General features: G+C 67.9%; 53 protein-coding genes (2 of these 53 running past the window's edge). 27 read left to right on the top strand and 26 right to left on the bottom strand.

Annotated elements, in window-relative coordinates; all coding sequences use genetic code 11:
• Positions 1 to 221, bottom strand: the 5' end (the start) of a protein-coding gene (locus tag G579_RS0113995) for a DsbC family protein (RefSeq protein WP_028990665.1). Its footprint begins 523 nt before the window's first position; the window shows 221 of its 744 coding nt (coding positions 1-221); it begins with the start codon at positions 219 to 221; the stop codon falls past the left edge of the window.
• 26 nt (positions 222 to 247) lie between these two features.
• Positions 248 to 907, bottom strand: a complete 660-nt coding sequence (locus G579_RS0113990) for an energy-coupling factor ABC transporter permease (protein ID WP_028990664.1) — start codon at positions 905 to 907, stop codon at positions 248 to 250.
• A 418-nt stretch (positions 908 to 1,325) separates the two neighbouring features.
• On the opposite strand from G579_RS0113990, the gene G579_RS17795 reads away from it, so the two are divergent.
• From G579_RS17795 to G579_RS0113940, 10 genes are all read left to right on the top strand, one after another.
• Positions 1,326 to 2,951: a methyl-accepting chemotaxis protein gene (locus tag G579_RS17795; RefSeq protein WP_051181715.1), complete on the top strand. Its 1,626-nt coding sequence runs from the start codon at positions 1,326 to 1,328 to the stop codon at positions 2,949 to 2,951.
• A gap of 93 nt (positions 2,952 to 3,044) precedes the next feature.
• Positions 3,045 to 4,415 carry a methyl-accepting chemotaxis protein gene (locus tag G579_RS18420; RefSeq protein ID WP_081662819.1) on the top strand — a complete coding sequence of 457 codons (1,371 nt, stop codon included), beginning with the start codon at positions 3,045 to 3,047 and terminating at the stop codon, positions 4,413 to 4,415.
• 90 nt (positions 4,416 to 4,505) lie between these two features.
• Entirely contained in the window at positions 4,506 to 5,456 is a 951-nt protein-coding gene (locus G579_RS0113975; protein WP_211218756.1) for a chemotaxis protein, read from the top strand.
• Positions 5,457 to 5,544: 88 nt separating this feature from the next.
• Positions 5,545 to 7,176: a methyl-accepting chemotaxis protein gene (locus tag G579_RS18415; protein WP_051181709.1), complete on the top strand. Its 1,632-nt coding sequence runs from the start codon at positions 5,545 to 5,547 to the stop codon at positions 7,174 to 7,176.
• Between the two features lie 180 nt (positions 7,177 to 7,356).
• The gene (locus G579_RS0113965) at positions 7,357 to 7,785 is read left to right on the top strand and encodes a hypothetical protein (protein WP_028990662.1); all 429 of its coding nucleotides are present in this window, start codon (positions 7,357 to 7,359) and stop codon (positions 7,783 to 7,785) included.
• Positions 7,786 to 7,865: 80 nt separating this feature from the next.
• Positions 7,866 to 8,987, top strand: a complete 1,122-nt coding sequence (locus G579_RS0113960; RefSeq protein ID WP_081662817.1) for an efflux RND transporter periplasmic adaptor subunit — start codon at positions 7,866 to 7,868, stop codon at positions 8,985 to 8,987.
• Position 8,988: 1 nt separating this feature from the next.
• The gene (locus tag G579_RS0113955) at positions 8,989 to 12,069 is read left to right on the top strand and encodes an efflux RND transporter permease subunit (protein ID WP_028990660.1); all 3,081 of its coding nucleotides are present in this window, start codon (positions 8,989 to 8,991) and stop codon (positions 12,067 to 12,069) included.
• Positions 12,062 to 12,370 (top strand): DUF3240 family protein, encoded by a 309-nt coding sequence (locus tag G579_RS0113950; protein WP_028990659.1) that lies wholly within the window; start codon positions 12,062 to 12,064, stop codon positions 12,368 to 12,370. The genes G579_RS0113955 and G579_RS0113950 overlap by 8 nt, the downstream gene beginning before the upstream one ends.
• Complete coding sequence (locus G579_RS0113945; protein ID WP_028990658.1) at positions 12,367 to 13,623, top strand: TolC family protein; 1,257 nt, start codon at positions 12,367 to 12,369, stop codon at positions 13,621 to 13,623. The genes G579_RS0113950 and G579_RS0113945 overlap by 4 nt, the downstream gene beginning before the upstream one ends.
• A gap of 46 nt (positions 13,624 to 13,669) precedes the next feature.
• Positions 13,670 to 14,740 carry a DMT family transporter gene (locus G579_RS0113940; protein WP_028990657.1) on the top strand — a complete coding sequence of 357 codons (1,071 nt, stop codon included), beginning with the start codon at positions 13,670 to 13,672 and terminating at the stop codon, positions 14,738 to 14,740.
• Between the two features lie 462 nt (positions 14,741 to 15,202).
• Here the strand turns inward: G579_RS0113940 and G579_RS0113935 are convergent, their stop codons facing one another.
• The 14 genes from G579_RS0113935 to G579_RS0113870 all read right to left on the bottom strand — a co-directional run bounded on the left by G579_RS0113935 (position 15,203) and on the right by G579_RS0113870 (position 28,599).
• Positions 15,203 to 15,634 carry a hypothetical protein gene (locus G579_RS0113935; protein ID WP_028990656.1) on the bottom strand — a complete coding sequence of 144 codons (432 nt, stop codon included), beginning with the start codon at positions 15,632 to 15,634 and terminating at the stop codon, positions 15,203 to 15,205.
• Positions 15,635 to 15,637: 3 nt separating this feature from the next.
• Positions 15,638 to 16,378, bottom strand: coding sequence for a CDP-diacylglycerol--serine O-phosphatidyltransferase (gene pssA, locus G579_RS0113930; protein WP_028990655.1), 741 nt, complete (start codon positions 16,376 to 16,378; stop codon positions 15,638 to 15,640).
• A gap of 37 nt (positions 16,379 to 16,415) precedes the next feature.
• Positions 16,416 to 17,123: a phosphatidylserine decarboxylase gene (locus G579_RS17780; protein WP_081662816.1), complete on the bottom strand. Its 708-nt coding sequence runs from the start codon at positions 17,121 to 17,123 to the stop codon at positions 16,416 to 16,418.
• 150 nt (positions 17,124 to 17,273) lie between these two features.
• Entirely contained in the window at positions 17,274 to 18,290 is a 1,017-nt protein-coding gene (gene ilvC, locus G579_RS0113920) for a ketol-acid reductoisomerase (protein WP_028990654.1), read from the bottom strand.
• 106 nt (positions 18,291 to 18,396) lie between these two features.
• On the bottom strand, positions 18,397 to 18,882 hold the full coding sequence (gene ilvN, locus G579_RS0113915) for an acetolactate synthase small subunit (RefSeq protein ID WP_028990653.1): 486 nt from the start codon (positions 18,880 to 18,882) through the stop codon (positions 18,397 to 18,399).
• A gap of 1 nt (position 18,883) precedes the next feature.
• Positions 18,884 to 20,650: an acetolactate synthase 3 large subunit gene (locus tag G579_RS0113910; RefSeq protein WP_081662815.1), complete on the bottom strand. Its 1,767-nt coding sequence runs from the start codon at positions 20,648 to 20,650 to the stop codon at positions 18,884 to 18,886.
• A 124-nt stretch (positions 20,651 to 20,774) separates the two neighbouring features.
• Positions 20,775 to 22,346 carry an endonuclease MutS2 gene (locus G579_RS0113905; RefSeq protein ID WP_028990651.1) on the bottom strand — a complete coding sequence of 524 codons (1,572 nt, stop codon included), beginning with the start codon at positions 22,344 to 22,346 and terminating at the stop codon, positions 20,775 to 20,777.
• Positions 22,347 to 22,465: 119 nt separating this feature from the next.
• Positions 22,466 to 22,783 (bottom strand): DUF5789 family protein, encoded by a 318-nt coding sequence (locus G579_RS0113900; RefSeq protein WP_028990650.1) that lies wholly within the window; start codon positions 22,781 to 22,783, stop codon positions 22,466 to 22,468.
• Between the two features lie 137 nt (positions 22,784 to 22,920).
• Positions 22,921 to 23,070 carry a cbb3-type cytochrome oxidase subunit 3 gene (locus tag G579_RS18805; protein WP_081662814.1) on the bottom strand — a complete coding sequence of 50 codons (150 nt, stop codon included), beginning with the start codon at positions 23,068 to 23,070 and terminating at the stop codon, positions 22,921 to 22,923.
• Positions 23,071 to 23,269: 199 nt separating this feature from the next.
• The gene (locus tag G579_RS0113890; RefSeq protein ID WP_028990649.1) at positions 23,270 to 23,689 is read right to left on the bottom strand and encodes a CBS domain-containing protein; all 420 of its coding nucleotides are present in this window, start codon (positions 23,687 to 23,689) and stop codon (positions 23,270 to 23,272) included.
• Between the two features lie 89 nt (positions 23,690 to 23,778).
• On the bottom strand, positions 23,779 to 25,407 hold the full coding sequence (locus G579_RS0113885) for a peptide chain release factor 3 (RefSeq protein WP_269137071.1): 1,629 nt from the start codon (positions 25,405 to 25,407) through the stop codon (positions 23,779 to 23,781).
• A gap of 34 nt (positions 25,408 to 25,441) precedes the next feature.
• Positions 25,442 to 25,912, bottom strand: coding sequence for a ribosomal protein S18-alanine N-acetyltransferase (gene rimI / locus G579_RS0113880; RefSeq protein ID WP_028990647.1), 471 nt, complete (start codon positions 25,910 to 25,912; stop codon positions 25,442 to 25,444).
• The gene (tsaB, locus tag G579_RS0113875; protein ID WP_028990646.1) at positions 25,912 to 26,586 is read right to left on the bottom strand and encodes a tRNA (adenosine(37)-N6)-threonylcarbamoyltransferase complex dimerization subunit type 1 TsaB; all 675 of its coding nucleotides are present in this window, start codon (positions 26,584 to 26,586) and stop codon (positions 25,912 to 25,914) included. The genes rimI and tsaB overlap by 1 nt, the downstream gene beginning before the upstream one ends.
• An 18-nt stretch (positions 26,587 to 26,604) precedes the next feature.
• Positions 26,605 to 28,599, bottom strand: a complete 1,995-nt coding sequence (locus G579_RS0113870) for an ATP-dependent DNA helicase (protein WP_230973856.1) — start codon at positions 28,597 to 28,599, stop codon at positions 26,605 to 26,607.
• 27 nt (positions 28,600 to 28,626) lie between these two features.
• On the opposite strand from G579_RS0113870, the gene G579_RS17775 reads away from it, so the two are divergent.
• Positions 28,627 to 29,013: a hypothetical protein gene (locus G579_RS17775; RefSeq protein ID WP_051181705.1), complete on the top strand. Its 387-nt coding sequence runs from the start codon at positions 28,627 to 28,629 to the stop codon at positions 29,011 to 29,013.
• A 47-nt stretch (positions 29,014 to 29,060) separates the two neighbouring features.
• On the opposite strand, the gene G579_RS0113860 is transcribed toward G579_RS17775, so the two are convergent.
• Positions 29,061 to 29,264: a cold-shock protein gene (locus tag G579_RS0113860; protein WP_028990644.1), complete on the bottom strand. Its 204-nt coding sequence runs from the start codon at positions 29,262 to 29,264 to the stop codon at positions 29,061 to 29,063.
• A gap of 313 nt (positions 29,265 to 29,577) precedes the next feature.
• Between G579_RS0113860 and G579_RS17770 the strand changes: the two genes are divergently transcribed.
• Complete coding sequence (locus G579_RS17770) at positions 29,578 to 30,054, top strand: RDD family protein (RefSeq protein WP_051181704.1); 477 nt, start codon at positions 29,578 to 29,580, stop codon at positions 30,052 to 30,054.
• Here G579_RS17770 and lptG read toward each other — a convergent pair.
• Both lptG and lptF read right to left on the bottom strand, forming a co-directional pair.
• Positions 30,014 to 31,141 carry an LPS export ABC transporter permease LptG gene (gene lptG / locus G579_RS0113850; RefSeq protein WP_051181702.1) on the bottom strand — a complete coding sequence of 376 codons (1,128 nt, stop codon included), beginning with the start codon at positions 31,139 to 31,141 and terminating at the stop codon, positions 30,014 to 30,016. The genes G579_RS17770 and lptG overlap by 41 nt on opposite strands.
• Positions 31,138 to 32,265 carry an LPS export ABC transporter permease LptF gene (gene lptF, locus G579_RS0113845; RefSeq protein WP_028990642.1) on the bottom strand — a complete coding sequence of 376 codons (1,128 nt, stop codon included), beginning with the start codon at positions 32,263 to 32,265 and terminating at the stop codon, positions 31,138 to 31,140. Before lptF ends, lptG begins: the two co-directional genes overlap by 4 nt.
• Before the next feature lie 187 nt (positions 32,266 to 32,452).
• On the opposite strand from lptF, the gene G579_RS0113840 reads away from it, so the two are divergent.
• From G579_RS0113840 to G579_RS0113790, 11 genes are all read left to right on the top strand, one after another.
• Positions 32,453 to 33,958 (top strand): leucyl aminopeptidase, encoded by a 1,506-nt coding sequence (locus tag G579_RS0113840; RefSeq protein WP_028990641.1) that lies wholly within the window; start codon positions 32,453 to 32,455, stop codon positions 33,956 to 33,958.
• Between the two features lie 5 nt (positions 33,959 to 33,963).
• Positions 33,964 to 34,389, top strand: coding sequence for a DNA polymerase III subunit chi (locus tag G579_RS0113835; protein WP_028990640.1), 426 nt, complete (start codon positions 33,964 to 33,966; stop codon positions 34,387 to 34,389).
• A gap of 11 nt (positions 34,390 to 34,400) precedes the next feature.
• Positions 34,401 to 35,033 carry a hypothetical protein gene (locus tag G579_RS0113830; protein ID WP_155989896.1) on the top strand — a complete coding sequence of 211 codons (633 nt, stop codon included), beginning with the start codon at positions 34,401 to 34,403 and terminating at the stop codon, positions 35,031 to 35,033.
• Between the two features lie 42 nt (positions 35,034 to 35,075).
• On the top strand, positions 35,076 to 37,865 hold the full coding sequence (locus G579_RS0113825) for a valine--tRNA ligase (protein ID WP_028990638.1): 2,790 nt from the start codon (positions 35,076 to 35,078) through the stop codon (positions 37,863 to 37,865).
• Positions 37,866 to 37,882: 17 nt separating this feature from the next.
• Entirely contained in the window at positions 37,883 to 39,241 is a 1,359-nt protein-coding gene (nhaA, locus tag G579_RS0113820; RefSeq protein WP_028990637.1) for a Na+/H+ antiporter NhaA, read from the top strand.
• Positions 39,238 to 40,074, top strand: a complete 837-nt coding sequence (nadC, locus tag G579_RS0113815) for a carboxylating nicotinate-nucleotide diphosphorylase (RefSeq protein ID WP_028990636.1) — start codon at positions 39,238 to 39,240, stop codon at positions 40,072 to 40,074. Before nhaA ends, nadC begins: the two co-directional genes overlap by 4 nt.
• 129 nt (positions 40,075 to 40,203) lie before the next feature.
• On the top strand, positions 40,204 to 41,763 hold the full coding sequence (locus G579_RS0113810) for an FAD-dependent oxidoreductase (RefSeq protein ID WP_028990635.1): 1,560 nt from the start codon (positions 40,204 to 40,206) through the stop codon (positions 41,761 to 41,763).
• 211 nt (positions 41,764 to 41,974) lie between these two features.
• Positions 41,975 to 44,227, top strand: coding sequence for an amylo-alpha-1,6-glucosidase (locus G579_RS0113805; protein WP_051181699.1), 2,253 nt, complete (start codon positions 41,975 to 41,977; stop codon positions 44,225 to 44,227).
• Between the two features lie 106 nt (positions 44,228 to 44,333).
• On the top strand, positions 44,334 to 45,359 hold the full coding sequence (locus G579_RS0113800) for an SDR family oxidoreductase (RefSeq protein ID WP_028990633.1): 1,026 nt from the start codon (positions 44,334 to 44,336) through the stop codon (positions 45,357 to 45,359).
• Positions 45,360 to 45,416: 57 nt separating this feature from the next.
• The gene (locus tag G579_RS17765) at positions 45,417 to 46,826 is read left to right on the top strand and encodes a cytochrome ubiquinol oxidase subunit I (RefSeq protein ID WP_051181697.1); all 1,410 of its coding nucleotides are present in this window, start codon (positions 45,417 to 45,419) and stop codon (positions 46,824 to 46,826) included.
• Complete coding sequence (locus G579_RS0113790; protein ID WP_028990632.1) at positions 46,826 to 47,866, top strand: cytochrome d ubiquinol oxidase subunit II; 1,041 nt, start codon at positions 46,826 to 46,828, stop codon at positions 47,864 to 47,866. Before G579_RS17765 ends, G579_RS0113790 begins: the two co-directional genes overlap by 1 nt.
• 30 nt (positions 47,867 to 47,896) lie before the next feature.
• On the opposite strand, the gene def is transcribed toward G579_RS0113790, so the two are convergent.
• From def to G579_RS0113760, 6 genes are read right to left on the bottom strand one after another with little or no spacing between them, the layout of a single operon-like run.
• Positions 47,897 to 48,397: a peptide deformylase gene (gene def, locus G579_RS0113785; RefSeq protein WP_028990631.1), complete on the bottom strand. Its 501-nt coding sequence runs from the start codon at positions 48,395 to 48,397 to the stop codon at positions 47,897 to 47,899.
• A gap of 1 nt (position 48,398) precedes the next feature.
• Positions 48,399 to 48,926, bottom strand: a complete 528-nt coding sequence (locus G579_RS0113780) for a glycine cleavage system protein R (protein ID WP_028990630.1) — start codon at positions 48,924 to 48,926, stop codon at positions 48,399 to 48,401.
• Positions 48,923 to 49,549, bottom strand: a complete 627-nt coding sequence (gene mtnB / locus G579_RS0113775) for a methylthioribulose 1-phosphate dehydratase (RefSeq protein ID WP_028990629.1) — start codon at positions 49,547 to 49,549, stop codon at positions 48,923 to 48,925. Before mtnB ends, G579_RS0113780 begins: the two co-directional genes overlap by 4 nt.
• A complete protein-coding gene (locus G579_RS17760) occupies positions 49,542 to 50,222 on the bottom strand; it encodes an HAD-IB family phosphatase (RefSeq protein WP_038020128.1) in 681 nt (226 codons plus the stop codon). Before G579_RS17760 ends, mtnB begins: the two co-directional genes overlap by 8 nt.
• A gap of 3 nt (positions 50,223 to 50,225) precedes the next feature.
• Positions 50,226 to 51,401, bottom strand: a complete 1,176-nt coding sequence (locus tag G579_RS0113765) for a RuBisCO large subunit C-terminal-like domain-containing protein (protein ID WP_028990628.1) — start codon at positions 51,399 to 51,401, stop codon at positions 50,226 to 50,228.
• A 10-nt stretch (positions 51,402 to 51,411) separates the two neighbouring features.
• On the bottom strand, positions 51,412 to 51,948 hold the full coding sequence (locus G579_RS0113760) for a 1,2-dihydroxy-3-keto-5-methylthiopentene dioxygenase (RefSeq protein ID WP_028990627.1): 537 nt from the start codon (positions 51,946 to 51,948) through the stop codon (positions 51,412 to 51,414).
• Between the two features lie 203 nt (positions 51,949 to 52,151).
• Here G579_RS0113760 and G579_RS0113755 point away from each other — a divergent pair, with 203 nt between their 5' ends.
• The 4 genes from G579_RS0113755 to G579_RS17755 all read left to right on the top strand — a co-directional run bounded on the left by G579_RS0113755 (position 52,152) and on the right by G579_RS17755 (position 55,878).
• A complete protein-coding gene (locus tag G579_RS0113755; protein ID WP_038020251.1) occupies positions 52,152 to 52,667 on the top strand; it encodes a hypothetical protein in 516 nt (171 codons plus the stop codon).
• An 87-nt stretch (positions 52,668 to 52,754) separates the two neighbouring features.
• Positions 52,755 to 53,258 carry a hypothetical protein gene (locus tag G579_RS0113750; protein ID WP_211218755.1) on the top strand — a complete coding sequence of 168 codons (504 nt, stop codon included), beginning with the start codon at positions 52,755 to 52,757 and terminating at the stop codon, positions 53,256 to 53,258.
• A gap of 50 nt (positions 53,259 to 53,308) precedes the next feature.
• The gene (locus G579_RS0113745) at positions 53,309 to 53,758 is read left to right on the top strand and encodes a hypothetical protein (protein WP_028990624.1); all 450 of its coding nucleotides are present in this window, start codon (positions 53,309 to 53,311) and stop codon (positions 53,756 to 53,758) included.
• Positions 53,755 to 55,878: an amylo-alpha-1,6-glucosidase gene (locus G579_RS17755; RefSeq protein WP_051181693.1), complete on the top strand. Its 2,124-nt coding sequence runs from the start codon at positions 53,755 to 53,757 to the stop codon at positions 55,876 to 55,878. Before G579_RS0113745 ends, G579_RS17755 begins: the two co-directional genes overlap by 4 nt.
• A gap of 12 nt (positions 55,879 to 55,890) precedes the next feature.
• Here G579_RS17755 and G579_RS0113735 read toward each other — a convergent pair whose 3' ends face one another.
• On the bottom strand, positions 55,891 to 56,426 hold the 3' portion of the coding sequence (locus G579_RS0113735) for a hypothetical protein (RefSeq protein WP_028990623.1). Its footprint extends 187 nt past the window's final position; 536 of the gene's 723 nt are visible here — the last part of the coding sequence; its start codon lies beyond the right edge, outside the window — the gene reads right to left on this strand; it ends in the stop codon at positions 55,891 to 55,893.

Genomic DNA, 56,426 nt, shown 5'->3' with positions numbered 1-56,426 from the left:
TAGCGGCCATTGTGGCTGGCATAGAGCACTTGGCTGCCGACCGTCACTTCATAGTAACCCGGAATCGAGGAAGGATGCGGCATGTCGATCTGTGCGTCGGGGAAGCGGGCCTGCAGGGCGGAGCGCACCCGCTCGGCCCCCCGGTCCGCCCCCTGGGCGGTGGGCAGAGCGGTCAGGAACAGCAGGAAAATCAGAACTGCGGGAGATGGGGCAAGACGCATGCACAGCCTCGTGATTAAAAAAGCAACTACTTCCCTTTCAAATAACGATTGTCGTCGAAGGTGCTGACCAGGTAGGGACGGTACACCACCATCAGGGTGATCAGCATGCCGGTGGTGAGGGCCTCGCCCCAGGCATCCAGAATCATGGAAATCAGCCAGTTGTCGATCAGGAAATGCAAAGTGTAGGCATTCGAGATGAGCAGAAAGAAAGTAACGACGGCACTCAAGGCCGCGATGGTGAGGGCGCTGCCGATGAAGGCCACCACGAAAATATAAATGAAAAAATGGCTGGGCAGATGCTTTTCCACGACCCGCAGGATGCCGTAGGCCGCCAGCACCGGCACGACCGCCAGGGCCAGCAGGTTCACCCCGAGGCTCCACCACCCGCCGACGCCGAAGCCGGCCAGGAGCGCCACCAGGCCCGCGAGGACGAGCATGGCCGGCCATGGCCCGAACATCAGCGTCAGCAGCATGCCGCCAAGCAGATGCACGTTGAGGCCGGGGTAAATGCCCGCGCGCACCGACCATAGCGCCAACACGAAGAGCGCCGCCAGGCCGAATACGGTACCGCGCTCCCTGAGGAACTGCCAACGCACGTTTCGGGCGGCCAGCAGGAGCACCGGCAGTACCAGCACCCAGCCCAGGGCGAGCCAGAAGGGAGTCAGGAGACCATCTTCGATGTGCACAAGCAGTCCTTTTGAGATCAGGACCCTCTCCGGGCCAAATAGATAGAAGCAGACAAAAAGTCCAGCAAGCTACTCACCTTTGGACCAGCGAGGCCTGGAAAGGTTTTTGCAGGGGCTGCCGGCGCAGCGCTGTCGGCTGTTCGAAAGCATACCTGGAATGCACCGGCTACCCAAGTCTGGCACAGGCACCCGCGCCCCGCGCCATTTTCTTGACGATGCTGACCGGCGAAACCCCGGCGTCAAAAGCGCGATCGGCGGCTGCGGCCGGCCCGGCGGCGCGGCTAAAGTTTTGGGCACGTGTGCCGTTATCACTTTACACCCGGGCCGCCATTGGCGCAGCGAACAGTCACTTGGCACGTTTTGTGCTGATAGAGGAGCGGCCTTTCATCATCAATCGAACACAAGGACAGGAAAGCTCATGTTCAGCTTTAACCGCATGGCGTTCAAAACACGTTTGAGCATCGGCGTTCTGTTTGCCGCGTGCGCGATGACCGCGGGCGCGGCAATCGCCATCTTCACCTCGGCAAAGCTGCAAGAGAACATCGTCCAGGCTCAGGAGCGACAGCTCGCCACGATCCACTTGGCGGAGATCGAGCGCCGGGCCAACTCCACCCTTTCGGCACTGGAAGCCATGGTCTACAGCCGCGACCCGGTCGTTACCCAACGCATGGAAGCGCGCATCAACGGCAACCGGCCCAACTACGCCAAGGCGCTCAAGGAGCTGAAAGCCCTGGCCCACACGCCGGAGCAAACCGCCCAGTTCAAGGCTCTGATCCAGGCCCGCGACAACAGCCGTGCCGTCGTCGACCAGACCCGCGCCCTGGCCCGCGCCGGCCGCTTCGACGAGGCACGCACGCTCCTGGAAAGCCGTACCGTTCCCGCCTACAACCGGCACATCCAGGCAGCCGAAAACTTCCTGCGGCACGAGACGCAGCGCGCGTTGGAAGAATCCACCGCCGCCACCCGGATGGCCGAGCAGACCCGGCTCTTCCTCCTGGTCAGCGGCGGCATCTCCGTGGGCGTGGTCGTGCTCCTGGGCATGCTGCTCATCAAGGGTCTGATCCGCAATCTCAGCCGCGTCCGCGACGCCCTGCAGAAAGTGGCGCGCGGCGACCTGCGGGTGGAGGTGCCCGTGGAGACCGCCGGCGAACTGGGCGATATCGCCAAGGCCGCCAACCAGATGGCGGAACAGCTGCGTGTTCTCACCCGCGAGATGCAGAACAACGCGGACAGGCTGCTCACCGCTGCCCGGCAACAGAAAGGCGCAACGGAAACCCTGGCCCGCGACATGGAGGAGCAAAGCGGCCAGACCGTGCACGTCAGCACCGCCATGGAAGAAATGTCCGCCACGGCCATGGAGGTGGCCCGCCGCGCCGAGGAGATCGCCGAGGCCGCCCGCCGCACCAGCCAGGAGGCCCAGAGCGGCGCCCAGGTCATCCGCGGCACCCTCACCGGCATGGACCAGGTGGCCGCCGCCATGCACAACGCAGCCGGCACGGTGAGCAAGCTGGGCGAATCCTCCCAGCGCATCGGCAGCATCATCGCCACCATCAATGAGATCGCCGAGCAGACCAATCTGCTGGCGCTCAATGCCGCCATCGAGGCGGCGCGCGCCGGCGAGCAGGGCCGCGGCTTCGCCGTGGTCGCCGACGAGGTGCGCAAGCTGGCCGAGCGCACCGCCAACGCCACCGGCGAGATCGGCGGCATGATCCAGGCCATCCAGAACGAGACCCAGGCCGCCGTGCAGGCCATGGAGACCGGTCGTCAGCAGGTGGAGGAAGGCACGCGCTACGCCCGTGACGCCGGCCAGGCCCTGGATCGGATCAACAATGCCACCGCCCAGGTCACCGATCAGATCGCCGCGGTCGCCACGGCCGCCGAGGAGCAGAGCAGCGTGGCCTCGGAGATCTCCAACAGCATCGAGAAAATCGCCCAGGGCACGCAGAACATCAACAACGCGATTCAGGAAACGCGCAGCAAGACCGACGAGCTGCAGACCATGGCCAGCACCGTCAAGGACCTGGTGGCCAAATTCCGCAGCTAGCATCCAGGCGCCGATGCGCCGCAGCGGATGCATACCGGGTGACACCATTCACCGACAGCTCACAGCAGCACGCCAACGTTCGGGAGAGTGACCATGGCCAAGTTAAGCCCCTTGCAAAGGATGGCGGGCACGCAGCACCTGATCGGCCTGCTCAGCGCCTATCTGCAGGCCGACTTCGAGCAGATGCGGCAGTTGCAGAAGGCGCACCCGGAAGCCTGGTCGGCCGTGCGCCACCCGCTGGAGCAATTGGAAGGCTGGCATCAGCGCCTGGTCGGCGTGGCCGAGGAAGGCGTGCAGATCATCGCGGCCACCACCCAGGCAAGCCGCTCGGTGGCGGATTTTGCCGCCGGCTTTGCCGAGGACTTCAGCAAGATCTCGGGCGTGGCCACGGCGGTGGAGGAAATGTCCGCCACCGCCAACGAGATTGCCCGCAACGCCGCCCTGGCCGCCAGCGAGTCCGCCAACAGCCTGGAGCAGACGCGCCATGGCAACGAGGCCCTGTCCAAGCTGGTCGGGGAGATGGACCTGGTGGAATCGGCGGTGCGCGTGATGGCGCAGGCGGTCGGCGACTTCGTGCGTAGCACCCAGACCATCACCGAGCTGACCACCAAGATGAAGGACATTGCCGACCAGACCAATCTGCTGGCGCTCAATGCCGCCATCGAGGCGGCGCGCGCCGGCGAGCAGGGCCGCGGCTTCGCCGTGGTCGCCGACGAGGTGCGCAAGCTGGCGGAAAAATCGGCCCAGGCCGCCCAGGAAATCGACCTGGTCACGATGACCATCGGCCAGCAGTCCCGCACGGTGGAGAGCACCATTCACGAAGGCCTGGAGCATCTGGGCTCCAGCCAGGAATCCCTGGAAAACGTGGCCATCGTGCTGTCCGAGGCCAATCAGGCGGTCACCCACGTCAACGACCGGGTCCACCAGATCGCCACCGCCGCCGAGGAGCAGAGCAGCGTGGCCACGGACATGGCGCACAGCCTGGCCGAGCTGTCCCGCATCGTGCAGCAGCACGAGGAGTCGCTGCACGACCTGCAGGGCGTCATCGACAGCATCAGCAGCCTGGCCGCGCAGGAAATGGGGCATTTCGCCGAGTGGCCTTTCGATGACCTGTTCCTGCTGGTCACCCAGGCAGACCACCTGCTGTGGGTCAAGGAGGTGGTCGGCAGGGTCGCCGCCGGCCCCGCCGAGGAGATGCCGGCGCTCAAGGACCAGCACGGCTGCCGCCTGGGCAAGTGGTACTACGGACCGGGCAAGATCCGCTACGGGCAGCTCAAGGCCTTTGTGGATCTCGAGCCCCAGCACCGGAAAGTGCACGAATTGGGCAGCGAGATCCTGAAGCACGTGCAGAACGGACGCCTGGAGGAAGCCAAGCGCCGGCTCGATAGTCTGCTGGACCACTCCGCCCAGGTGCAAAAACTATTGGGCATGCTGCGCGGCAGCCTGCAACCGCGTGATCCGTGACATGGCGTCGGGCGGCGCAGCACGCATCACGTTTCACTCCTCACTTTTCACGCGCAACATCCAGTGGAGCCAGCAACCATGGCGAGTTTGATGCAGTCAGTCGATGAGCGTACCCGGCTGGCCGGTGCCAACCGGCTGGAAATCCTGCTCTTCAACTTGGGCCGGGATTTGAATTCCGGCCGAGAGGAAACCTTCGGGATCAATGTCTTCAAGGTGCGCGAGGTCATGCGCATCCCCGAAATCACCCAGGCGCCGGAGATGCCGCCGGCGGTGGAAGGCATGGTCAGCCTGCGCGGCCAACTGGTGCCCGTGGTGGACCTGGCCAAGTTCTGCGGGGTACGGCCGGAGAGCCAGCCCCGCATCATGATCGTGACAGAGTACAACAAGCATACCCAGGGCTTTCTGGTGCACAACGTGGAAAACATCCTGCGCCTGGAGTGGGGACAGATCAAAGTGCCGCCGCCCATGATCACGGCACGGATGGGTGGGCTGGTCACCGCCGTCACCGAGCTGAAGGACGGGCGCATCGTCATGATCATGGACGTGGAAAAGGTGCTGGCGGACACCATCCAGATCGGCATGGACCCGCGCCTCTTCGACGAGTTGCGGCCCATCGAAAACGGCGGCACCGTGCTCTTCGCCGATGATTCGCCGGTGGCGCGCAAGCAAATCGAAACCACCCTGACCCACCTGGGCGTCCACTACATCAGCGCCCACAACGGCCAGGAGGCCTGGGACAAGCTGCAGCAGCTGGCAGCGCGCGCCGAGACGACCCGCACGCCCATGTACGAGATGATCCAGGCCGTGCTCACCGACGTGGAGATGCCGGAGATGGACGGCTACGTGCTGACCAAGCACATCAAGAACGACCCGCGCTTCCGGGGCATTCCGGTGGTCATGCACTCATCCCTGTCCAGCGAGGCCAACGTCAATGTCGGCAAGGCGGTCGGCGTGGACGCCTACGTGCCCAAGTTCAATCCCAAGGAGCTGGGAGAGGTTCTGCGGCCCATTCTGAACCACGCCGCCAGGGTGGGCAAATAGCGGCGCAACGGGCTACGCCATTCGTACCCGCACAGCCATCCAAAACGGAATGATTATCAAGAAATTTAGCGAATCCAAGGAAGGAACCATGTTGACCAACGCTAAAACCATCAAAGGCAAATTGATCTTCTCCACGGGCGCGGCCTTTGCGCTCTTCCTGGTGGCCATCCTCGTGGCCCTGAGCGGCATGCGCAACAGCAGTGCCCACTTCGTGAGCTTCATCAACCAGGACCAAGCCCTGCTGCAGGCGCTGGAAAGCATGTACGCCCAAGGCCTGCAAAGCGGCCAAGCCTTGCGCAACATCATCTTCGACCCGCTGAACAAGAAGGCCTACGACAACTTCAACGATTCCGCCAAGGGCTTCAGCGCCGCGCATCAAGAGGCGCTCAGGCTGAGCTTGAACGATCCGGAAACGCACAAACTGCTGCAGGAAACCGGCGCGACCTGGCAGCGGGACATGGAAGTCAAGATGCGCATCATCCAGCTGGCGGCGACGGACACGCAGGAGGCGGTCCGCACCCTCAATAAAATCGAGACTCCCCTGTGGCGCGTAGTGCGCCAGAACCTGCTGGACATCATCAAGGCCAAGCGCGACGCCGTGGAAGCAACCAAGAACGAGGTGCTCGATCAGGCGCAGACCATCATGACCCTCAGCATCGCGCTGGCTGTCGCCGCCATGCTGCTGGGCGGCCTGCTGGTGCTGTGGGTGGTGCGCAACATCACCCGGCGGCTGCAGGTGGTCTTGGGCGCCATCGACGAGCTGCGCCAGGGCGACGGCGATCTCACCCGCCGCGTGCCCGAGGACGGCCACGATGAGATCAGCAGCCTGGCGCGCTCCATCAACGACTTCATCCGCAAGATCCACGGCATCGTCGCCCAGGTGCGCGATGCTTCGGTGCAGACCGCCGGCGCCAGTGGGCAGCTGAACGACATGGCCGCCAGCGTGAGCCGCGACGCCAAGGCGCAGGCCGACGGCATCTTCCAGATCAGCACCGCCATGGAGGAGATGAGCACCACGGTCAAGGAAGTGGCGCAGAACGCCAGCAGCGCCGCCAACGCGGCGAATCAGGCGGCGGAATTGGTCAAAGGCGGCAATGCCACCGGCCAGCAGACCATCGCGGCCCTGAACCGCATCGACAGCACCGTGAGTTCCTCCGCCAAGACCATCGGCGAGCTCGACACCGCCATCCAGCGCATCGGCGAGGTGACCAATGTCATCAAGGACATCGCCGAGCAGACCAACCTGCTGGCGCTCAATGCCGCCATCGAGGCGGCACGGGCCGGCGAGCAGGGCCGCGGCTTCGCCGTGGTGGCCGACGAGGTGCGCAAGCTGTCCGAGCGCACCGCCGCCAGCACCACCGATATCGCCAGCATCGTGCAGACGGTGCAAGCCAGCACGGCGCATGCGGTGACCGCCATGACCCAGGCCCGCAGCGAGGTCACCCAAGGCGTCGGCTACGGCCAGGAAGCGGGCCGCGCCCTGCAGGAGATCGATCGGGCCGTGCGCGCGGTGACGGAGATGATGCACCAGATCGCCACCGCCGCCGAGGAGCAGTCCGCGGTCGGCACCGAAATCGCCCGCAACATCGAGCAGGTCGCCAGCATCACCGACGCCACCACCCGCGACATCCAGCGCACCAGCCAGGCCGTCGGCGATCTGGCCGCCACCGCCCGGACACTGCAGGATTTGGTCAATCAGTTCAAGCTGGGGCGGTCCTGAGGCTCCACCGGCCTCCACCCATGTACCACCGTGCCCGAGTCACTCCCCCGCCCTCTCCACCCCCAGACGTTGCAGCAAGAAGCCGCATTTCCAAGACCGCATTGCGAGCGCATTTCCCTGGACTTGCAGCGCATCAGCGGCATGCTTGTGTTTTCATTTGCCATTTCTTATTGTAAGCCCATGCGACTGTCCATCCCCTCCACGCTGCTGGTGCTGCTCCTGCTGGCTCTGCAGCTGGCCGCGCCCCTCTTGCATGCCCACCCGCTGGCGTCCTACGGCAGCAAGGGCGTGCATCTGCACTGGACGGAAAACGCCGCGGCGGAAGGATGGTCTCTGGCCCTAGCCGCTCCGGCAGCGGAAAACACCCAGCTGCACCAATGGAGCCCGGACCAGCATGAGGTGCAGACCATCGGCCTCGGCAGCGCCATCAAGGAAGATCCGCAGCTCCTGCCGGTGCCGGCCCCCGATCTGTTCTTCCTGCTGATCGCCCTGCGGATCGTGACGCCAGCCCCGCGTGTCCTCGCGGGCGAGGACGCAGTACCCGCCGGCCACCCCGATCCAGGCTCCCCACCCTCCACCCGCGCCCCACCCGCCGCCCTGTTGGTCTAAGCTAGGCCTTGTAGGCCTGGCGTGCATCACGATCCCGGTCCGTCCGGCATCGCTTCTTCCAACTTGCGCGGAGAATATCCATGCTTGCATTCCGCCCCGGCCGTGCCGCCTTCTGGGTTGGCCTCTGTGCCTTGATGATTTCGATCCCGGCCCAGGCAGCGCCTGCGGCTGAATTCCCGGTCAGTGCCCGGCAGATGCAGGCGCTGGGCATCCGGGTCGCCACCCTGCAGGCTTCCGGCGGCGCCATCCGCACCACTTTCCCGGCACAGGTGGTCCTGCCGCCGAGCCAGGAGCAGGTAGTGAGCGCTCCGGTGGGAGGACTCGTGACCCGCGTGCTGGTGCAGCCCAATCAGCCGGTGCGCGCCGGCCAGCCCTTGCTGCAGCTGTCCAGTCCCGAGCTCGGCCCCTTGCAGCTGCAGTTGCAGCAAGCCGCCAGCCGCGCCCGCCTGGCGCGGCAAACCGCCAGCCGCGAGCGCAACCTGAACCGGGAAGGCATCACCCCGCTGCGGCGGGTGCAGGAGGCCGAGGCCAACCTGAGCGAGGCCGAAGCCGCACTGCAGCAAGCCCGCGCCGCCCTGCGCCTGGCCGGTCTGAGCGCCGCCGCCATCACCCAGGTGGAGCGCAGCGGCAAGCTGCAGGACAACGTCACGGTGAGCGCCCGGCAGGCGGGCACCGTGCTGGCGCTGGAGGCCCGGCTGGGCCAGCGGGTGGCCGCGGCCGATCCGCTGCTGCGCCTGGCCAGCCTGAAGGAGCTGTGGCTCGACATCCAGGTGCCGGTCCAGGAGGCCGCCCGCTGGCAGCCCGGCACCCGCGTGCTGGTGCCCGGCCGGGAAGCCAGCGCTCGCATCCTGAGCCTCAGCCCCGCGGTGGCCGGCGGCAGCCAGACCGTCGCCCTGCGTGCCGTGGTGGAAAGCGGCACCGCGCAGCTGCGGCCCGGTGAGTTCGTGCAGGTGGCCCTGCCCCTGGCGAGCGGCCCGGATGCCTGGGATCTGCCGCTGGCTGCGGTGGTGCGCGATCGAGGTCAAGCCTATGTCTTCGTGCGCACCCGCGCCGGCTTCACCGCGCGCCCGGTGACCGTGCTGGGCAGCGCCGACCAGAGGGTGCGCGTGCGCGGTCCGCTCAAGGCGGGCGAACAAGTGGCCGTGGCCGGCGTGGCGGCATTGAAAGCGGCCTGGCAGGGCGACAGCGGCGGAGGCGAATAGCATGCTGGCCCGCCTGATCCAATTCGCGCTCAGCCAGCGGCTCTTCATCGTGCTGGCGACCGTGCTCCTGGCCATTGGCGGCTGGCTGGCCTTCCGCAGCCTGCCCATCGACGCCTTTCCGGACGTCTCCAGCACCCAGGTCAAGATCATCATGAAGGCACCCGGCATGACGCCGGAAGAAGTGGAAACCCGCATCACTCAGCCCATCGAGATGGAAATGCTGGGCATCCCGCGCCAACGCATGCTGCGCTCGGTCAGCAAGTACGGCCTGGTGGACATCACCCTGGACTTCGAGGACGGCACCGACATCTATTGGGCCCGCCAGCAGGTGGCCGAGCGCCTGAACGGCATCCTCGGCGAACTGCCGCCCGGCATCAGCGGCGGCCTGGCGCCCATCACCACGCCGCTTGGCGAGATGTTCATGTTCACGGTGGAAGGCGGTGGGCTGAGCCAAATGGAACGACGCACCCTGCTGGACTGGGTGATCCGCCCGGCGCTGCGCAGCGTGCCCGGCGTTGCCGACGTCAATGCCCTGGGCGGCGTGGCGCGCACCTTCGAGGTGGTGCCCGACCGGGTCCGGATGGCCGCCACTGGCATCTCCAGCGCCGAGCTGGAGGCCGCACTGCAGAACAACAACCGCAACGACGGCGCCGGCCGCCTGAACGAGGGCGAGGAAATGCTGCTGGTGCGCAGCGAGGGCCGTGTCCAAAACCTGGACGACTTGCGCCAAGTGGTGGTGGCGGTGCGCGACGGCGTGCCGGTGCGGGTGGGCGACGTGGCATTGGTGCGCATCGGCCACATCACCCGGCTGGGCGCCGTCACCGAAAACGGCAAGGGCGAGGCGGTGGAAGGCCTGGTGCTCGGCTTGCGCGGCGCCAACGCGCGTCAGGTGGTCGAGGGCGTGCGCGCGCGCTTGGCGGAGCTGCAGACCGCCCTGCCGCCCGGCGTGCGCGTGGAGGTCTTTTACGATCGCGCCGATCTGGTCAACCAGGCCGTTGGCACCGTTTCCAAGGCGTTGCTGGAAGCGGTGGTGCTGGTACTGATCCTACTCACCCTCTTTCTGGGCAACCTGCGCGCCGCGCTCACGGTGGCGCTGGTGCTGCCGTTGGCGGCGCTGATCACCTTCATTCTGATGAGCGTCTTCGGCCTGTCGGCCAACCTCATGAGTCTCGGCGGGCTGGCCATCGCCATCGGCATGCTGGTGGACGCCGCCGTGGTGGTGGTGGAGAACGTGGTGCAGCATCTGGCCCACGACAAGTACGCCGGCAAGGTGCCGCGCCTGCATCTCGTATACCGCTCGGTGCGCGAGGTGACGGTTCCGGTCACCGCCGGCATTCTCATTATCATCACCGTCTTCCTGCCACTGCTCACCCTGCAAGGGCTGGAAGGCAAGCTCTTCATCCCGGTGGCGCTGTCCATCGTCTTCGCCCTGGCCGGCTCCCTGCTGCTCTCGCTCACGGTGATTCCGGTCCTGGCCTCCTTCCTGCTGAAAAAGATCGGGCACGAGGACCCGTGGCTGGTGCGGCAATTGCTGCGCGCCTACGGACCGGCCCTGGAAGGCGCGCTGCGGCGCCCGCGCCTAATCGGCCTCGGAGCGGTCGTGCTGCTGATCATCGCCGCCGTGCTCTACACCCGCGTGGGCAAGACCTTCATGCCCACCATGGACGAGGGCACGGTGGTGATCGGCGTCGAGAAGCTGCCCTCCATCAGCCTGGAGGAAAGCGCCGCGCTGGACCTGCGCATCCAGCGCGCCATTTTGGCGCAGGTCCCGGAGGTGGAGCGCATCGTGGCGCGCGTGGGCTCGGACGAGATCGGCCTCGATCCCATGGGCCTGAACCAGACCGACACCTTCCTGGTGCTCAAGCCGCGCGATCAGTGGCGGGTCGACAGCAAGCAGGCCCTGCTGGATGCGTTGCGCCGGGTATTGGACCAGTTCCCGGGCGTCCAGTACAACTTCACCCAGCCCATCGAGATGCGTGTGTCCGAGATGATCATCGGCGTGCGCGGGGACGTGGCCGCCAAGATCTTCGGACCGGATCTGCAGCAGCTCAACGCGCTGGCGGCGCAACTGGACACTCTGTTGCGCGGCATTCCGGGCAGCGAGGACGTCTACACGGTGCGCAACGAAGGCGTGCAGTACCTGCGCGTGCTCATCGACCGGCTCGCCGCCGGTCGCCAGGGCTTGTCGGCGGATGCCATCCAGGACGCCTTGCGCGCCGAAATCGACGGCCGCCGGGCCGGCATCGTCATCGAGGGTGTGCGCCGCACGCCGCTGCTCATCCGCGGCGCCGAGGACATCCGCATGTCCCCCGCCGCCTTCGCCGCCACCCGTCTGACCCGGCCGGACGGCACCAGCATCCCGCTGAGCAGCATTGCCACGCTGGAGCGGTCGGACGGGCCGGTGAAGATCGAGCGCGAGATGGGCAACCGCTACAGCGTCGTGATCGCCAACGTGCGCGGGCGCGACCTGGTCGGCTTCGTGGACGAGACCAAGCGGCTGGTGGCGCAAAAAATGAAGCTGCCGACCGGCTATCACATCACCTGGGGCGGCCAGTTCGAGAACCAGCAGCGCGCCGCCAAGCGCCTGAGCCTGGTGGTGCCGGTCTCGCTGGGACTCATCTTCCTGCTGCTCTTCTCCACCTTCGGCTCGGTGCGCCAAGCCCTGCTGGTGCTCAGCAACATCCCCTTCGCCCTGGTGGGCGGCATCGTCGCCCTGTGGGCATCCGGCGAGTACCTGTCGGTGCCGGCCTCGGTGGGCTTCATCGCCCTGCTGGGCATCGCCGTGCTCAACGGCGTGGTGCTGGTGAGCTACTTCAACCAGTTGCACGCCGCCGGCATGGACCTGCGCGAGGTGGTGGTCACCGGCGCCAAGCGGCGTCTGCGCCCGGTGCTGATGACCGCCTCCATCACCGCCTTCGGCCTGGTGCCGCTGCTCTTCGCCACCGGTCCCGGTTCGGAAATCCAGCGCCCATTGGCCATCGTGGTGATCGGCGGCCTGATCACGGCCACCCTGCTCACCCTCATCCTGCTGCCCATCCTCTACCTGCGCTTCGCCCATCCGAAGGAGGCCCGCCATGGCTGAGCAACTGTGCTGCCTGAACCTGATCGTCTCCCCGGAAGCGGAGGAGAACTTGCTGGACCTGCTGCTGGTCTCTCCGGAGACCAGTGCCTTCACCAGCATCCAGGTGGCCGGCCACGGCGCCGATCCCACCCGCTGGAGCACCGCGGAACAGGTGCTCGGCCGCAGCCGACGCATGCAGGTGCAGCTCATCGTCAGCCGCGAGGCGGCGAATGCCCTGCTCGACCGCCTGCGGACGGAGCTGCCGGGCGCCGGCATCTTCTACTGGCTGAGCGCGGTCGAAGCCATGGGGGAGATCCGATGATCAGACAGCTTGCCATCGGCCTGCTGCTCGGCGCCGGCGCGCTCATCGCCCGGGCCCAGGAGCTGCCCACCCCGCCGGACCTGCCGCCCACCCCGCTCGCGCGCCAGGCATTGGACAGCGATCCCACGGTGGCCGCGGCGCGCGCCGCCCTGGAGAGCGCTCGCACGGAGGCCAGGATTCTGAAGGTCGGCCCCTACGAGTTCAGCACCCGCATCACCGGCCAGTCCCGCACCCTGCGCGACGGGCCCAGTTACGGCGAATGGCTGGTGGACCTGGAACGGCCCGTCCGCCTGCCCGGCAAGGCAGCCCTGGACCGCCGCATCGGCCAGGAAGCCGTGGCGGAGGCCCAGGCGCGCTACGGCGATGCCCTGCACCAAGCCAGCCGCGAGCTGCTGCGCCTGTGGCTGGACTGGCTGGGCACGGTGGGCACCCGCGACCTGCTGGTCGCCCGGCGTCAGGGCGCCGAGGAAAACCTGCGCGCCCTGGAGAAACGTTTTCGCGCCGGCGACGCGGCACAGCTGGACGTGAACTTGGCGCGCGCGGAACTGGAAGATCTCAGGCGCGCCGAGAGCGAGGCCAGCACCCAGGCGGCCGCCGCCCTGGCCTTGCTGCAGGCCCGTTTTCCCGGCATTCAACCCACGCCGGTGCCGCTGAGCGAACCGGTTCCCCTGCGGGAAGGCGCGGCCTTCTGGCGCGAGCGCATCCTGGCCCACAGCCATGAGCTGCGCATCCCGGCGGCGCAACTGGCCCGCGCCCAGGCGCTGGCCGCCCGCGCCCGCGCCGAGCGCCTGCCCGATCCCACCCTGGGCGTCCATGCGGCGTCGGAATTCGGCGGCGCGGAACGCATCGTCGGCGCCAGCGTCAGCATCCCCATTCCCGGCAGCCGCCGCGGTCTGGAGGCGGCGCGAGCGGCCAGCGTGGCGCAAAGCGCGCGCCAGAACCTGGCCGCGCAGACCCGCATGGTCGAGGCCGATGTGGCGGCGACCGTCGCCAATGCCCGCGGCAACTACGACAGCGCCCGCGCCGCCGAGGCCGCGGCGGCGGCAACCCAGGCCAACGCCCGCCTGATGCAGCGTGCCTATGCCTTGGGCGAGGCCAGCCTGCAGGACCTGATCCTGGCCCGCCGCCAAGCCCAGGCCGCCGCCCTGGCCGCCCATCAGGCACGCCTCAACGCCTTGCGTGCCCGCTACCGGCTGCTGGTGGACGCCCACATGATCTGGGACATGGAGGCGCAGGACCACGACGGAGATTGAGCTTCGCGCGGGCGTTTCCGCCAATTGCACCCGGAATGAGGGTAAAATGATCGATCTCGCCGTCCAGCGTTACGCCTTCTTCGCCCTGCTGGCCGCCGCCCTCTTCGGCGCCAGCACGCCGCTGGCCAAGCTGCTCGTCGGCACGATGCCCGTGCTCATGCTGGCGGGGCTGCTTTACCTGGGCAGCGGCGTGGGGCTACTCGCGATCCACATGCTGCGCCGCATCCTGCCGGGTGCCGGAGCGGCGCTGACGCGCGAAGCGCCGTTGCCAAGGCAGGACTACCCCTGGTTGGCCGGCGCGGTGCTGGCGGGCGGCATCGCGGCACCCATCCTGCTGCTTTGGGGCCTGCGCGGCACCGAAGCTTCCAGTGCCGCCCTGCTCCTCAATCTGGAAGGGGTACTCACCACTCTCGTGGCCGCGCTGCTCTTCCGCGAGGCGGTGGGCGGCCGGGTATGGCTCGGCGCGCTGCTCATGCTGGCGGCAGGGCTGCTGCTCGCCTACGATCCCCATGTTCCCATCGGCCTCTCACCCCAGGCGCTCGCGGTCGCCGGCGCCTGTTTCCTGTGGGCCCTGGACAACAATCTCACCCGCCGGATCGCCGCCAGCGATCCCATGCAGATCGCCATGATCAAGGGCTTGGCGGCCGGCGGCACAGCCCTCGGCCTGGCCTTCGCCGGCGGCGCCGCCCTGCCCGCCGCGCCCGCGCTGGCCGGCGCCATGCTCCTCGGCCTGTTCAGCTACGGCATCAGCCTGGTGCTTTTCGTCTATGCCCTGCGTCACCTGGGCAGTGCCCGCGCCAGCGCCCACTTCAGTACCGCGCCCTTTCTCGGCGCCGGCCTTTCGGTGCTTCTGCTGCACGAAGCGCCGAGCGCCGGCTTCCTGACTGCCCTGGCGCTCATGCTGCTGGCCACCTATCTCGTGCTGAGCGAGAGGCACGAGCACGAGCACATCCACGAGCCGCTCGTGCACAGCCACCTGCACCGCCACGACGTCCACCACCAGCACGTCCACGACGGCAGCGAAGGCCCGGAACCCCACAATCATCCGCACCGCCACGAGCCCCTCACCCACAGCCACCCCCACCTGCCAGATCTCCACCACCGGCACAGGCACTGAGGGCGGGATGGGAGCGTCGGGAAGTGGAGCGGCACAGGCCGCATACCCGCCCGGGGCGGCGGACGTGCATGGCGCCGTGCGTTGCAGGAACGGGCGCGGGATGCCGCACCGCAGCGGGGGCTGCGCATGCCCCAACAGCCCGGCTCAGGGCTGAAACCGTTCTTATGGCATGGCGGGGGGGGTGCGCTCTTGGCAGGACCAGCATGGAGGATCGCGAGCAAGCTCGCTCCTGCGCGCCGGTGCGCGGCCTGAAGCGGCACCCGGGCATCGTCGGCGGCTGCCCTCAGCCCGCCCGTTTCCAATAGAAGACGCCGGCACGTTCACATGCTGCGCCGGTGCGGTTGGGATGCTGGCGTTCGGGAAAGGGACGATAGCCCTTCGCCATTGCGTCGCGCAGGGCCGGGGGAAACGAGCGGGCGCGGAGCGGGGGATCGGTGCGAGGCTTTGCCTCCGGGCACCTGACTACCTGATCACCTCCGCCTGCCCTGGCCGCTGCCGCACCCGCAGCTCCCGCGGTCCCTTCCTGGCCGCGGCGCGCACCAGTTCGTCCTCATCCTCCAGCAGCCGTTGCCGTTGCGCCTCGCTGAGCAGCGGGTTGCGGGCGACGAAGTAGCGCACGTTGGGGTCGCGGTCGGTCACGCAGCGCGCCACCTGCTCCGGCGTCAGATCGTGGCGCTTGGCGATGCACAGGCGGATGACGTGATCCTGGTCGTCGAGCAGGGCGGTCACCTCGTCGGGACGCAGGTCCAGGCGGCGGGCGAAGTAGCACTTGATCTGCATCCACTGATCGCGCAGCAGAAAGGGCCGATAGGCCTCGGGCAGATCGGCGCTGAGGGCCAGGTCCATGCGTTCGCCGATGGACAGGGACTTGTACTGCCGTTCCAGCTCGCTCATGGCTCAGTCCGTCCGGCGCTGCTCCCGGCGGCGCTGGCGCTGGATCAGGGTGAGGATGGGCCCGGACAGGGCGTAGCCCAGGCTGGCCAGGAAGAGCACCAGCGGCGGGTGCAGCGCGATCAGGGCCAGCGCCAGGACGCCGAGCACGGCCAGCACGAAGGGCACGCGCCCGCGCAGGTCGAAATCCTTGAAGCTCTTGTAGCGGAAGTTGCTCACCATGAAAAGGGCGAGCATGTAGACCAGCACCAGGGCGATGGGATGGGCGAAGGTATCGAGGAAGCCGGAGATCTCCGGGCTCTCCGCCACCCACACCAGCCCCACCAGGGTGGCCGCCGCGGCGGGAATGGGCAGGCCCTGGAAATGGCTCTTGGACGCCACGTGCACCTGCGTATTGAAGCGCGCCAGGCGCAGGGCGCCGCAGGCGGTGAAGACGAAGGCGCCCAGCCAGCCCAGCTTGCCGAAGCCGGACAGGCCCCACAGGTAGAGCACCACCGAAGGCGCCAGGCCGAAGGCGATCACGTCGGCCAGGGAGTCGTACTCGGCGCCGAAGTCGCTCTGGGTGTTGGTGAGCCGGGCGATGCGGCCGTCCAACCCGTCCAGGATCATGGCGATGAAGATGACCGAGGCCGCCAGCTGGTAGTCCCCGGCGATGGCTTTGATGACCGCGTAGAAACCGGCAAAGAGGCTGGCCGTGGTGAAGAGGTTGGGCAACACGTACACGCCGCGGCGACGGGGTTGGTCCACTGGGCGATCTCCCTGGTTCATGTTCCGCTGGCACCACTCACAGCGCCGGACGCATGGCGCCGGCCGTGTCCGCCGGCGCAAGCGCGGCATCCACATCGTCGAAGTAGGCAATCACATCCATGCGCGAGCGCACGCGGTCGCCCACCGTGACGCTGACCCGCGTGCCCAGCGGCAGATAGGTGTCGACCCGCGAGCCGAAGCGGATGAAGCCGAAGCGGTCGCCGGCCTTCACCGGATCGCCCGCGCGCACGTAGCAGAGGATGCGCCGGGCCACCAGGCCCGCCACCTGCACCACGGTGACGTCGCGGCCGTCGTCGGTGCGCACCCACAGGGCGTTGCGCTCGTTTTCGAGGGAGGCCTTGTCAAAGGCGGCGTTGAAGAACTTGCCGGAATAGTACCACTGCTCGTGCACCTTGCCGGTGACCGGCATCCGGTTCACGTGCACGTCGAAGACGTTCATGAAGATGCTGATCTTGAGCGCCGGGCGCCCCAGATAAGGATCTTCGGTTTCCTCCACGCGGATGACCCGCCCGTCCGCCGGGCAGACCACCGCCCGCGGATCATTGCTGACCGGGCGCTGGGGATCGCGGAAGAAGTTGATGCTGAACACGGTCAGCAGCAAGAACGGCAGGGCCCACCAGACCCCGAAAAAATAACCCGCCAGCAGCGTGGCGGCGGCAAACAGCAGAATGAAGGGCCAGCCTTCGCGGGCGATCCATTTGTGGGAACCGGAAATATTTCGCATGCGCATTCCAATTAAACGGGTCAATGACTGCAGCCGATCGCGACGCCGGCCGGGCGCCTGAGAGCCTAATCCTATCGCAAACGGCGGCCGATCAAAACAACGGGGACCGCCGCAGCGGTCCCCGGTTCAGCCGAGCACATCCGACGGTGCTCAGTTCCTGGTCTTGTCGACGATCTTGGACTTGCCGATCCAGCTCATCATGGAGCGCAGCTTGTCGCCCACCACTTCGATGGGATGCTCGGCGCCCAGGCGGCGCATGGCGTGCAGCTTGGGCCGGCCGGCCTGGTTTTCCAGGATGAACTCGCGCGCGAACTCGCCGGTCTGGATCTCCTTGAGAATCTTGCGCATTTCATCCTTGGTCTGCTCCGTGATGACGCGCGGACCGCGGGTGAAATCGCCGTACTCGGCGGTGTTGGAGATGGAATAGCGCATGTTGGCGATGCCGCCCTCGTACATGAGATCGACGATGAGCTTGAGCTCGTGCAGGCACTCGAAATAGGCCATCTCGGGGGCGTAGCCCGCCTCCACCAGGGTCTCGAAGCCGGCCTGCACCAGCGCCGTGGCGCCGCCGCAGAGCACCGCCTGCTCGCCGAAGAGATCGGTTTCGGTCTCTTCGCGGAAGGAGGTCTCGATCACGCCGGCGCGGGTGCCGCCGTTGGCCTTGGCGTAGGACAGGGCCAAAGCCAGCGCCTGGCCGGTGGCGTTCTGGTGCACGGCCACCAGGGAGGGCACGCCGCCGCCCTGGGTATAGGTGGAGCGCACCAGATGGCCGGGGCCCTTGGGCGCCACCAGGAAGACGTCCAAGTCGCCGCGCGGCTGGATCTGGCCGAAGTGGATGTTGAAGCCGTGGGCGAAGACCAGGGCCGCGCCCTGCTTCAGGTTGGGCTCCACCACATCGTGGTAGAGCGCCGCCTGGCTCTCGTCCGGGGCCAGGATCATGACCACGTCGGCGCCGACCACCGCCTCGGCGGTTTCCTTGACGTTGAGGCCGGCATTGGCGGCCTTCTGCCAGGACGCGGAACCGGGGCGCAGGCCCACGGTGACATTGACGCCGGAGTCCTTGAGGTTGTTGGCGTGGGCATGGCCCTGGGAGCCGTAACCGATGATGGTCACCTTCTTGGACTGAATCAGGGCCAGATCGGCGTCGTTGTCGTAGTAAATCTTCATGCTTTCTCCATGTCAAAACGAACAGCGATAAAAAGACAATCCCCCGCCCTGCTCCGCCGCTGCCTGCGGATGCCGGGGGGAGATGGGGTTTCCTGCGGCCGGCCGGCTAGGTGCCCTTGGCGCCGCGGCTGATGGCACTGGTGCCGGTGCGCACCACTTCGATGATCATGCCGGGATCCAGCGCCTCCAGCAGCGCGTCCAGCTTGTCGCTGGAACCGGTCAGCTCGATGGTGTAGGAACGATCGGTCACGTCGATGATGTTGCCGCGGAAGATGTCGGACAGGCGCTTGACCTCCTCGCGATCGGCACCCACCGCATGCACCTTGACCAGCATCATTTCCCGGGCGATGTGCGGCCCTTCGGTCAGGTCATGCACGCGGATCACCTCGATCAGCTTGTTCAGCTGCTTCAGGATCTGCTCGATGATGTCGTCCGAGCCGTGCGTCACCAGGGTCATGCGCGACACGCTGGGGTCGTCGGTGGGCGCCACGGTCATGGCCTCGATGTTGTAGCCGCGCGCCGAGAAGAGACCGGCCACGCGCGACAGGGCACCGGCCTCGTTTTCCAGAAGGACGGAGATGATGTGACGCATCTTACACCAGGATCATTTCGGACAGGCCCGCGCCGGCGGGGACCATGGGATAGACGTTCTCGGCGGGGTCCACCCGGAAGTCCATGAACACCAGCCGGTCCTTGAGCTTGAGCGCCTCGCGGATGACCGGCTCCACGTCGCTCGGCTTCTCGGCGCGCAGGCCGATGTGGCCGTAGGACTCCGCCAGCTTCACGAAGTCCGGCAGGGCGTCCATGTAGCTCATGGCATAGCGGCTGCCGTAGAAGAACTCCTGCCACTGGCGCACCATGCCCATGTAGCGGTTGTTGAGCAGCGCCACCTTGATCGGCAGATGATACTGCAGGCAGGTGGACAGCTCCTGGATGTTCATCTGGATGCTGGCCTCGCCGGTCACGCAGATCACCGTCTCGTCGGGATGGGCCAGCTGCGCGCCCATGGCCGCGGGCAGGCCGAAGCCCATGGTGCCGAGCCCTCCCGAATTGATCCAGCGGCGCGGCCGGTCGAACTGATAGTACTGCGCCGCCCACATTTGATGCTGCCCCACGTCGGAGGTCACGTAGGCACCGCCCTGGCTCAGCTCGTAGAGCTTCTGGATCACGAATTGCGGCTTGATGATCTCGTCGGACCACTCGTAGCGCAGGCACTCGCGGGCGCGCCACTCATTGATCTGCTCCCACCAGGCGGCGAGCGCCTCCGCATCGGGGCGCGCGTCCATCTGGTCGAGCACCTGGTTCATCTCCGCCAGCACCTGCTTGACCTCGCCCACGATGGGGATATCCACCTTCACGTTCTTGGAGATGGACGCCGGGTCCACGTCGATGTGGATGATCTTCGCCTCGGGGCAGAACTTCTCCAGGTTGCCGGTCACGCGGTCGTCGAAGCGCGCGCCGATGGCGATGAGCACGTCGCAATGGTGCATGCCCATGTTGGCCTCGTAGGTGCCGTGCATGCCCAGCATGCCCACGAAGAGCGGGTCCGTGGCCGGGTAGGCGCCCAGGCCCATGAGCGTGTTGGTGCAGGGATAGCCCAGGCGGCGCACCAGCTGCGTCAGCTCCGCGCTGCCCTCGCCCAGCACCACGCCGCCGCCGGTGTAGATCATGGGGCGCTTGGCCGACAGCATGAGCTGCACCGCCTTGCGGATCTGGCCCGGATGGCCCTTCACCGTCGGCTTGTAGGAGCGCAGGTTGACGGCTTCCGGGTAGTGGAACGGCGCCTTGTGGATGGTGATGTCCTTGGGGATGTCCACCACCACCGGGCCGGGCCGGCCGCTGGAGGCGATGTAGAAGGCGGCCTTGATGGTCTCCGCCAGATCCCTCACGTCCTTCACCAGGAAATTGTGCTTGGTGCACGGCCGGGTAATGCCCACCGTGTCCACCTCCTGGAAGGCGTCATTGCCGATCAGGGGCACCGGTACCTGGCCGGTGATGACCACCAGGGGAATGGAGTCCATGTAGGCGGTGGCGATGCCGGTCACCGCGTTGGTGGCGCCGGGGCCGGAAGTCACCAGCGCCACCCCGACCTTGCCGGTCGCCCGGGCATAGCCGTCGGCGGCGTGCACGCCGGCCTGCTCGTGACGCACCAGCACGTGCTTGACCCGGTCCTGCTGGAAGAAGGCGTCGTAGATGTTGAGCACGGCGCCGCCCGGATAGCCGAACACGAATTCGACCCCCTCCTCCGCCAGGCAACGTACCACGATCTCCGCACCCGTCAATTCCTGCACGTCCTGGCCGGACTTGCCGTGCAGCGCGGTGCCAAAACTGTTTGGAGACTTGGAGAATGTACTCGCCATGGTTGTGACTTCCCGTAAGTGCGTTGCTGAACCCCAAACTTCCGAAACTACTGTTTCGGCAGGGTTACGTCAATATACCCAGTACAACTTTATCTTGATCCAAATCACCGACCGCTTCCGAATCCTAGGATTCGTGGCCGGGCGCGATCTGGGTCAGGTACTGGTGGGCACGCTCCACCAAAGTCGCGGCCAAGCCGCGCTGGCGTGCCACGATGAGCCCCAGGGAGCGGCCCGGGGTGCCCACTTCCAGCTGATAAGTCGGCTCCAGGCGCTCGTAGTCGAAGCGCATGGAGGCGTTCTCCAGGCGCGGATGCTGGGCGGCGAAGGTCTTCAGTGGCGACAAGTGGGTGGTCACGATGCCGTGCACCCCGCGCGCCGCCAGCTCGTCCAGCACCGCCATGGCCAGGGCGGCGCCCTCCTCCGGATCGGTGCCCGTGCCCAGCTCGTCCAGCAGCACCAGGGTGCGCTCGTCCGATTCGGCCAGCAACCGCTTGAGCACCTCCACGTGGCCGGCGAAGGTGGATAGATGATGGGCGATGCTCTGGTGATCGCCCACGTCCACGATGATGCGGCTGAAATTGCCGATGCGCGAGGCGCCCTCGGTCGGCAGGTGCAGGCCGCTGTGGGCCATGGCGGTCAAGAGACCGACGGTTTTGAGGACCACCGTCTTGCCGCCGGTGTTGGGGCCGGTGATCACCAGCACCGGCCGCGCATCGTCGATGCGGATGTCCAGCGGCCGGGGCATGGGACCGTGGCGGTTGGCGAAGGCCAGCAGCAGCTGCGGATGGTAGGCGCCCTGCAGCTCGACGATGGGCGCGTCCACCAGCTCCGGCGGCGTGGCGTTCAGGTGCAGGGACAGCTGCCCCGCCGCCAGCGCCAGATCCAGCCAGGTCAGGGCATCCATGAGCTGGTTCAGGGCCGGCAGCTGGGCGCGGATCTGATCGGTGAGCTCGCGCAGCACGATCTGGTTTTCCGCGTCCAGCTTGCCGCCCACCGTCTCCAGGCGATTGTTGAGGGCCAGCACTTCCATGGGCTCGACCAGGTAGTCGCGGCCGCCGGGACCCATGCCGCGCCGCACGCCCTTGAGCTTGTCCGCCAGCTCGCCGGGCAGCGCCAGCACGGCCCGCTGTCCATGCCAATGGATCTTGTCGGAATCGGGAATGCCGCCGGCGATGTCCGGCTGCCGCATGCGGCTTTTCAGTTGCGCCTGCACGTCGCTGCGCAACTGCTTCAGTTCATTGTGCAGGGCGACCAGGGCCGGGCTGGCATCCTCGCGCACCCTGCCGCTCGGCAGGATGGCGGCCTCGAAGCGCGCCAGCAGCCCGTCGGCTCCGCTCAGGTGCTCCACGGCGCCCGGATAGAGGGCCGGCCGCTTTTCCACGAAGGGACGCAACGCCTGCCCCGCCGTGATCACCTGGCGCAGATTCAGCAACGCCGTGCCCGGCAGCGCCGCACCCGGGCTGCTGGCCTGGCGCAGGGCCGCCCGCACGTCGGGCAGCTCGGGCATGTGCGGCCCGTCGCCTGCATCCAGGCCTTGGCGCGCCGCCGTCACCGCCGCCTGCATCTGGCGGGCAATCGCGAGATTCGGGGCAGGCTCGATGTTCCGGGCCGCTTCCGCGCCGAAGGGCGTGGCGCACAGCTTTTCCAGCAGGCGGCGAATGCCGTCGAACTCCAGCGATTTGAGGTCGGCTTGCATGCGATGGGCAGTTCAATAGGGAATAAAAGAAAATGCTAACAGATTGTGGAAAGACGGCAAAGTAGGCCAGCACGGAAATGGCCGGAACGCCACGCCGTGCTGGCCCGGACAGGATGGCCTTAGTTGTGGATGGTGCCCTTCTGGGCGTCCATGTCCGTGATCCCGCGGCGCTCCAGGGCCTCGCTGACCACGGTGACCACCTGGGCCATGGATTCGTAGTGCGCTTGCTCCGACTCCTCGATCAGCTCCCGCAGCGGCACCCGCTCCCCGGGCCGGTATTCGAGCTCGCGCTCGCCGGCGACCGCCAGGAGCCGGCCTTTTTCGACGGGAAAGGTGAGCCCTGCCAGCGCTTCGGACAGGGCCTTGACGCCGTAGATGGAGCCGCGAATGGGGCCGGGGACGGGAGTCGTGCTTTCTTGATGCTCAAGATTCGCCATAACTGCTCCTTTTGCTGGACTGGATGATGCAATCTCCCGCTCCGCGCCGCATCGCGGGACGCCGCCCATACCGCGGCCGGAAGCTGGAAGTCTCGAAAAGGGATGCGAAAAAGCGTGCGGCCCGGAAATGAGGGTGGCTAGCGTTTGTTGACGTCGTCCTCCTGGAACGGGATGCGGGCATCCTCCTGGTAGCGGCGCTTGGCCCTGCCGCGATACACGTATGCCACGATGCCGACGAATGTCACCAGCAGCAACAGCGTCCACCACAGCCAAGCGTACTCCATCATCTTCTGCTCCTTTTGCCCGGGCTTTTCCCGGCAGCGAGGCCAGTCGTCATGCTTTGAAAATTAGGCAGCGCGACCCGGGAAAAATTCCGGCCCGCGCCTGCGCCGCCGGCCGCAGCCGAACTTTGGAGGGAGAGACATGGAGCAGCCGTTGACAGCCGGCAGGGGACCGCGCACCAGGCAGGCGCGGCGAAAGAACGTGTCAGTGGAAGTGGTAATCGCTTTCCTGCAGCGAGAAGAAGGCATCCAGCTCCTCCCGCAGGACGTGGGACAGATCGGACACCGAAATGAGGCCTTCGAGCCTGCCGTTGCTCTGGATGGGCAGGCGGCGGACCTTGTGCTGCGCCATCAGGAGCGCGGCATCCTTGAGATCGGTATCGGCGCTGGCGGTGACCACGTCGGTGTGCATCACCTCGCTGACCCGGGTGCTGCGGGGGTCCTTGCCATCGGCAATGGCCGAAATGACCAGATCGCGGTCCGTCAGGATGCCCTCCAGCTGCCCGTCCCGGGCAATCAGAAGGCAGCCCACGTCGGACGCGCGCATCTTCGAGGCGGCGTCCACCAGCGACGCATCGGGCGCCAGCGTCACCAGATCGGTTTGCATGACTTCTTTGACTTGCATGGTCGGTACCTCCTTGAGCGCCTGCCCGGCTCCTTTAAGTATAGCCTGCCGGGCAGCCGCGGAGACCGTCCTTGGACCGATGCGGCGGCTCAGCCGACCCGCCCGGCGTGCTCCCGCGTGGCGTGGAACTGCACCTGAGGCCAGCGCTCCTGGGTCAGATCCAGGTTGACCCGCGAGCTGGCCAGATAGGCCAGATTGCCGGCGCCGTCGTAGGCCAGGTTGTCGGCGAGCTTTTTCTCGAAGTCGGCCAGCATCCTGGCATCGGCGCAGCTGATCCAGCGCGCGGTGTAGATGTTGACCGGCTCGAACACGGCGTCCACGCCGTATTCGGTCTGCAGGCGGTGGGCGGCCACCTCGAATTGCAGCACGCCCACCGCGCCGAGGACCAGATCGCCGCCGTTCAGGGGCTTGAACACCTGGGTGGCGCCCTCTTCCGCCAACTGCTGCAGGCCCTTGTGCAGCTGCTTGACCTTGAGGGGATTGCGGATGCGCACCCGACGGAACAGCTCCGGCGCGAAATAGGGAATGCCGGTGAACTGCAGTTCCTCGCCCAGGCTGAAGCTGTCGCCGATCTGGATGTTGCCGTGATTGTGCAGGCCGATGATGTCGCCGGCGTAGGCCTCTTCCACCTGCTCGCGCTCCTGCGCCATGAAGGTAATAGCGTTGGAGACCTGGATGTCGCGGCCCAGTCGCAGGTGGCGGATGCGCATGCCGCGCTCGAACCTGCCCGAGCACACGCGCAGGAAGGCGATGCGGTCGCGGTGGGCCGGGTCCATGTTGGCCTGGATCTTGAAGACGAAGCCGCTGAACTTCTCCTCGGCGGGGTTCACCAGGCGCGCCGTGGCATCGCGCGGCTGCGGACCGGGCGCCCAGTCCACCAGGGCGTTGAGCACTTCGCGCACACCGAAGTTGTTGATGGCCGAACCGAAGAAGACCGGCGTCTGCTTGCCGGCCAGGAAAGCGCCCAGCTCGAAACCGTGGGAGGCGCCGCGCACCAGCTCCACCTCCTCGCGCAGCTCCGCGGCCTGGTCGCCGAAGAGCTCGTCCAGGCGCGGGCTGTCGAGGCCGCGGATGAGTTCCAGTTCCTGGTTGCGCTCGGCGCGGCCGGCCTCGAAAAGCAGGATCTCGTCGCGCAGCAGGTGGTAGACGCCGCGAAAGCGCTTGCCCATGCCGATGGGCCAGGTCACGGGCGCGCACTGGATCTTGAGCACCGACTCCACCTCGTCCAGGAGCTCCATGGGATCGCGCGCCTCGCGGTCCAATTTGTTGATGAAGGTGATGATGGGCGTGTCGCGCAGGCGGCAGACGTCCAGCAGCTTGATGGTCTGCGCCTCCACGCCCTTGGCCGCGTCGATGACCATGAGCGCCGAATCCACCGCGGTCAGCACCCGGTAGGTATCCTCGGAGAAGTCCTGGTGGCCGGGCGTATCGAGCAGGTTGATCACGTGTTCCCGGTAGGGGAACTGCATCACCGAGCTGGCCACGGAAATGCCGCGCTGCTTTTCGATCTCCATCCAGTCGGAAGTGGCGTGGCGGCTGGCCTTGCGGGCCTTGACGGTGCCGGCCAGCTGAATGGCGCCGCCGAAGAGCAGCAGCTTTTCGGTAAGCGTGGTCTTGCCCGCGTCGGGGTGGGAGATGATGGCGAAGGTGCGCCGGCTGGCCGCCTCGGCGGCGATGCGATCGCCCTTGGCGATCCGTGCTGCGTTGTCCATGGTCATGAGGGATTCCAGATACAGTGAGTCGATCGACGGCCTATTCCGCCAGCGGGCGCCGCTCGGCGCGTTCCAGGCGCAGGGCCAGGACCAGGGCATCCTCGCGGCCGCTCAGATCCCGGTAGTAGCCCTTGCGCATGCCGATCTGGCGAAAGCCCGCGCTTTTGTACAGCGATTGGGCGATCCGGTTGCTTACCCGCACCTCCAGAAAGAGAATATGGGCGTGCAGCGCCCGGGCCCGTCCGATCAGGTGCTCGGTGAGCCGCCGTCCCAAGCCCTGGCCGCGGTGGGTCTGGGCGACGCCGAGGTTCAGCAGATGCGCCTCGCCGGCCGCCGCGGAGAGGACGCCGTAGGCCACGATCATGCCCTCGGGCGTCGCGAAGACCCACCCCTCGTAGCCGCTGAGCAGGCAATCGCGAAAAATGCCCAGGCTCCACGGCGTGATGCAGATGGCCGCCTCCAGCCGCGCCACCGCATCGAGGTCCTCCATCCGCATGGGACGCAGCTCCATCAGGAACGATTCTCCTCAGCCTGGGAAGGGCGAATGTACACCGGCAGGGCCTGCTCCACATCCACCGCCTCCCCCGCCAGCCAGCGCGGCAAAGCGAGGCGGACCACGGCGGCGGCGCGGGGCAGGGCCGCGGGCGCCATGCCTTGCAGACGGCCTGCCAGCCGGGCCGACAGCGCATCGGCGTGAGCACCCCAGCCGGTGCCCACGCCGAACCAGGCGTCGCCGGCCGGCACAGGCACCCGCTCCGGCACGGCGACGCACTCCTCGCCCTGCAACGTCGGCATTTGACCGGCGGCACGTACATAGATTCCCCAGTAGACCTCGCCCTTGCGCGCATCGAAGGCGGCCAGCACCCGAGGATAATCCGTTTCCATGGCCACCGCCTGCAGGCTGGACACGGGGATCAGCGGCCGGTCCAGCGCCAGCGCCAGCCCCTGGGCGGCGCTAACCGCCACCCGCACGCCGGTGAAGGAGCCGGGCCCGCGGCCGAAGGCGATGGCGTCCAGCATGCCCAGGCGCACGCCGGCCTCGGCCAGCACCTGGTCGATCATGGCGGTCACCAGCGCGGCATGGCCAAGCGGCGCGACCTCGAAACGCTCCGTGACCTCGCCGCCGTGCAGCAAGGCCACGGAGCAGGCCTCGGTGGCGGTTTCGATGGCTAGGAGCGTCGTCATGTATGGAATGTCGTCCTGTCAGGCCGCGCCGTCCGACGGCGCCGCGTCGGCGGCAAAGAACGCCTGCACCACTTCCAGCCGGCGCGTGCGCCGCATGGGCGGCAGGCTGTCCACGAAGACCCGGCCGTAACCCTTGCTGAGCAGGCGCGGGTCGCAAATCATCATCACCCCGCGGTCCCGGGGATCGCGGATCAGCCGCCCCACCCCCTGCTTCAGGGCGATGACCGCCTGGGGCAGCTGGTAATCCCAGAACGGGTCCTTGCCCTGCTCCTGGAGATAACGGCTGCGCGCCTTCAGCACCGGATCGTCCGGAGCGGCGAAGGGCAGCTTGTCGATGATCACGCAGGACAGGGCCTCGCCGCGCACGTCCACCCCCTCCCAGAAGCTCGCGGCGCCGAGCAAAATGCCGTTGCCGGCGGCGCGGAACTGCTCGAGGAGCTGGCCCTTGGGCGCCCGTCCCTGGATGAAGAGCGGATAAGGCACCCGCGCCGCCAGCCAGCCGGCCGCCTCGTTGAGGGCGCGATGGCTGGTGAAGAGCATGAAGGCCCGGCCGCCGGCCGCCTCCAGCACCGGCAGCGCCGCTTGCAGCACCGCCATATTAAAACCGGGGTCGCGCGGCTCGGGCAAGTTCTGCGGCACGTAGAGCACCGCCTGACGCCGGTAGTCGAAGGGGGAGTCCCAACAGGCGGTCTCCGCTTCCGCCAAGCCGAGCCGCTCCTGGAAATGGCTGAAATCGCCGTTGACCGCCAGGGTGGCGCTGGTGAACACCAGCGCCTGCCGGCCTTGGCCCAGCAGGCCGTGGAAGCGCTCGGCGATGTCCATGGGCGTGGCATTGAGATAGACGCCGCGCCCGCGCAGCTCGAACCAGTAGACGAAGCTGCGGTCCTCGTGGCGGGCGAAGAAATCCACCAGCGCCAGCAGGTCCAGGGCACGCCGTTGGCAGCTCTCCAGGCCCTTGCCGCGCTCGGCCCCGGCGCGCAGTCCCTCGGCCAGCGCGGCCAAGCCGTCGCGCACGCGGGCGAAACCCTCCGCCACGCCCGCCTGGCCGAGCAGGTCCAGCCAGTCGCTCCGGCGCTCCACGCGGCCGAAACCGAGCGCCCAGTCGGCCACCGTCTGGCCGAAGCCGTCAGCGAGCGCGGCCAGCTCCGGGGTATCGGCTGCCTCCGCACGCGCCTCGCGCTCGGCATCGCGCGCCAGATCCAACAAGCGGTGGGAGCTCAGGCCGCTGCCAAAGAATTGGCTGGCGATCTCCGGCACCTGGTGCGCCTCGTCGAAGATCACCGCATCCACCCGCGGCAGGATCTCGCCCACGCCCTCGGCCTTCAGCGCCATGTCGGCGAAGAGCAGGTGATGGTTGACCACCAGCACGTCGGCCTCCTGGGCGGCGCGGCGCGCCTCGGTGAGAAAGCAGTCGCTGAAGGCGGGGCAGTCGCTGCCCAGGCAGTTGTCGGCGGTGGAAGTCACCAGCGGCCAGACCGGCGCGTCCTCCGCCACCGTCGCCAGCTCGCCGGTGTCGCCGCTGCGGGTCAGGCCCGCCCAGCGCAGCACGCGGCGCATGTCGCCGGCCAGGATCGGCCGCGCCGCCGCTTCCGGCGCATGCAGATCCAGCCGGTGCCGGCACAGGTAGTTGGCGCGCCCCTTCAGCAAGGCGACCCGCACCGGGATGTCCAGCAGCGACTTGAGCAGCGGCAGGTCCTTGCTGAAGAGCTGATCCTGCAGGGCCTTGGTGCCGGTGGAGATCAGCACCTTGCGGCCGGACAGGAGCGCCGGCAGGAGATAGGCGAAGGTCTTGCCCGTGCCGGTGCCGGCCTCGGCAATCAGCACCCCGCCCCGCTCCAGGGTCTCCGCCACGCGTTCGGCCATGGCCAGCTGCTGTGGACGCGGCGCGAAGCCCGGCAGCGTCCGTGCCAGCAGGCCGCCCTCGCCCAGCAGCTCGGCCAATTCCTGCGCCCGCACGGCGCCGCGCCGCTGCTTCTGTACTGTCAAATCCGAATCGCGCATACTTTTCTGCATGCCTCATCCCAGTCCGGAGCACTGAACGTGTATAAACGCCGCGCCCGGGTGCTCTTCGTGCATCCGCAAGATCCCGGAAAAGCGCAACAGGCCGCCCGCTGGGCGCAAGAGCTGGGGGATGCCTGGCTCGAAGCCCGGGCCGCCGACGGTTGCTCCCCGCCGCCGTGGCAGTGGCCGGACCTGGTCATCCAGCTGGAAGAGCCGCCGCATCCCCTGCCGCTGGCACCCCACACCCAGGTCCGCACCTGGCGCGTGCCGGCCGCGGACTGGCCGGCTGGCGTGCAGGAAAGGATCAGGGGGGTGATCGGCGGCTTCAAGCTGCTGTCCCGCTTAGACCAGAGTCAGGCACCGGGAGTGCAGGATGGCCGCGAGGCGGACGCGACCGGTGCCGGCCCGCATCCCGCAAAGCAATAAAAAAGCCCGACCAAAGCCGGGCTTTTAAACTGATACGGTGTGGCAGCTTAGGCTTGAGTCACCTTCTCAGCTTGGAGCCCTTTCGGTCCCCGGACGACTTCGTAGTTAACGCGCTGACCTTCGGCCAAGGTCTTGAAGCCCTCCATGGCAATGGCGGAGAAATGGACGAAAACGTCCTCGCTGCCGTCATCGGGAGAAATGAAACCGAAGCCCTTGCTATCGTTGAACCACTTGACCGTACCTGTTGCCATGATGCAAATCCTCATTAAAGAAAAACAATAACTCACCCGGGCCTGCGCCCTGGCGTAGACTGCCGCAGCAGCAAAAGCAATTATAGCATTTTTTGTCGCAGCTTGCTTTTATTATCTGCGTAGCAGACATCCGCCAAATAGGCAAATTACACGAGACCCCGGCCGCTTGCAAGCATTAAATAAAGCAGCAAACAACGCCGGAAAAAACCGCGACGGCGACCGCGCCGTGCGGATCTTGCAGAAACGTGCGCAAGTGGCGTTCGGTGCTATAATCCCGCATCCGACTTTCGACTGACATGCAAGCAGGTTTCCCATGCCGCGCACCGCTTCCCGCACCCCGCCCCCGCTGCCTGAAGTCGCTCCCCTTTGGCGGCGCCTCATGGCCATTCTCTACGACTACATCGTCCTCAGCGGCGTGTTCCTGCTAGTGGCGGCCATCGCCTATTCCCTGTTCGGCAGAGCCATTCAATACGGCTTCGGCCGGGCCCTGTTCCAGACGGTGCTGTTCGGGTTGGCCTACACCTATTATTCCTATTTCTGGATGCATGGCGGCCAGACCACGGGTATGCGCGCCTGGCGCATCCGGGTGCTGAGCGCGGACGGCCAAGGGGGGATCACGCCCTGGCAGGCGCTGCTGCGCTTTTTCGTGGCGATCCCTTCGGGCCTGCTGGCCGGGCTCGGCTTTTTGTGGATGCTGTGGGATCCCCGGCGCATGACCTGGCACGACCGCTATTCGGAAAGCCAGATCTTCATGGCGCCTTGGCCAGCAAAAACCAAGCCAGCAGCGTAAAGGCCACGAGCGGGCCGACGGCGGACAACCAGGGCGGAATGCCGCCGGCCACGCTGATGTAGCCGCTCATCTGGTTGACGAAGTGGAAGCTGAGCCCGAGGGACAGACCAGTCAGCAGCCGGGCCGCCACGCCGCCGCCGCGGGTGCTGCGCACCGCAAAGGGGAGGACCACCGCCACCATGATGAGCGGCACCCAGGGATAGGTCACGCGCCGCCACCAGGCCAGCGCCAGCTGGTTGGACTTGAAGCCCTCCGTCTGCACGCCCTGGCGGGCGTAGCGCAGCTCCGGCAAGGTCATGACATCGGCGGTCTGCACGAAACTGCGCAGGGTCTTCGGCTGGATCGCCGTGGACCAGGGGATTTCCCGGTGGGTGGTCACCTGCAGACGATCGGGCAGGATGTGCACGCGGCGCACGTCGCGCAAGTGCCAGGTACCGTTGCGATAATAGGCGCTGGCGGCGGTATAGCCGCCGTCCAGGCCGGAAAAGCTGGGACTTTGCAAGACCATGACGCGCCGCAGCACCGTGCCTTCGTTCTCGACCGCCTCGATGCGGATGATGCCCGGCCCCTCCTTCAGCCAGATCTCGCCGCCCACGTACTGAAGCTCCTGCCCCGGATGCAAGGCGTTGGCACGCATGGCCTCGGCCGTCGGCGAACTGTAGGGCACCACCCATTCGCCGAGCACGAGCACCAGCAGGCCGGCGGCGGCGGCCATGCCCCACAGCGGCCGCGCCAGCCGGGGCAGGCTCCAGCCGGCCATGCGCAGGGCCACCAGTTCCGAATGGCTGGCCAAAGTGCTCAGAAAAGCCATCGCCCCCAGCAGCACGGCCAGGGGAATCAGCTCATAGGCCATCTTGGGCATGCTCAGCAGCACGTACTTGGCCAGGGTGCCCAGGCCATAGTTGCCCTGCCCGAGATCCTGGAGCTGATCCACCACCTGCGCCAGCACGAAGAGCCCCAGAAGCCCCACCAGCATGCCCAGCGAATAGCGTGCCCCGCCCAGCGCCAGATAAATGTCGGCGCGGGTGATCAGCCGACCCGAACGGAACTCGCCCGGCCGCCGCACCTGGAACGAAGCAGCATTCATAACCACCTCCGCATGAAGCGCAACGGCCACCACTCCAGGCCCCGGCTCCGGCGATAGAAGGTATAGCCGGCCAGGGCGAGGAGCATCAGGTGCACCCACCAGATGCCGGGGAAGACGGGCATCTGGCCGCGCACCACCCAGCTCTTGGCCAGCAGCAGCAGATTATTGAAGATCAGCAGCAACAGGACACCGATCAGAATGCCCCCCGCCCGCCCGCCGCGCGGCGGCGCGTAGGCCAGCGGGATGGCCAGCAGGGTCAGGAGCGGCAGGAGCGCGGGCCAGCCGAGGCGCCACTGCAGCTCCGCCCAGGCGGCGCGCGCCTGCGGACCCTGCAGCATGGCCAGCAGATCCGCGTTGGTCTTGGCGGACATGCGCCCCGAGCCGCTGTCCTGACCGCTCAGCTTGGGCGGGGGCAGATGCACGCGATAACGGGCAAAGGCCAGGATCTTGAAGCCCTGCACGCCGGGCGTGCCCATGTAGCGGCGGCCGTCCAGCAGGATGAGATCGAGGCTGCCCTCATCGTTGGCGCTTACCTGTCCCCAGGCGGCGGTGGTGATGGCCCGGTCCCGTCCGCCGTCCCCGCCGTTCTCATAGATGAACACCCCCTGGTAGCGGTCCGGCTGGGACGGCAAGGGCGCCCCCAGATACAGGATGCGGCCGCCCGGCAGGCGGTTGAAGGAACCCGGCTGCATCATGGCCAGGCCCGCCAGTCGGGCGTAATGATTTGCCTGCTGGATGATGGCCCGCTCCGCCTGTGGCGCCCAGTAAAAGGAGGTGAAGATCTGCACGCCGAAGAGCAACAGCATGGCGCCCATGGCCGGACGCAGCAACTGGGATGGCCCCACGCCCGCGGCGGCCAGGGCGGTCATCTCGTTGTAGCGGTACATGCGATTGAAGGTGAGATAGACGCCGAAGAAGATGGCGATGGGCAGGACCGTGGACACCAGGGCCGGCAGGCCCAGGCCGATGAGCGAGAGCACGGCGCTGAAGGGCAGCTCCCCGTAGGCCACCCGCTTCAGGTATTGGCTGACCTTGGCGACGGCCAGGAGGGCCAGCACGATGAAGGCCATCATGGCGGCATAGCCGAGCACGTCCCGCACGATCTGGCGGCTAACTCTGCCCATGGGCGGCACTCCTCCTGCGCTCTAACCTGGCTGCTGTCAGGCATCTATCCATGCATTCACCCGCAGCGGCCCTCCCGGCCGGATGCGCCTTGCAAAAATTCCGGGCATGCCCATAAAATAGGCAAAACCATTCCAAACGCGAACAATTGCAGTTTTGCCACAACGATCAAACGTCCAGGAGCTTTTCGTGGAATTTAATATAAAAAGCGGCAGTCCGGAGAAGCAGCGCACCGCCTGTCTGGTTATCGGGGTCTTCGAACCCCGCCGGCTGTCCCAGCCCGGCCTGGAAATCGACCGCTACGCGGACCACTACCTGTCCAGCATCCTGCGCCGCGGCGACATCGAAGGCCATCTGGGCCAGACCCTGCTGCTGCACAACGTGCCGAACATCCTCGCCGACCGCGTGCTGCTGATCGGCTGCGGCAAGGAACGCGACTTCCGCGACAAAAGCTACCGCAAAGTGATCGGCACCGCCATCAAAACTTTGAACGAGACCGGCTCCATGGAGGCGGTCCTCTACCTGCCGGAGCTGAACGTGCGCGGCCGCGAGCTGGAATGGAAGGTCCAGCACGCCGTGGAGGCCGCCATCGAAAGCCTGTACCGCTTCGACAAGTACAAGAGCGACCGCGAGGAGGACCGCCGCCCGTTGCGCAAGATCACCCTGGCCGTGCCGCGGCGCTCGGACCTGCGCAACAGCGAACTGGCCGTGGCCCGCGCCACGGCCATCGCCGAGGGCGTCCGCCTGGCCAAGGACCTGGCCAACGAGCCCGGCAATGTCTGCACCCCCAGCTATCTGGCCGAGCAGGCCCGGGCCCTGGCCGAAAAATATCAGCTCAAGGCCACGGTGCTGGAGCGGGAGGACATGGAGCAGTTGGGCATGCGCCTGCTGCTCGGCGTGGCCGCCGGCTCCACCCAGCCGCCCAAGCTCATCGTGCTAGAGTACCAGGGGGCCGGTGCCGATGAGAAGCCCGTGGTGCTGGTGGGCAAGGGGCTCACCTTCGATGCCGGCGGCATCTCCCTCAAGCCCGCGGCGCACATGGACGAGATGAAATACGACATGTGCGGCGCGGCGAGCGTGCTGGGCACCATTCAGGTGGCCGCCGAGCTGAAGCTGCCCCTGAACGTGGTGGCGGTGGTGCCGAGCACGGAGAACCTGCCGGACGGCAAGGCCAACAAACCCGGCGACATCCAGCAGAGCATGGCCGGCAAGACCGTCGAGATCCTCAACACCGACGCCGAGGGCCGCCTGATCCTGGCGGACGCCCTCACCTACGCCGAGCGCTTCAACCCGGACGTCGTGATCGACGTGGCCACCCTGACCGGCGCCTGCGTGGTCGCCCTGGGCCATCATGCCGCCGGGCTGATGGGCAACAACGATCGCTTGATCAAGGACCTGCTGGAGGCCGGCCAGGAGTCCGGCGACCGCGCCTGGCAGCTGCCACTGTGGGATGACTACCAGGAACAGATCAAGAGCCCCTTCGCCGACGTGGCCAACGTCGGCGGGCGCGAGGGCGGGGCCATCACCGGCGCCTGTTTCCTGTCCCGCTTTGCCGACGACTACAAGTGGGCCCATCTGGACATTGCCGGCGTGGCCTGGAAAGGCGGCGAGAAGAAGGGCGCCACCGGCCGTCCCGTGCCTCTCCTGGCGACCTACCTCATCCAGCGTGCCAACGAAGCCAAGGACAAGGAATAGCCCGCATGGCGGAGGCCACCTTCTACCAGCTGGCGGAAACACTCAGCGAGGAGGGCCGGCAGCTGCAGGCGATCTGCCGCGTGATCCAGAAAGTGTATCAGGTCACCGGCGGCGCCGGCGTGCTCTGCGCCTCCGCCGAGGCCGCCCGGACCCTGGATGACCTGCTCTGGACCTTCAACCAGGGCAGCTTCGTTCCCCACGGCCTCGCCCCGAGCGACGAACCCGTGTGCCTGGCGACCGAAGTCCAGGCGCTGCCGCCGCGGCGCGTGCTGGTGCTGACCGTGCCGACCCTCCCCGACGATCTCGCCGGCTTCGAGCGCGTGGTTGACTTTATCCTGCCGGACCCGGAAGCTGTAAAAGCGGCCCGGCGGCGTTATCGGGCGCTCGCCAGCCGTGGTTACAGCCTGACCCTTCACCCCTTGCCCGCTTGAGGAATACGCCCATGGACTGGTTCCGCCGCAAGTCGGAGACGGATACTCCTGCCTCAACTGCCGCTTCACCCGCCCCCGAGGCCCCGTCGGCGGGGCTGGACAGCGGCTTGCCGCCGCCCCTGCGCCTGACCGACGTGGTACGCGAGAACCCGCCCGAAGCCGCCGCGAATCCGTTGCCGGAAACCGGCAGCGGGCAGCCCCGCGACCCGGCCGCGCCCCCTCCCCCGGCGGTGGGTGCTGGTGCCGGCAGCGCGCCGGAGGCCGCCATGCCGCCGGCCGCGCCGCGGGGAACGCCGGGCGGCGCCGGCCTGGGCCTGCAGGCGGACGAGGCCCTGCGCTCGCTGCTGATCCAATCCCTGATCGAGGCCCTGTTGCCGCGCGTGAGCGAGCGCATCCTGGCGAGCATGGAGGCGCATTTCGCCACCTACCTGCGCAGCGCCCACGACGAGCTGATCCAGGCGGTGCAGCAGGCCCTGCAGACGAGCGAGGAGCAGATGCGCGGCCAGGTGCTGGAACAGATGCGCGCCGAGCTGCCGCAGGAGCTGCACCAATGCCTGGTGGAGGAATTCGCCGCCATGCTGCGCCCGAAATCCGCGCCGGCGGGCGGCAGCGCCCAGCAGCACGCCAGCGACGCCTCTTTCTAACCCGGCCCCCGGGCCGCCTCAGCAACAAGATCAAGATTACGCATGCACGAAACAGGCGCTGAACTCGACAAACAGTTCGATCCCCAGGCTTGCGAGAGCCGCTGGTACCGTCAATGGGAAGCACGAGGCTATTTCGCTCCCCAGGGCGCCGGCGCGCCCTACTGCATCATGCTGCCGCCGCCCAACGTCACGGGCACGCTGCACATGGGCCATGCCTTCCAGGACACCCTGATGGATACGCTCACCCGCTATCACCGCATGGCGGGCGACCGCACCCTGTGGCAGCCGGGCACCGATCACGCCGGCATCGCCACCCAGATGGTGGTGGAGCGGCAATTGGAGGCCGGCGGCCAGAGCCGCCACGATCTGGGCCGCGCCAATTTCGTGCAGCGCGTCTGGCAGTGGCGCGCCGAATCCGGCGGCACCATCGTCCGCCAGATGCGCCGCCTGGGCGCCTCCTGCGACTGGTCGCGCGAGCGCTTCACCCTGGACGAGCCTCTGTCGCGCGCCGTCACCGAGGTCTTCGTGCGCCTCTACGAGGAGGGCCTCATCTACCGCGGCAAGCGCCTGGTCAACTGGGATCCGGTGCTGCGCACGGCGGTGAGCGACCTGGAGGTGTTGAGCGAGGAGGAGGATGGCTTTCTCTGGCATCTGCGCTACCCGCTGGCCGACGGCAGCGGACATCTGGTGGTCGCCACCACCCGCCCGGAGACCCTGCTGGGCGACGCCGCCGTGGCCGTGCACCCGGAGGACGAGCGCTACTGCCATCTGATCGGCCGGCAGGTCAAGCTGCCGCTCACCGGCCGGGAAATCCCCATCATCGCCGACGACTACGTGGACCCGGCGTTCGGCACCGGCTGCGTGAAGATCACCCCGGCCCACGACTTCAACGATTACGCCGTGGGTCAGCGCCATCACCTGCCGCTGATCAACGTCTTCACCGAGGATGCTCATTTAAACGACAACGCGCCGGCCGACTACCGCGGCCTGGACCGCTTCGAGGTCCGCCAGCGCATCGTCGCCGACCTGGAGGCCCAGGGCCTGCTGGAAAAGATCGCGCCGCACAAGCTCATGGTGCCGCGCGGCGACCGCAGCAAGGCGGTGATCGAGCCCTATCTCACCGACCAGTGGTACGTGAAGATCCAGCCGCTGGCCGAGCCGGCCATCCGGGCGGTGGAGGACGGCCGCATCCGCTTCGTGCCGGAGAACTGGTCCAAGACCTACTTCGACTGGATGCATCGCATCGAGGACTGGTGCATCTCCCGCCAGCTCTGGTGGGGCCACCAGATCCCCGCCTGGTACGGACCGGACGGCCAGGTCTTCGTCGCCCGCCACGAGGACGAGGCCCAGGCGCGGGCGGCGGCCCACTATGGCACGCCCGTGCCCCTGGAGCGCGACCACGACGTGCTGGACACCTGGTTCAGCTCGGCCCTGTGGCCCTTCACGACCCTTGGCTGGCCGGAGGACACGCCGGAACTGCGCACCTTCTATCCCACCAGCGTGCTGGTCACCGGCTTCGACATCATCTTCTTCTGGGTGGCCCGGATGATCATGATGGGGCTGAAGTTCACCGGCGAAGTGCCCTTCCGCGAGGTCTACATCCACGGCCTGGTGCGTGACGCCGAGGGCCAGAAGATGTCCAAGTCCAAGGGCAACGTGCTCGATCCCATCGACCTGATCGACGGCATCGAACTGGAGAGCCTGGTGCAAAAGCGCACCAGCAACATGATGAACCCGCAGGCCGCCGGCAAGATCGAGAAGGCCACCCGCAAGGAGTTCCCGGACGGCATCCCCGCCTTCGGCGCCGATGCCCTGCGCTTCACCTTCGCCAGCCTCGCCACCCAGGGCCGCGACATCAAGTTCGACCTCAACCGCATCGAGGGCTACCGCAATTTCTGCAACAAGCTGTGGAACGCCAGCCGCTACGTGCTCATGCAACTGCCGGCCGGCGAGGACGTCAACGCCGGCGCGGCGGAGCTTTCCCTGGTGGACCGTTGGATCATCTCGCGCCTGCAGGAAACCGAGGCTACCGTGCGCGAGGCCTTCGACGGCTACCGTTTCTCGGACGCCGCCAACGCCCTCTACCAGTTCATCTGGGGCGACTACTGCGATTGGTACATCGAGCTGACCAAGCCGGTGCTGACCGGCGACTTCAGCCCCGAACTGCAGCGCGGCGCGCGGCGTACCCTGGTACGGGTGCTGGAGGCATCGCTGCGGCTGCTGCACCCCATCATGCCGTTCATCACCGAAGAGATCTGGCAGAAAGTCGCCGGGCCCGCCGGCAAGCAGGGCGACACCATCATGCTGGCGCCCTACCCGATGCCTGACGCAACCCGCATCGACCGGGATGCGGCGGCGGAAACGGAGTGGCTCATGGCCTGCGTGCGCGCGGTGCGCACCATCCGCGGCGAAATGGACATCGCGCCGGGCCGCCCGCTCGATCTGCTGCTGCAGGGCGGCGGCGAGCTGGACCGTGCCCGGGTGGAACGGCATCGACCGTGGCTGGAGCGCTTGGCGCGCCTACAGTCGATCACCTGGCTGGCGCCGGATGCCGCGCCGCCGCCCGCCGCCCTGGAGCTGGTGGGCGAGCTCAAGCTCATGGTGCCGCTGGCCGGCCTCATCGACGTCGGCGCCGAGCAGGCGCGCATCGACAAGGAAGTCAACCGCGTCCAGGCGGACCTCGCCCGCGTGGAAGGCAAGCTCGCGAACCCGAGCTTCGTGGACCGGGCGCCGGCGGAGATCGTCGCCAAAGAACGCGCCAAGGCCGAGGAGCTGCGCCAGGCCCTGGAAGAACTGACGGCCCAGCGCCAGCGCCTGCAGGCACTGGCTTGATGGACAAAGGAACCCCGATGGAGCTGAAGCCTTACCCGCTGGAGCCCTTGTTTGGCCGCATCCTGACGCCTTTCGAGCAGTTCCTGCGCCGCACCACGGCAGGCGGCATCATCCTCATGGGCACCACGGTGCTGACCCTGCTCATCGCCAACTCGCCCTGGGGCTCCGCTTTTCACCACCTTTGGGAGCAGCAGGCGAACATCGCCTTCGGCCCCTGGCAACTGCAGCAAAGCCTGCATCACTGGATCAACGATGGCTTGATGGCCCTCTTCTTCCTGCTGGTGGGCCTGGAACTCAAGCGCGAGATTCTGGTCGGCGAGCTGTCCTCCCTGCGCGACGCCGCCCTGCCGGTAGTCGCCGCGCTCGGCGGCATGATCGTGCCCGCCCTCATCTACTATGGCTTCAACCCGAGCGGTCCGACCATGGCGGGCTGGGGCATCCCCATGGCCACGGACATCGCCTTCGCCGTCGGCATCCTGGTGCTGCTGGCCTGGCGCATCCCGCGCAATCTCATCATTTTCCTGACCGCGCTGGCCATCGCCGACGACCTCGGTGCGGTGCTGGTAATCGCCGTTTTTTACACCAGCGACCTGAACCTGCAGGCCCTGTCCTGGGCCGGGGCCATCCTGCTCGCGCTGGTGCTGCTCAACCGGGGCGGCATCCGCCACCCGCTGCCTTATGCCATCTTCGGCGCCCTGCTGTGGTTTTCCACCCTGCAGTCCGGCGTGCACGCCACCATCGCCGGCGTGCTGCTGGCCTTCACCATTCCGGCCCGCCCCGCTTTCCATCCGCGGCTTTTCGACCAGCGCCTCGACGAACTCAAGGATGCCTTCCACTCGGAAACCATCAATCCGGACACGCCCGACGATCCCCTGAGCAACCACCGCATGGCCACCATCGCCGAAAGCGTGGAGCAGGCCGCCAATGCGGTGCAGGCGCCCCTGCAGCGCATGGAGCACAGCCTGAGCCCCTGGGTGACCTTCGTCATCATTCCGCTCTTCGCCCTGGCCAACGCCGGCATCAATTTCGCCGAGATCCGGCTGGGCGAGAGCCTGACCCAGCCGGTGACCCTGGGCGTGATTTTCGGACTCGTGCTGGGCAAGTTCCTGGGCATCAGCGGCGCCAGCTGGCTGGCAGTCAAGGCGGGCATCGGCAAGCTGCCCGGCGGCGTGGAATGGCGGCACATCCTGGGAGCGGCCTGGCTGGGCGGCATCGGCTTCACCATGTCGCTCTTCATCAGCCAGCTCGCCTTCGCCGACCCGCTCCTGGCCGAGGAGGCCAAGCTGGGCATTCTCCTGGCCTCGGCCATTGCCGCCGTCATCGGCCTGACCTGGCTGTACCTGAGCGCTCCCAAGCGCAAGCCGGAGGTTGCATGATTCCAGCGGATCTTCCGCACAGCGTTGCCCACGCCCTGGCCGAAGACATCGGCGCCGGTGATCTCTCCGCCGCGCTGATCGATCCCGGCCAGCTCGGCCACGCCCGCATCGTGACCAAGGAGCCGGGAGTCATTTGCGGACGTCCCTACGTGCAGGCGGTCTTCGAGCAGTTGCCGGGCTGGGTGGAAATCACCTGGCATGTGGAGGAAGGCGAGATGGTGGACGCTGGACGGGTCTTGTGCGAGCTGAACGGCTACAGCAACACCCTGCTGAGCGGCGAGCGCACTGCCCTCAATTTCCTGCAGACCCTGTCCGGGGTGGCTACCGTCACCCGGCAGTACGTCAACGCGGTGGCCGGCACCCGCGCGCGCATTCTCGACACCCGCAAGACGCTGCCCGGCCTGCGCCTGGCGCAGAAATACGCGGTGCGGGTCGGCGGCGGCCACAACCACCGCCTGGGGCTCTACGACGGCGTGCTGATCAAGGAAAACCACATCAGCGCCGCCGGCGGCATCCCGCCTGCCGTGGAACGCGCCCGCAGCCTCGCTCCGCTGCTCACCCGCATCGAAGTCGAGGTGGAAAACCTCGACGAGCTGGCGCAAGCGCTGGAAGCGGGTGCGGATCTCATTCTCCTGGACAACTTCTCTCTCGGCGAGCTGCGCCGGGCGGTGGCGCTGGTAGCCGGGCGCGTGCCCCTGGAAGCCTCGGGCAACGTGACCCTGGAAACGGTGCGCGCAGTGGCGGATACCGGCGTGGACTACATCTCGGTGGGCAGCCTGACCCGCAACGTGCGCAGCCTGGACCTCTCCATGCGCTTCACGGGCAAGCTCTAGCAGCGCCGCCACTCCGCCCTCCGTTCGACTCCCCTAGACGGAAGGCTTTGCTATTTTAAAAGTCCAAAGGCCATTGGGCCGCATAAAACAACAACCGGGTGGGGTGCAGGGCGGCCAGGGAGGAGCGTCATGCTGGTGGACGCGCGTACGGTAGCGCAGGACGGAAGCATCGAAGCGGATGTCTGCATCATCGGCGCCGGCGCCGCCGGCATCACCCTGGCGCGCGAGTTCATCGGCCAGCCCTTCAGCGTCTGCCTGCTGGAAAGCGGCGGACTGAACTACGAGGCCCAGACCCAGGCGCTCTATCAGGGCAAAACCTCGGGTCTGCCCTACACGCCCCTGGATGCCTGCCGGTTGCGCTACTTCGGCGGCAGCACCAACCACTGGGGCGGCCTGTGCCGACCGCTGGACGAGCTGGATTTCGAAGCCCGGCCCTGGATTCCGCACAGCGGCTGGCCTTTCGGCAAGGCGGAGCTCGACCCATTCTACCGCCGGGCCCAATCCATCTGCCAGCTCGGCCCCTACGCCTACGAGGCCGAAGCCTGGCAGTCCAAAGAGCGGCCGCCGCTCCCGCTCGTCGGCGACCGCATGGTGAGCCGCGTCTTCCAGAACAGCCCGCCGACCCGCTTCGGCCAGGCCTACCGCGAGGAGATCCGCCGGGCCCTCAACATCCGCACCCTGCTGCACGCCAACGTGGTGAACATCGAGACCAACGCCACGGCGAGCGCCGTCACCCGCCTGCGGGTGGCCAGCCTCGACGGCAAGCGTTTCTGGGTCCGTGCCAGGCAGTTCATCCTGGCCACCGGCGGCATCGAGAATGCGCGCCTGCTGCTCCTGTCGAACCAGGTGCAGCGCACCGGGCTGGGCAACCAGCACGACCTGGTGGGACGCTACTTCGCGGATCACGTGTATCTCTTCTCCAGAAACGTGGTCGCGCTGTCCAACCCGCGCCTGACGACCGGCCTGTACGAAACGCACACGGTGCGCAAGACGCCGGTGGTCGCCTATCTGACGCCCACCCCGTCGGCGCTGCGGCGCGAGCGGCTGGCCAACTACAGCCTGTGGCTCTATCCCCAGTTCTGGTCCAAGTACTCGGAGGGCATCGGCTCGTTCCGGGCGATCCTGAAGGATCTGCGCCACGGCCGCCTGACCGAGGATTTCGGGCAGCATGTCGCCAATGTCATGACCGATCTCGATGGCGTGGCCGGCGCCATCTACCGCCGGCTCTTCGGTCCCCTGCAGCTCAAGCTGGAGTACTGCGCCGAACTGGAACCCAATCCGGACAACCGCGTTTCCCTCAGCCACGAACGCGACAACCTCGGCCAACAGCGCGTCCAGCTCCATTTCCGGATGAGCGAGCGCGACCGGCTCAACATGCAGCGGGGAGTGCGCCTGCTTGGCCTGGAAGTCGGACGTGCCGGCCTGGGCCGGATGAAGCTCGACGAGGACGCGGACAACCCCCTGTGGCTGCAGGCCATGCGCTTCGGCGACCACAACATGGGCACCACCCGCATGCACCAGGATCCGAGGCGGGGCGTCGTGGATGCCGACTGCCGGGTGCACGGGATTTCCAACCTCTACATAGCGGGCAGCTCGGTGTTTCCCACCTACGGCTACGCCAACCCCACCTTCACCATCGTGGCCCTGGCCGTGCGCCTGGCGGACCACGTGAAGCGCGTCATGGCCTGAGGCGCCAGCGCTTCCGCAAGCCAAACGCCATCCCGGAGCGAGGCCGGCCTGCCCCACCGCCAGGAGCAAGTCAGCCTTTGGTCGGGACAAGACAACCGAACTTCAGCCGCGGAGCAATCTCCAAGCGAGCAGAGAAGCCGCACCTCGGCGCAGCGCTCGTGCGCCGATCCTCCATCAACCTTGCGGGTCCGCGCTCCGCGAAGGAAATGCCATGCCAGATCCGAGGCCACCCACCCAGCCGGATCGCCTGCCGCCGCTCTCTTTGCGGCAGGAGCAACAGCGCAAGGAGGAAGTCCTCACCCACGGCACCCCCTCGCATGTGCCCAGCATTGCCGATGCCATCGTCATCAAGGATCAGGAGATTTTTTTCCTCAGCGAACGCGACGGCCAGGTGCCGCTCGGCGGTGAACACGGCTTCGGGCTGTACTATCACGATTGCCGCTATCTGAACGGCTATGAATGGGTGATGGAAGGCGCCAAGGCGGACGTTCTGGTGGCCAGCGCCGCGGCCGGCTTCATGGCGGTGCTGGAGTACGCCAATCCGAATCTGCGCATGCAAAGCGGCGAGATGCTGCAGAAGCGGACGCTCGGCATCAAGTGGGAGCGGATCCTCGATGGCCAGACGCTGAGTCTCTACGATCTGATCACCTTCCGGAACTATCAGTTGCAGCCGGTGGATTTTCAGCTTGCCTTCACTTTCCACGCCGGCTTCGAAGACGTCTTCGCGGTGCGCGGCATGCTGCCGGAGAAATACGGCATCCGACAGCCGCCCGCATGGCAGAACGACGTCCTGCGCTTCCTTTACGAAGGCGCCGATGGTCTGTGCCGGGCCCTGTTCGTGCGATTTTCCGAGGCGCTGCTCAGCCGCGAGACGCAGACCGCCCGCCTGCACCTCAGCCTGCCGCCGCAGCAGGACAACACCCTGATGGTTTCCCTGACGGTGGCCGAAGCGCCCAGCGTGCGGGAGCTGCAGGATCGCGTCCACTCCCGGCACAGCATCCGCCAGGTGCAGGATTACCAGCGCGCGACGGCCAGACAGTGGCTCAGGCAGTACACGCAGGTCCGCTGCCCGTCCCCGCTGGTCGAGCGCATCGTCGAGCGCGCCCTGGGCGACCTGCAGGTGCTGCAGAGCACGCTGGACGGCGATACCTACTTCGCCGCAGGCGTGCCCTGGTTCGTCACCCTGTTCGGGCGCGACAGCGCGCTCACCGCCCTGCAAACCCTGGCCTTCCAGCCGGACATCGCGGCGCAGACCCTGCGCCTGCTGGCCAAGTACCAGGGCCGTGAGGTAAGCGCCTGGCGCGACGAGCAGCCGGGCAAGATCCTGCACGAGCTGCGGGTCGGCGAAATGGCCCGGCTGAACGAGATCCCTTACACGCCCTACTACGGCAGCATCGACGCCACCCTGCTCTTTCTCATCCTCCTGGGCGAGCACGCCGCCTGGACGGGCAGCCTCGACCTCTTCGGGGAGCTGCAGCCCCAGGTCGAGCTGGCGCTGGCCTGGATCGGACGCTACGGCGACCTGGACGGCGACGGCTACGTGGAATACCAGAGCAGCACCGGCAAGGGTCTGATCAACCAGGGCTGGAAGGATTCGGGCGACGCCATCGTCAACCGCGACGGCAGCCTGGCCCGCCCGCCCATCGCCCTGGTGGAGGTGCAGGCCTACGTCTTCATGGCCAAGCGGCACCTGGCAGAGCTCTACCGGCGCAGCGGCGACGCGGGGCGGGCGCAGCGACTGGAGCAGGAGGCGGAAGCACTGCGCGTCCGCTTCAACAAGGACTTCTGGCTGGCGGACAAGCAGTTCTACGCCCTGGCCCTGCAGGCGGGGAAGCAACCCGCGACGGTGATCACCTCGAACCCCGGGCACGCGCTGTGGGCCGGGATCGCGGACGCGGACAAGGCGCGCCTCGTCAAGGACCGGCTGCTGGCCGCGGACATGTTCAGCGGCTGGGGCATCCGCACCCTGGCGACCACGGAGCTGCGCTACAACCCCATCGCCTACCATCTGGGCACCGTCTGGCCCCACGACAACGCTCTGATCCTGGCCGGCCTGCGACGCTACGGCTTCGACCAGGAGGCGCTGCGCATCTTCGACGGCATCTTCAGCGCGGCCACCCATTTCCACGCCTACCGCCTGCCCGAGCTCTTCGCCGGCTTCCGCCGCGACGACTACCAGGTGCCGGTGCGCTATCCGGTGGCCGACCACCCCCAGGCCTGGGCGGCAGCATCCGTGCTCCACATGCTGCAGCACATGCTCGGCCTGCAGGCCGACGGCTTCGCCCGGCAGTTGCGCATCGTGCGGCCGCTGCTGCCGGATTTCATTCACCGCCTGGAGCTGCACGGGCTGCGGGTCGGCGCGGCGACGGTGGACCTGCGCTTCGAGCGCGCGGCCGACGGCACCCTGCAGGCGCGGGCGCTGCACGTGGACGGCGAGCTGCAAGTCGTGACGGTGCCGAGCTGAGCCCGTCCGGCCGCATCCGCCCTTCCGCCGTTTCCACCGGCTGCGCCAGCGGCCACAATGCCCTCTGTTTTGCGGCGATCATCGCCATCGGGAGGAGCCCTAGCCCATGAAGCCATCGACAGCACCCGAAGTGGTCGTCATCACCGGCGCCTCGGCCGGCGTCGGTCGCGCCACCGCGCGCGAATTCGCCAGGCGCGACGCCCGCATCGGCCTGCTCGCCCGCGACCGCGAGCGGCTGGAAGCCACGCGGCGGGAGGTGGAGGAATTGGGCGGCCGGGCGCTGGTGCTGCCTGCCGACGTGTCCGATTACGAGCAGGTGGAGGCGGCCGCGGCGGCGGTCGAACGCGAACTGGGGCCGATCGACGTCTGGGTGAACAACGCCATGGTCACCGTCTACGCGCCCTTCATGGAGGTGACGCCCGCGGAGTTCCGGCGCGTCACCGAGGTCACCTATCTCGGCTACGTGCACGGCACGCTGGCCGCCCTGCGGCGCATGCGGCCGCGCAACCGCGGCAGCATCGTCCAGGTCGGCTCGGCGCTGGCCTATCGCAGCATCCCGCTGCAGTCGGCCTACTGCGGGGCCAAGCACGCCATCCTCGGCTTCACCGAATCGGTGCGCACCGAGCTTCTGCACGACCGCAGCCGGGTGCACGTCACTCTGGTGCACCTGCCGGCGGTCAACACGCCCCAGTTCGACTGGGCGCGCAGCCGCTTGCCCAGCAAGCTGCAGCCGGTGCCGCCCATCTACCAGCCGGAGGTGCCGGCCGAGGCCATCTACTGGGCCGCGCACCACCGCCGGCGGGAGATCTTCGTCGGTGCCTCCACCACCCTGGCCATCGAAGGCAACAAGCTGGCGCCGGGCCTAGCCGATCGTTACCTGGGGCGCACCGGCTACCGCAGCCAGCAGACCGGCGAGCCGGCCGATCCGGAGCGTCCCGACAACCTCTGGGAGCCGGTGCCCGGCGACTATGCGGCCCACGGCCGCTTCGACCGGCGCGCCCGCCCCAGCAGCCCGCAGCTCTGGTTGACCAAGCACCGCCGCAAGCTCGGCCTGGCCGCGCTCGGCGCCGCCATCGGCGCGGGTTCGGCCCTGCTCGGCAGAAAACCGGCATCGCGCAACCGCCGGGATTGAGCCGCGGCGCCGGCATGATCGTCATCGGACACGGACGCGCGGCAGGGAGGCCCTGACATGGAAGACTGGCTCAGCGTATACATGCTCTCCCGCATCCAGTTCGGGGTCATCGCCGCCTTCCATATCCTCTTTCCGCCGCTGACCATGGGCCTGTCCCTGATCCTGCTGACCTTCGAGGTCCTGTGGCTGCGTACCCGGGACGCCTTCTACTACCGCCAGCTGCGTTTCTGGACCAAGCTCTTCCTGCTCAACTTCGGCGTCGGCGTGGTCAGCGGCATTCCGCTGGAATTTTCCTTCGGCACCAATTGGGCGCCCTTCGCCCGCGACACGGGCAGCTTCGTCGGCCATCTGCTGGGCTACGAGGCGGTGCTGGCCTTCATGCTGGAGTCCGCCTTCCTGAGCATCATGGTCTTCGGCTGGCGCCGGGTGTCGGCCGGGGTTCATCTCTTCGCCACCGCCATGGTGGCCCTCGGCGCCAACCTGTCGGCCTTCTGGATCATGTCGGCCAACTCCTGGATGCAGACACCCTCGGGCGCGGTCTTCCAGGACGGCAAGGCCATCATCACCGATTACTTCGCGGCCATCTTCAACGAGGACCTGCCGGCGGCCTACTGGCACATGACCGCCGCCGCCCTCGAACTGTCGCTCTTCGTGCTCGGCGGCGTGAGCGCCTGGTACCTGCTCAGGGGCCGGCATGCGGACTTCTTCCTGCGCCTTTTCAAGGGCGCGGCCCTGGCCCTGCTGCTGGTCGCCCCCCTGCAGATCTGGCTCGGGGACCTGCAGGGCCAGAGCGTCGCCCGCTCGCAGCCCGCCAAGCTGGCCGCCATGGAGGCCCACTGGCAAACCAACCCGCCCGGCACGGGCGCGGCCTGGGCGCTGCTGGCCTGGCCGGACGAGGCCGGGCAGCGCAATCTTTGGTCCCTGGACATTCCCTACGGCCTCAGCCTGCTGGTCACCCATTCCCCGCACGGCCAGGTGCGCGGCCTGCGCGAATTTCCGCCGGCCGACCAGCCGCCCGTGTGGATTCCCTTCTACAGCTTCCGCATCATGGTGGCGGCGGGCTTTTTCATGGCCGCCGTGGCCCTCTGGACCCTGTGGGCCTGGCGCCGGGGCGATCTCACCCCGGCGCGCATCGGCACGCGGCGCTGGCTCTTGCGCGCTTGGATGGCTTGCATCCCCATCGCCTATCTGGCCATCGAAACCGGCTGGTTCACTCGCGAGGTGGGACGCCAACCCTGGATCGTGTACGGGATCATGCGCACCGAACATGCCTACAGCGCCCTGCCGCTCGGCACCCTGCTCTGGTCCCTGGTGACCTACATCGTGGTGTACGGCGTCATCATCACCATGGGCTTTATCCTGGCGCGGCGCATCCTGCGGGCCGGGCCCGACCTGTCGAGCCCGCCGCCGGCGCCGACCGGCACGGCGCCCGATCAGCGCCCCCTGCCGCAGGGCGAGGCCGGCTGATGGACGCGCTCAGCGCGGCGCTCGCGCCCAGCCCGACCCTGGCGGTGCTCTGGTTCCTGCTCGCCGGCTTCTTTTTGATCATCTACGTGGTGCTGGACGGTTTCGATCTTGGCATCGGCATCCTGTCCCTCTTCACCGGCAGCGAGCGCCGGCAGACGCTGCTCATGGCCAGCCTGGGCACGGTGTGGGACGCCAACGAAAGCTGGCTCGTGGTAGTGGGCGGGATTCTCTTCGGCGCCTTCCCGCTCGCCTACGGCCTCATTCTGCACGCGCTCTACATCCCCATCTTCCTGCTGCTCTTCGGCCTGGCCCTGCGGGGCGTCGCCCTGGTCTTCCATGAGCACAGCGATCGCCATCGGCTGTGGGCGCTGCTCTTCGGCATCGGCAGCGTCCTGGCGGCGGCCGCCCAGGGCTTCGTGCTCGGCGGCCTGCTGGAGGCGCCGTCCATCCGGCAGGGCGATTACGTCGGCGGGGCCTTCGATTGGCTGACGCCCTTTAGCCTGGTGGTGGCCGTGGGGGTGACCGGCGGCTTCGCCCTCCTGGGCGCCACCTACCTCATCCTGAAGACCGAGGGCGGCATGCAGGCGCCCTACTTCCGCTTGGCCCGGCGCCTGGCTTGGGTGCCCTTCGCGGCCGCCGCCGTGGTCACGGTCTACTCCCCGTTGCGGCACCGCTGGATTTTCGAGGAATGGTTCAACCTGCCCAATTTTTATTTCTACGCCATCCTTCCCCTGCTCGCCCTCTTCGCCTTCTACCGACTGTTCCGCAGCCTGCGGCGCGGACATGAGCGCGCGCCCTTCCTGTGGACCGTGCTCATCTTCCTGAGCTCCTTTCTCGGCTTGGCGGCGACGCTCTATCCCTATCTCATTCCCGGGCGGGTGACCATCTTCGAGGCGGCGGCGCCCGCCAATACTCTGTGGTTCATGACGGCGGTGGTGGGCTTCTTCATCCCGATCCTGATCGCCTACAACGCCTACCTGTACCGCACTTTCCGCGGCAAGATCCGGCCGGAAAGCGGCTACGGCGCGGAACGGGATTGAAGCTGCCCGGACGGGCGGGGGTGATGCGGCTTACTTGTAGCGCTTGCGGCGGAAGAGATCGGTCTTGCGGCTGACCAGCCGGTCCAGGAAGAGCAGGCCATCGAGGTGATCCATCTCGTGCTGCACGGCGCGCGCCTCGAAGCCTTCGAATTCGAAGGCGTGCTCCGCGCCCTGCAGGTCCTGGGCCTGCACCACGATCCTTTCGGCGCGGATGACGTTGCCGGTGAAGTCGGGCACGGACATGCAGCCCTCGCGGCCCACGGCCATGCCCTCCCACTCGGCCAGCTCGGGATTGATCAGGGTCAGGAAGCCGTGGCACCGCTCGCCGAGCTTGGGCCGCACGTCCACCAGCACGATGCGCTCGAAGCGCCCCACCTGGGGCGCGGCGATGCCCACGCCGCCGGGGCCGGCGTACATGGTCTCGGTGAGATCGGCGACGAAGGCGGCCAGCGCGTCGTCGAAGCGCGCCACGGGCGCGCTGACCTGCTTCAGCCGCTCGTCGGGATAGGTCAGGATGGGCAGGACGGCCATGTCAGAGCATCAGGGTATCCACGGGACTGACGCGGATCTCCACCTGCTCCTGCTCGCGCACGGCCGCCAGGGCCGCCTCCGCCGCCGCCACGCCGCCCGGCGAGCTGCCTTGGATGACCATGATGTAAACCGGCCGCTCGCTGCTGCCGGACAGATGGCTTTCCAGATCGATGATATTGAAGCCGATCTCCGCCAGCGCCCCGGTGACATGGGCGACGATGCCCGGATGGTCGGCGCCGAAGACGGTGATGCGGCAGTTGGGCGGCGTATCGGCGCCGCTCAGGGGCGTCGCCACCGGGTCCAGATGCACGCGCAGATCCAGCTTCTTGACCGCCGGGTCCAGGGCGGTTTCCACCGAGCCCAGATCGGCGGGGTAGCGCAGCACCTGCATGATGGCGAAATAGCCGCCCAGGCGCATCATGGCCGCGTCCTCGATGGAGCAGCCGGCGTTGTAGAGCGCCTGGCTCACCGCGGCGACGATGCCGGGCCGATCCTGGCCGATCACCGTCAAAATGGCTTGGCTTTTCATTGTGTTCCTCCCAATCCGGCCATTCTGGCCGTCACCATGAAGCGGAAAATGTACTCCAGCAGTTCCGTGTGATGCAGGGCCGCCCGCGGGCTCGGCCCCCAGACCGTGGCGCCGTGCAGATGGATGAGCAGGGCCGGCACGGCGGGCGGCGCCTCCTGGAGCTGGGCCTCGATGCGGCGGGCGATGTCCGGCACGTGGGGCAGGTTCTCGAAGACGGGCAGATCCACCGCCGGCTCCGCCTCCCAGCGGCCCAGGCCCTTGAGCATTTCCAGTGCCGGCAGCCGCAGCCGGCCGTCCGCGGCCCAGTGGGAGACGACGTTGGCCTCCACGGAATGCACGTGGTAGATGGCGCCGGCCTCCGGGAAGCACCGGTAGATGGCCTGGTGAATGCTGGTCTCGGCAGACGGCCGGGCCGCCACGTCCGGCGCCTCCAGCACCATGCCGTCCAGATCCAGGCGGATGAAATCCAGCTCATCGAGCTCGCCTTTGTGCCGGCCGCTGGCGGTGATCCAGAAGCCGCCGTTCGCGCTGCGAGCGGACAGGTTGCCGGCCGTGCCCACCATCCAGCCGCGCTGGTAAAAATGACAGGCCGCCGCGATCAGGGCCTTGCGCTCGTCAGCCATGGCGCGTCTCCGTCGGGCGACCCGCCCCGGCCTGCCACAATTCGGTCAGCTTATCCTGCACCATATGGAAATCCTCGAAGGGGTGAAACGCGCGGCCGCGCTCGGTGAGATAGCCCGCCAGCCGGTCGCGGGCGAAGACGGTGGGGCAGCGCAGCGCCATGTTGAGGTCGGTCACCGAGTCGCCGATGCAGACGGGCCGCACGCCCGGATAGCGGGCCATGACGAGCGGCTTGGACACCAACTCGTCACCCGCCTCCCAAGGCGACAGCACCTGGAGGGTCGCGCCGCCGCACGCCACGTCCGCCGCGTAGATGGCCGCCACCTGCCCGGCCAGCGGCCCCAGAATGGTCCGGACGATGCCCAGCAGCCCGCCGCTGATGATGACGAAGGGCACTTGGCGCTCGCCGAGGAAAGCCAGGAACTCCGGGAAGCCGACGCGCAGCGGAGCACCACGCACGAAGTCCAGGATCTCCGGGTAGCGCTCGCAGGGAATGGATTCCAGGATGCGGCGCACGCCCTCGCGCAGGCTCAGGCGCAGGGCATACATCTCCGGCAGCAGCCGGGCGCTCGTTTCGGGCGCGAAATGCTTGAGCACCGCCACGAAGGTCTCGTCGCGGGTGATGGTGCCGTCGAAATCGCAAAAGACAGCGTAGGATCGGGCCGCGTCGCTCATCGCCTAAAAGCCGCCCCAGCGTTCCACCGCCGCGCGCAGGGGCCCCGCCGGCAGCTCCTCGAGCCGGAACGGCTCGCCCGGCACGGCCCGCTCCAGGGCCTCGAAAAAGGCGCGCACCCCCGCCGCCGGCCCCTGCGGATGATCCATGACCCCGGCCCCGGCATTGAGAACCACGTCCGGGCCGTAATCGGCCAGCACCCTGGGCACCACGCCCGGGTGGATGCCCGCCGAGGGCACCGGGAACACCCCGCGCGCCCGCAGGCGGTCGCGGATCTGCGCCTCGGTGGCCGCGGCGAAGGGCAGGCTGCCGTAGTGGGCCGGATAGAGCACCGCGTCGGCGCCGGCATGGGCCATCAGGGTGCCCAGAACCACGCCGTAATCGAGGCCGTAATCGGGCGCGCCGCACAAGGCTCCGGCCAGGGCCGGGTGGGCGAAGATGGGCACGTCGATCTGCGGGTCGGCGGCCAGGGCCTCGAGCACGGCATAGCCGTAGGGCAGCACGTTCAGCAGCAGAGCGTTGGCGCCCTCCGCCACCAGCCTGCGCGCCTGGGCCAGCAACTGGTCGGCGCGGCCGCTCAGATTCACCGCGTAGAGCAGTTCCTTGCCGGTGGCCCGCGCCGCCTCCTCGATCACGGGCCGGCAGGCGCGCAGGCGCTCCAGGGTAGGCGCCTCGGGCAGATCGGGCAGGATCTCGTCGTCCTTGATCACGTCCAACCCGGCGAAGGCCACCTCGCGCAGGATCTCGGCGTGATCCTGGGCGGACAGGCCCAGGGCCGGCTTGAAGATGGCCATCACCAGCGGCCGGCCCTGCACGCCCAGCCGCTCGCGGATGCCGCGCAGGCCCAGCTTGGGCCGCAGGCCATAGTCGGCGGGCAGGCGCAGGTCCACCACCTTGGCCGGTCCGGCCAGGGAGTACTTGCCGAAGATCATGGTGAGTAGGCTGCCGATCTCGCCGGCGACGTTGGCCAGCGGAAAGCGCACGCGGGCCAGGTGCGCGCCGTCCGGCAGGGCCTCCACGGCCACGACCTCGGCCAGGTAGCCGCGCAGCTGCGCCTCGCGGTGGCGGAAGCGCTCGTCCCAGGAGCCGGCGGTCTGGCCCACGGCGATGGCCTGGGCCTGGCGGCGGGCATCCACGCCGGGCGGAAAGCGGTAGCTGACCTCGACGGCCGTCGTGCTCATGCGCGCCCCGTCAAAAGAGCACCGGCGTGCCCGTGTACTCGGGCACCCAGCCGGCCGTGCTGCTGAAGTAGCGCACGGCCTTGACCCGACGCATGGGCGTCAGGCGGAACCAGTGCTCCGTGTCGCGCGGCACGTTGATGTAGTCGCCCGCCGCCACGGTGAGCTCGACCTGCTGTCCGTCGGGCAGCACGAAGCCGAAGATGCCCTCGCCGTCCACGATGTAGCGCACCTCGTCGTCGGCGTGGGTGTGGCACTTGTCGAACTTGCCCAGCATCTCGCCCAGGCCCGGCAGCGCCTCGTGCAGCACGATGAGATCGCGGCTCTGGTAGCCCTGCTCGTCCTTGAGCCGCTGGAAGTAATGGTCCAGGTGGCCGAGCAGCTCTTCCTTCTCCGCCTCGTTCAGCGCCGCCTGGGCCAGGAGCGCCTGCAGGCGCGCGCTGCCCCCGGTCGGCCAATAGTTCAGCGTGACGCCCAGCGGCGCCAGGGCGGCCTGAATGGCTTGCAAGTCGGTCACTACCGTGCCGTCCTGCCGTTGCAAACTCGCCATCGTTCTTTCTCCTGTGTCCCGGGCCAGGAAAGCGGGCCCGGCATTCGCCTGTAAATGTATCCCAAGGGTCCCATCCTGTCATCCTCGTCTGGCTTCCGGCCCCGTTGCGCGCCATCTCCGGCGAAGGTCGGAGCGATCCTGCCGGAACTTCCGGGATTTGGTCTAAGCAATTGTTCGATTGGCAATATCCCAAGGAGGATGCCATGCCACACGTACATGTCATGTCCCATGTGGAGCACGGGCGCACGCCGCACTGGAACTCCGCGGTCGGCGCGGGCATCATCGCCGGCATCGTGTTTCTGGTGCTGGAAATGCTTCTGGTGCCGCTTTTCGTGCCAGGCACCACGCCCTGGACCCCGGTCCGCATGGTTGGCGCCATTGCCCTCGGCCAGGACGCCCTGCCGCCGCCCCACACCTTCAGCCTGACGGTGTTCCTGGCCGCGGCGCTGGTGCACTTCGCGCTGTCCATCATCTACGCCCTGATCGGCGCCTACCTCATCTTCCGCCTGGACACCTGGGCGGCCCTGCTGGTCGGCGTGGTGGGCGGGCTGCTCATCTACTACGTCAACTTCTACGGCTTCACCGGGCTCTTCCCCTGGTTCGCCGAGGCGCGCAACTGGATCAGCATCCTGACCCACATCGCCTTCGGCGTGTCCGGGGCCTGGGCCTACAAGGAGCTGGCGAAGCGGGAGGTGCTGCACGAAGTGAGAACCGCCTGAACCGGCCTACAGCTGTCCGGGGCCTGCGCCGGCCGTGATGACGACCGGCGCAGGCTTCACCACATCGAGCATGAAAAGGAGGAACCCGTGCCCCGCGCCAGGACTTTGGCTTACATGGAAACCGGGCGGACGCCGCACTGGCACGCCGCCATCTGGGCCGGCCTCATCGCCGGTCTGGTGTTCATCGTCGTGGAAATGCTCCTGCTGCGCTTTGCCGCCGGGGTGTCGCCCTGGCTGCCGCTGCGCATCATCGGCGCCCTTCTCTTGGGCCCGGCGGTGCTGCCGCCGCCGGTCAGCTTCGATACCAGTGCCTTCCTGGCCGCCATGCTCGTGCACTTCGGCCTGGCCGTGCTCTACGGGCTGATCCTGGCCTATCTCATCTTTCGTCTCGATGACGGCCCGACCCTGCTCCTGGGCGCGCTCTTCGGCCTGGCCCTGTACTTCGTCAACTACTACGGCTTCACCGCGCTCTTTCCCTGGTTCGTCCTCCTGCGCAGCTGGATCGTGCTGGCGGACCACGTGCTCTTCGGCCTCACGGCGGCCTGGGCCTACAAGCTGCTGGCCCGGCGCGAGATGCAGCACGCCATGTAAGGCGGAAGGGCGCCGGGCACAGCCGGCAAGTCACACAGAAGGCGAGCGCCGTGGAGATTCTCTCGTGGCGGGAGGTGGATTTCGCGGGGGTCGTGCTGGCGGGTCTGGCCGCCGGCTACGTCATGGCCATCGCCGGCCTGTGGGCGGGCAAGATCCCCGGCCTGGTCGCCATCGACATCGCCGACTTCGGCCGCCGCTACATGGTGTCCGACCGGCCCAGCGCCTGGATCCTGGGGCTCGTTTCCCATCTGGCCAACAGCATCCTGCTGGTGCTGCTCTGGGCCGCGGTCATCGAGCCGAACCTGGCTTGGCCGCGGCCGCTGGAAGGGCTGCTCTGGGGTGAATTCCTGGCCGTCACCCTCGCCGGCTCCCTGGTGGCGCCCATGTCCGGCCTGGGCTTCATGGGCCGCAAGACCGGCACGCCGCGCTTCGCGCTCACCAGCCTGCTCATGCACGCCCTCTGGGGCGGGCTGGTCGGCCTCATCTACGTACCCCGATGAACGGCGGCGCCCGCATTCCGCAGCCCATCCTGGTGCTCCACGGCGGCGGCGTGGCGCTCGCCTGCGCCCTCGATGGCCAAATCCAGGCCGGCGAGCTGCACGGCCTATTCGCCGGCGATACCCGCGTCCTGTCCACCTACCGGCTCGGCGTCGGCGGCCAGGCCTGGCGCCTACTGGGCCGCTCGCGCAGCGGCCACGCCACCGCCCAATGGGAGTTCCAGAATCCGCACATCCGCGACCCCGGCGGCGATCTGCCGGCCGGCACTCTGCTGCTCAGCCTGCGCCGCCGGCTCGATGGCGTGCTGCATGACGACTACGCGATCCGCGCCTTCGGCGATCGCGCCGTGCGGGTGCGCCTCACCATCCAGATGGACGCCGATTTCGCCGACATCTTCGAAGTCAAGAACCGCTCCATCCCGCCGCGCCTGAACGTCAACCGCATGCCCGCCGAGCACGGCGTCATCCTGGACTATGTGCGCGGGGGCTTCCGCCGCGGACTGCGGCTCGACCTCCATCCCGGTGCCGGCGTCCCCGCCTTCGTCGGCAGCCTGATCGTCTTCGAACTCGACTTGGCGCCCGGCGGCACCTGGACCTGCTGCCTGGAGGCCGCGCCGATCCTGGACGGCGTCACGCTCGCCCTGGCCGGCGACCCCCACGCGCCGGAGCCCAATCCGGTGCCGGACCCGCAGCGGCTGCGCATCCGCAGCGTGCCGCTCCTGGCGCGGCCCTTCGAGCGCGGCCGCGCCGATCTGCACGCCCTGGCCATCCCCCAGGACGACGACACGCCCTATGTCGCCACCGGCGCTCCCTGGTTCCTGACCCTTTTCGGGCGGGACTCCCTGGTGACCGCGCTCATGGCCGGCGTGGACGGGGCCTGGTCGGCCGCGGGCGCCCTGGCGGCGCTGGGCCGCCATCAGGGCCGCCGGCGCGACGACTTCCGCGACGAGGAGCCCGGCAAGCTGCCCCACGAGCTGCGCCGCGACGAGCTGACCCGGCAGGGCCGGCTGCCCTACTCCCCCTACTACGGCACCCACGACGCCCCGGCCCTGTACTGCCTCGCCCTGTGGCACGCCTGGCGCTGGAGCGGCGAGCGCCGGCTGCTGGACCGCCATTTCGATCACGCGCGCCGGGCCCTGCGCTGGTGCGACGAGCTGGGCGACCGCGACGGCGACGGGCTGCAGGAGTACGCCACGCGCAGCCCCCAGGGCTACCGCAACCAGGGCTGGAAGGACGCCGGCGACGCCATCGTCCACGCCGACGGGCGCCTGGCCGAGCCGCCGCTCGCCACGGTCGAGCTGCAGGGCTATCTCTTTGCCGCCCGTCTGGCCATGGCCGAGCTCCTGGACGCACTGGGCGAAGACAGCGAGGCGGCGCGCCAGCGGGACGCGGCGACCCGCCTGCGCACCCAGGTGGAGGAACGCTTCTGGATGGCGGAGGCCGGCTTCTACGCCCTCGCCCTGGACCGGGACAAGCGCCTGGTGGCCGGCATCGCCTCCAATGCCGGCCACCTGCTCTGGTGCGGCCTACCCGCGTCCGCGCGCGCCGCCGCCGTGGCCCGGCGCCTGCTCGCCCCCGACCTCTTCAGCGGCTGGGGCCTGCGCACCCTGTCCGCCGACAACTCGGCCTACAACCCCCTGCTCTACCAGCGCGGCTCGGTCTGGCCCCACGACACCGCCCTCGCCGCCGCCGGGCTGTGGCGCTACGGCTTTCGCGAAGAGGCCGGCATCCTGCTCAAAGCCATCCTGGAGGCGGCCACCGCCTTCGAGGACGACCGCCTGCCGGAACTCTTCTGCGGGCTCGACCGCTCCCACGGCCTGCCCGTGCCTTACGAGGAAGCCAACAGTCCCCAGGCCTGGGCCGCCGCGGCACCGCTGCTGGCGGCGCAGCTCTTCCTCGGCCTGGTGCCGGACGCGCCGCGGCGCCGCTGCCATCTGGACCCTTGGCTGCCGGACTGGCTGCCGCGCCTGGAGCTGCGGGGCATTGCCGTCGGCGCCGGCAAAGTGGACGTCGCCGTCCGGCGCGAGGGCGGGGAAACGGTGATCGAAGCGCTCGAAAGCGCGCAGGTGGAAATCGTGAGGGGCAGTGTGGCGGCGCCCCTGTGGGGGACGCCGCCTGCGTGATGCCGGGGACGGCTAGCGCGGCGCCGGAGCGGCCGGGACGGAAGGCGCCTCCGGCGCGGCCAGGGTGGCCACGGCGTTGACGGTCACCAAGTCGTTGACCATCACCGGCATGGCCGCCTCCATGGCCGGAGCGGCGCGGGTCAGCATCTTGTCCTGGGCGGCCGGCAGGGGCCGCGCCGTATTCAGGAAATCGATCCGGTGCACGTGCCAGCGCTGCTCCGGAAAGGCGCTGCGCAGGCGCACCAGCTCGTCGTTGACCTGGGCGTAGATGCGGGCCCGCGCCTGGGCCTCGGCCGCCTGCCGCTCGGCCAGGGTCGGGGTGAAATCGATGTCGTCCACCCGCACCTGCATGCCCGGCTGGCTGACCGACTTGGCGCGGTCGCGCACGTTGCCCAGGCGCGCCTCCGGCACCCGCGCCTCCGCCTCCACCCGCAGGCGCTCCAGGCCCGCCGCGTCCTGGCTGCGCTCGAAGCGGGTGATGTGCCAATCGGCCTGGCCGTCCAGGGCCTGCAGGCTCTTGCGGATGCGCCCGTGGGCGCCGGCGACGG

The sequence above is a fragment of the Thermithiobacillus tepidarius DSM 3134 genome (assembly GCF_000423825.1).
Lineage (GTDB): Bacteria > Pseudomonadota > Gammaproteobacteria > Acidithiobacillales > Thermithiobacillaceae > Thermithiobacillus > Thermithiobacillus tepidarius.
Note: the sequence above shows the minus strand (reverse complement) of the source record. Positions and strands in the feature narration are given on the sequence as shown.

Bases quoted from the DNA above. Each gene is read 5' to 3' on its own strand.
- G579_RS17795 (WP_051181715.1), top strand. From the start codon at position 1,326: ATGTTCAGCTTTAACCGCATGGCGTTCAAAACACGTTTGAGCATCGGC.
- G579_RS18420 (WP_081662819.1), top strand. From the start codon at position 3,045: ATGGCCAAGTTAAGCCCCTTGCAAAGGATGGCGGGCACGCAGCACCTG.
- G579_RS0113975 (WP_211218756.1), top strand. From the start codon at position 4,506: ATGCAGTCAGTCGATGAGCGTACCCGGCTGGCCGGTGCCAACCGGCTG.
- G579_RS18415 (WP_051181709.1), top strand. From the start codon at position 5,545: ATGTTGACCAACGCTAAAACCATCAAAGGCAAATTGATCTTCTCCACG.
- G579_RS0113965 (WP_028990662.1), top strand. From the start codon at position 7,357: ATGCGACTGTCCATCCCCTCCACGCTGCTGGTGCTGCTCCTGCTGGCT.
- G579_RS0113960 (WP_081662817.1), top strand. From the start codon at position 7,866: ATGCTTGCATTCCGCCCCGGCCGTGCCGCCTTCTGGGTTGGCCTCTGT.
- G579_RS0113955 (WP_028990660.1), top strand. From the start codon at position 8,989: ATGCTGGCCCGCCTGATCCAATTCGCGCTCAGCCAGCGGCTCTTCATC.
- G579_RS0113950 (WP_028990659.1), top strand. From the start codon at position 12,062: ATGGCTGAGCAACTGTGCTGCCTGAACCTGATCGTCTCCCCGGAAGCG.
- G579_RS0113945 (WP_028990658.1), top strand. From the start codon at position 12,367: ATGATCAGACAGCTTGCCATCGGCCTGCTGCTCGGCGCCGGCGCGCTC.
- G579_RS0113940 (WP_028990657.1), top strand. From the start codon at position 13,670: ATGATCGATCTCGCCGTCCAGCGTTACGCCTTCTTCGCCCTGCTGGCC.
- G579_RS0113935 (WP_028990656.1), bottom strand. From the start codon at position 15,634: ATGAGCGAGCTGGAACGGCAGTACAAGTCCCTGTCCATCGGCGAACGC.
- G579_RS17780 (WP_081662816.1), bottom strand. From the start codon at position 17,123: ATGCGAAATATTTCCGGTTCCCACAAATGGATCGCCCGCGAAGGCTGG.
- ilvC (WP_028990654.1), bottom strand. From the start codon at position 18,290: ATGAAGATTTACTACGACAACGACGCCGATCTGGCCCTGATTCAGTCC.
- ilvN (WP_028990653.1), bottom strand. From the start codon at position 18,882: ATGCGTCACATCATCTCCGTCCTTCTGGAAAACGAGGCCGGTGCCCTG.
- G579_RS0113910 (WP_081662815.1), bottom strand. From the start codon at position 20,650: ATGGCGAGTACATTCTCCAAGTCTCCAAACAGTTTTGGCACCGCGCTG.
- G579_RS0113905 (WP_028990651.1), bottom strand. From the start codon at position 22,346: ATGCAAGCCGACCTCAAATCGCTGGAGTTCGACGGCATTCGCCGCCTG.
- G579_RS0113900 (WP_028990650.1), bottom strand. From the start codon at position 22,783: ATGGCGAATCTTGAGCATCAAGAAAGCACGACTCCCGTCCCCGGCCCC.
- G579_RS18805 (WP_081662814.1), bottom strand. From the start codon at position 23,070: ATGATGGAGTACGCTTGGCTGTGGTGGACGCTGTTGCTGCTGGTGACA.
- G579_RS0113890 (WP_028990649.1), bottom strand. From the start codon at position 23,689: ATGCAAGTCAAAGAAGTCATGCAAACCGATCTGGTGACGCTGGCGCCC.
- G579_RS0113885 (WP_269137071.1), bottom strand. From the start codon at position 25,407: ATGACCATGGACAACGCAGCACGGATCGCCAAGGGCGATCGCATCGCC.
- rimI (WP_028990647.1), bottom strand. From the start codon at position 25,912: ATGGAGCTGCGTCCCATGCGGATGGAGGACCTCGATGCGGTGGCGCGG.
- tsaB (WP_028990646.1), bottom strand. From the start codon at position 26,586: ATGACGACGCTCCTAGCCATCGAAACCGCCACCGAGGCCTGCTCCGTG.
- G579_RS0113870 (WP_230973856.1), bottom strand. From the start codon at position 28,599: ATGCAGAAAAGTATGCGCGATTCGGATTTGACAGTACAGAAGCAGCGG.
- G579_RS0113860 (WP_028990644.1), bottom strand. From the start codon at position 29,264: ATGGCAACAGGTACGGTCAAGTGGTTCAACGATAGCAAGGGCTTCGGT.
- G579_RS17770 (WP_051181704.1), top strand. From the start codon at position 29,578: ATGCCGCGCACCGCTTCCCGCACCCCGCCCCCGCTGCCTGAAGTCGCT.
- lptG (WP_051181702.1), bottom strand. From the start codon at position 31,141: ATGAATGCTGCTTCGTTCCAGGTGCGGCGGCCGGGCGAGTTCCGTTCG.
- lptF (WP_028990642.1), bottom strand. From the start codon at position 32,265: ATGGGCAGAGTTAGCCGCCAGATCGTGCGGGACGTGCTCGGCTATGCC.
- G579_RS0113835 (WP_028990640.1), top strand. From the start codon at position 33,964: ATGGCGGAGGCCACCTTCTACCAGCTGGCGGAAACACTCAGCGAGGAG.
- G579_RS0113830 (WP_155989896.1), top strand. From the start codon at position 34,401: ATGGACTGGTTCCGCCGCAAGTCGGAGACGGATACTCCTGCCTCAACT.
- G579_RS0113825 (WP_028990638.1), top strand. From the start codon at position 35,076: ATGCACGAAACAGGCGCTGAACTCGACAAACAGTTCGATCCCCAGGCT.
- nhaA (WP_028990637.1), top strand. From the start codon at position 37,883: ATGGAGCTGAAGCCTTACCCGCTGGAGCCCTTGTTTGGCCGCATCCTG.
- nadC (WP_028990636.1), top strand. From the start codon at position 39,238: ATGATTCCAGCGGATCTTCCGCACAGCGTTGCCCACGCCCTGGCCGAA.
- G579_RS0113810 (WP_028990635.1), top strand. From the start codon at position 40,204: ATGCTGGTGGACGCGCGTACGGTAGCGCAGGACGGAAGCATCGAAGCG.
- G579_RS0113805 (WP_051181699.1), top strand. From the start codon at position 41,975: ATGCCAGATCCGAGGCCACCCACCCAGCCGGATCGCCTGCCGCCGCTC.
- G579_RS0113800 (WP_028990633.1), top strand. From the start codon at position 44,334: ATGAAGCCATCGACAGCACCCGAAGTGGTCGTCATCACCGGCGCCTCG.
- G579_RS17765 (WP_051181697.1), top strand. From the start codon at position 45,417: ATGGAAGACTGGCTCAGCGTATACATGCTCTCCCGCATCCAGTTCGGG.
- G579_RS0113790 (WP_028990632.1), top strand. From the start codon at position 46,826: ATGGACGCGCTCAGCGCGGCGCTCGCGCCCAGCCCGACCCTGGCGGTG.
- def (WP_028990631.1), bottom strand. From the start codon at position 48,397: ATGGCCGTCCTGCCCATCCTGACCTATCCCGACGAGCGGCTGAAGCAG.
- G579_RS0113780 (WP_028990630.1), bottom strand. From the start codon at position 48,926: ATGAAAAGCCAAGCCATTTTGACGGTGATCGGCCAGGATCGGCCCGGC.
- mtnB (WP_028990629.1), bottom strand. From the start codon at position 49,549: ATGGCTGACGAGCGCAAGGCCCTGATCGCGGCGGCCTGTCATTTTTAC.
- G579_RS17760 (WP_038020128.1), bottom strand. From the start codon at position 50,222: ATGAGCGACGCGGCCCGATCCTACGCTGTCTTTTGCGATTTCGACGGC.
- G579_RS0113765 (WP_028990628.1), bottom strand. From the start codon at position 51,401: ATGAGCACGACGGCCGTCGAGGTCAGCTACCGCTTTCCGCCCGGCGTG.
- G579_RS0113760 (WP_028990627.1), bottom strand. From the start codon at position 51,948: ATGGCGAGTTTGCAACGGCAGGACGGCACGGTAGTGACCGACTTGCAA.
- G579_RS0113755 (WP_038020251.1), top strand. From the start codon at position 52,152: ATGCCACACGTACATGTCATGTCCCATGTGGAGCACGGGCGCACGCCG.
- G579_RS17755 (WP_051181693.1), top strand. From the start codon at position 53,755: ATGAACGGCGGCGCCCGCATTCCGCAGCCCATCCTGGTGCTCCACGGC.